The sequence below is a fragment of the Comamonas sp. MYb69 genome, assembly GCF_037479315.1.
Lineage (GTDB): Bacteria > Pseudomonadota > Gammaproteobacteria > Burkholderiales > Burkholderiaceae_C > Comamonas.
In genome coordinates this window covers 1-56,111 of sequence record NZ_JBBGZG010000018.1, presented here as the reverse complement: position 1 = coordinate 56,111, position 56,111 = coordinate 1, and the positions used below count along the sequence as shown (strand labels likewise).

The following is a 56,111-nucleotide window of genomic DNA, read 5'->3' as shown; positions in this document are numbered from 1 at the left end:
GATAAACACCTGCGCAGGCGGCACCTTGCCCGCCGCCGTGATCTGGCCGTTGAAAAAGCGCCCGAAGGCATGGGCCGCTTCGACCACCGCCCGGTAGCCGCTGACCCCCGCCATCGAGGTCAGCGCATCCATCTTCTGCGCGCGGCTCAGGGTGCGCGGCAGCGCATCCATCGCCAGCACCGTCAGCCCCTTGGCCGCCAGCTGCGCCATCAACGCGGGGTTTTGCGCAGGCCAGACAAAGCCGACCAGGATCTGGCCGGCATGCATCCATTCGACCTCTTCAGGCGTCGGTGGCCGCACCTTGAAGAGAATGTCAGCCCCCGCCCAGATCGCCGAGCTGGGCAGCACCTGGGCGCCTGCTGCGCGGTAGGCCTCATCGCCAAAGCTGGCAGCGGCGCCAGCGCCAGCCGCCACGCTGACGCGAAAGCCCAGCTTGACCAGCTTCTCCACCACCGCAGGCACGGTGGCCACACGCTTTTCACCGGGAAATATCTCGTGCGGCACCCCTATGCATTGCGGGTTGGCTGGCGCTGGCTGCGGCGCCGCTGCTGCCGGGGTCGGCGGTGAGATGCTGGACATGGATGCGCGCTCCTGGTTCAGGGATCAACTCGCTTGCAGCACACCGGTATGCCCGGCCATGGCTGCAGCGCTGAACACCTTGTATCACGGGGCAGCCATTTGGGCTACGCGCATTTTTGCCTAGGGCCTTGCATATCTACTATGCAAGTCATGTCCATGGCTGGGCCGCGATCAGATCCAGAGATCATTCGCCACCGTACGCTCCCCCGCCTCCCCATCCCCCGTATTCGCCACCCCGCGCGGCTCGATCAGCAGCAGCTGGACCTCGGCCTGTGCAAAGGGTTTGTGCTCCAGGCCCTGGGGGATGACGGCCATCTGGCCGGCCTGCAGGTGGATGGCGCGGAGGCTGCCGCTGGCATCGCGCAGGTCGATGCGCAGCTGGCCGTCGAGAACGATGAAGGTTTCATCGGTATCGCTGTGCTGGTGCCACAAGAATTCGCCGGCGATCTTGACGAGCTTGAACTGGTAGTCGTTCATCTCTGCGACCACGCGCGGCTGCCAGTGGCCCTGCAGCAATGCGATCTTGCCCAGCAGATCGATGGACTGGCCTTGGCCACGGTGGCTTGGAGTGGGAAATGTTTCGGTAGCTGCTGGCATGGTCTTGCTGGATAGGTTGAAAACAGCCAGCTTAAGAATGCGCCGCCCAAAAGTATTGAACGTTTGTGGGCAAGCGTTCAGCGGCGCGATGCCTGGCGCATGACCTGCAGCCAGCGCCCTGGCGTGATGCCAAAGGTTTTCAGAAAATGCCGCGTCATATGGCTTTGGTCGGCAAAGCCGGCGTCCTGGGCAGCATCGGCCAGCGACAGGCCCGCCAGCAACCCGCGCCGCACCGCATCGAGCCGGCGCATGGTGAGGTAGCGGTAGGGGCTGGTGCCGTAGAACATGCGGAAATCATGCGACAGGCTCCAGCGGTCGCGGCCGGTGGCCGCTTCCAGCTCGTCCAGCGCCACCACCCGGGTGGCATGGGCCTGCAGATAGTCACGCGCGCGGCGTGCAGCCTGGTAGTCGCCCTTGGCTTTGGCGCGGCGCGTGCCGGACCCGCCAGTGGCAGCGGCCAGCGCATGGGCCAACTGCGCCAGCGCATCGCTTTGCTCCAGCGGCTCGACCGTATCGTCCACGCCTTGCAGCAGGGCCTCGGCAGCGGCCGATATCGCCGGGTCGTTGGTGATGCCGCCATCCAGAAATGGCAGCGCGCTGCCGCCCAGAATGTCCTGGATCAGCGCGGGCTCCACATAGACCATGCGGTAGCGAAAGCCCTCGTCCGTGCCGGCCTGCCCGTCATGCGCTTCGTCGGGATGCAGCACCAGGGTGCTGCCGGCCAGGCTGTCGCGCCTGCCGCGCCGGTAGTGAAAGCTCTGCACGCCCGCCAGGGTGCGCCCTATCGCATAGGTGTCGTGGCGGTGCATCGCGTAGGCATTGCCCTGGAACCAGGCCTCGATGCGCTCCATGCTGTCGGAAGGCGGGCTGCGCAGCACCCAATCCGAACGTGGCAAGGCAGGGGGGCGGGGCATCAAGAATCCAGACAGGTGGTGAAAGCAGGGGGCGAAGTGCTGATTCTACAAACCATCCCCAAGCGGCACCCACTTGCAGCGCCGAACCCCGCCCAGCTCCAAGCCCACCACAGCTTGCCGCACAATAGCCGTATTGCGCCCTGCACACGCCAGCCCTGTGCGTTGACGCCAGCCCCCACACCAACCATGCTCCACTACCACACGATTCCCGTCACCGCATTTCAGCAAAACTGCTCCCTGGTCTGGTGCGACCAGCAGATGGAGGCCGCCGTCATTGACCCCGGCGGCGATCTGGAGCGCATCGAGGCAGAGATCGCGCGCCTGGGTCTGCAGCTCCAGGCCATCTGGCTCACCCATGCGCATATCGACCATGCCGGCGGCGCCGGGGAGCTGGCCGAGCAGCGCGGGCTGCCGATCATCGGCCCGCACCCGGGCGACCAGTTCTGGATTGATGGCCTGCCCCAGCAAAGCCAGATGTTTGGCTTTCCGCCCGCGAAAAGCTTTACGCCCACGCGCTGGCTGCAGGATGGCGATACGGTCAGCATCGGGCAGGAAACCCTGCAGGTACGCCACTGCCCCGGCCACACCCCTGGCCATGTGGTCTTCCATGCACCGCAGATCACGCGCTGCTTTGTGGGCGATGTGCTGTTTGCCGGCAGCATTGGCCGCACCGATTTCCCCCAGGGCAACCACCAGCAGCTGATCGACTCCATCACCCAGCGGCTGTGGCCCATGGGCGATGCAACGGTGTTCATCCCCGGCCATGGCCCCGAGAGCAGCTTTGGCCGTGAGCGCCAAAGCAATCCTTATGTGGGTGGGACCTGATCCGGGGTTCCCGCTGTAACGCCAAAGGCCAGCGGCATGCCGCTGGCCTTTTTTGCGTGGGCGCCGATCAGAACTTGGCGGTCAGCGAGGCGTAGAACGAGCGGCCTGGCTCGTTGTAGGTTGCGGCCCCTGCACCGTAGATGGTGCGCGGGTTGTTCACGCCCACAGCATTGCCCATGCGGTAGAGGCGCTTGTCAAACAGGTTCTTGATGCCGGCGGTCAGGGTGACATCCTTGGTAAAGCTGTAGCGCGCGCCCACGCCCACCAGCGCATAGGGGGCCAGGCGGCGGGTTTCCTCGCCGGTCAGCGGCAGGCCCTGGTAGTCGAGCTTGTTGGGCTTTTGGCCGCCGTACCAGGTCACCGAGCCGAGCAGCTGCAAGGCATTGGTGGTCTGCCACTCCACGCGTGAATTGAGCGTGTACTTGGGGATGATGGACAGCTGCTCGCCAGTGGTCTTGTTCTTGCTCTGCACCATGTAGGTGAGGTTGTTGCTCAGGCGCACTGCGGGGCTGAGCTTGACGTTGAACGTGCCCTCCACGCCAGAGACCACCGCCTTGGGGATATTGGTCCAGGTGAACACATCGGCATTGGCATAGGCGCCGGTGCCGCCGGTCGCGGTGCCCACCGGGGTCATGCCCGCATCGATCTTGTTGCGGTAGTCGTTGTGGAACAGGGTGACGCCGGCGAGCAGTCCCTCGTCGGCATACTCGATGCCCAGCTCCTTGTTGATGCTGGTCTCGGGCTTGAGATCGGCATTGCCCATCAGATAGCAGGCCCCACCCGCGCCCCAGCAGCCAATGCCACGGCTGTAGAGCAGGTAGTTGGGGTTCATCTGGTAGAGGTTGGGGGCCTTGTAGGCCCGTGCCACGCCGGCCTTCAACGTGACCTTGTCCGTCAGGTAGTGCGACAGGTTCAGCGACGGGCTCCAGTTGGTGCCCACCTCGCTGTGCTGGTCCAGGCGCAGGCCGGGGGTCAGCAGGGTTCTGGCATTGAGCTCGATGTTGTCTTCGACAAAGAGCGAGGCAATGCGCGAGGAGATCTTGCCGCTGCGGCCGGTGTTGTCCACCCCGGGCACGCTGCCGGCCTCGGTCGTGGTTTGCGAGACGGAGTTGCTGTCTTCCAACTTTTGCTCCACCCACTCGGCGCCCACGGTCATCACATGGGGCAAGCTGCCCCATTTACCCCGGGCGCTGATCTCGCCATGGGCGGTCAGGATGTCGAGCTTGGAGGTGCCATAGGCATCGCTGGAGAACAGGCCTTCGGTGCCGCCGGCCAGGCCTTCGTTCATGCGGGTGTTGCGCGTGGTTTCGTACTGCAGGTAGGCGGTGGAGCTGCCAAAGTCGTACTCGCCCTTGTGCGTGACGGCATAGGTCGAGCGGTACATGCGGTTGGTCTCGGTGCCCAGCGCATCGAGCACGCGCTGCGAGGTGGCGACCAGGTTGCCGCTCGCATCGACGGTGTAGTTGTTGGTGTTTTGCGTATCACCCGCATAGATGTTGCCCTGGCGTGCAAAGCTGGCATCCAAGTCGATGCGGTGGCCCGCTGCGGGCTTGAGGCTCAGGCGCCCCGAGAGGTTGCGGTCGCGCACCCCTTCGCGGCCCGCAGGGAAGGTGCCGGCATAAATGCCGGTGCGGGTCGAGGCATGGCCTTGGTTGATGTCCCAGGCGTCCGCATCGGTCTTGTCCACATTGCCGCTCAGACGAAAGCCCAGCTGCTCGGAGATCGGCCCGGCCAGCGAGAAGCTGGTGCGGCTGCTGCTGCCGTCGCGCGAATCTTCTGGCTGTTTGTAATAGACCGTCGCGCTGCCACTCAGCTTGTCGGGGATGCCCTTGGTGATGATGTTGACCACGCCGCCGGCTGCGCCATTGCCGTAGCGGGCAGCGGCGGGGCCGCGCAGCACCTCGATCTGCTCGACGGCCTCCTGCGGCACCCAGTTCATGTCGCCCCGCGTGTCGCGCTCTCCGCGCCAGCCATAGCGCACCGATCCGCGGCTGTTGACGGGTTTGCCATCGACCAGGATCAAGGTGTTTTCCGGGCCCATGCCGCGCAGGTCGATCTGGCGGTTGTTGCCGCGCTGGCCGCTGCTGGAGTTGCTGGTCAGGTTCACACCGGGCTGCTGGCGCAGCACATCGGCCAGGTCATTGCTGGGCTGGCTGTCCAGGTCCTCGCGCGTGACGGTCGAGACGCCCGGTGCCTGCTTCCAGGCACTTTCCGCCGTGCCCAGCACCTGCACCGTCTCCAAGGTCGGATCCTGCTCCGACGGCGTGGTTGCCGCTGCCGGGGTTTGTGCCTGCGCCGCCGCCTGCACCCCCAACACCAGCACCGCTGCTGCCACGGCGCGCAAGCGCCACCCCTGTTCCCCTGCCTGGATCGCCATACCGCCCCTTTTGTAAAGATGAATGATTTTCATTACCAAGTACTGAATTCTTCCATCTGGGGGGCGGTCCGTGGTTTGCGCGGCCAACAAAGATGTTTGCGCCAGCGGCAAAGCCGCCCGTTCGAGGAACAGGCGGTCAATCAGGAGCAATTTGGCTTTAGACCCGGACCCGCGCCAGCTTGGGCGCCAGGCCAAAGCGCCGGCGGTAGGCGGTGGCAAAGTTGGCGGCGCTGGTGTAGCCGGCCAGCAGCGCGGCCTGGCCCACGGTAATGCCGTCGCGCTCCAGCGCCTGGCGGGCGCGCTGCAGCCGGCATTCGCGCAAAAACTCAAACACCGTGGTGCCGTAGACGCTGCGGAACTGGCGCTGCAAGGTGCTGGCATTGACGCCCGCCTGGCGCGCAATCGCATCCATCGACAGCGTATCGGCCTGGCCCGAGGCCAGAAACGCATGCAGTTCGCGCAACCGCTGGTGCTCGCGCGGCAACAGGCCTGCCGCACTGCCGCCCGGGGCTGCGGCCTCGCCATCGCCCACGGTGGCCAGCGCCTCGCCCAGCAGTTCCAGCGCATGGCTCTCCAGGTACATGTGCTGCAGCAGCGGCGTCAGCCCCGGCGGGTGCACGATCTGCTCGGCAATCACCGCAGCGCGCGCCGACAGCTGCCAGTGGCGCGTGGCCAGGTGCTCGTGCATGAAGCGCTGCAGATCGGGCCAGGCAGCGCCATCGCCACCACCGGCCTGGGCCAGCCAGGCGGGGGTGAGCCCCAGGCTGACGCGGCGCGAGTACACGCCCGAGCGCGCCCGCCGCTCAAAGCGCTCGCGCTCGGCCACCGACACCAGCGCGGCGCTGGCGCCTGCGCCTTGGTGGCTCAGCGCCACCCGGGTCAAACCGTAAGAGACATCGATACGCCCTTCCAGCAACACCACCAGGCGCAGCCCGGCGTCGATCTCGGCCTGCGCGGTCTGGTCGCGCGGGTCGCAGCCGTCTTCGCTGTGCAGGTGCAGGCCCGGGCGCAGCTCGCGCAGCCGCGAGACATGGGCGCGCAGCTCTGCCTCGGCATTGGTCGCGGAATCAGGGGCGCGCATAGGCCAGGCCGGTAGAGCGTGTTGAAGGAGCCCAGCATGCGCAAACATCTTTCTTGCTGCAGCAAACATGGGCCAAGCGGGTTTGTGCCATGCTTGCCATGATAATTTCTTAATGCAAATCATTCTCAAGCCCATGGTTGATTTGCCGCAAGCCCAGCCCCTATGCAACTCGCCCTGTCTCCTTTCCCCACCCTGCCCTTGGCCCAACTGGCCGATGTGACCCGGCGCCGCCTGCTGGGCCTGGGCGCTGCGCTTGCGCTGCCCGGCTGCGCCTGGCAAAGCAGCCTGCAGGACGCCCCGCCCGTGGCCCTGCCCGGCACGCGGCAGCTGGACCTGCGCGCCCCCGGCATGCCGGGCCCGGGCGCGCCGGATCGCGTGCACCGCATCATGGTGGCCGTGCCGCCCGTCCCGCCACCGCCCCAGGGCTACCCGGTGCTCTATCTGCTGGACGGCAACCTGCTGTTCACGCCCGCCGCGCAGCTGATGCGCAACCGCTTTGCGCGCGGGCCCTCGGTGCCCACGCAAGGCGCCGTGGTCGTCGGCCTGGGCTATGCCGACAGCCAGGTGCTGGACCTTGCCGCGCGCAGCTATGACTACACACCGCCGGCCCCTGGCCCGGCCACCGATGCGCGCGGACGCGCCGAAGGCGGTGCCGACCATTTCCTCGACTTTATCGACCAGCAGGTGCGCCCGCTGGTGGAAGCGAGTGTGCCGATCGACACCACGCGCCAGACCTTTTTTGGCCATTCGTATGGCGGCCTGTGTGTGCTGCATGCGCTGCTGACCCGCCCTGGCAGTTTTCAGCGCTATGTCGCCGCCAGCCCCTCGATCTGGTGGCGCGATGGCTTGGTGCTGCAAGCCTTGCCCGGATTTTTGGCGCATGCCGCCAGCCAGGCGAAGGATGCACCGCCGCTACGGCTGCTGGTCACGCAAGGCGAGCGCGAAGCGCGGTCTGCAGCGCCATCCACGCAGGCATCGCCGCCCGCGCCATCCGCCCCCGCGAGCGACCCGGCCCGCGACGCCATACGGCGCCAGCGCCAGAGCGCCCCGGGCATCCCCGCGCTGATGGAGGGCCTGCGCGGCGCGCCAGGCCTGGCGCTGCGCTATGCCAGCTTTCCCGGTGCCGACCATGGCAGCGCCATGCTGCCAGCGGCACAGCAGGCGCTGGCAATGGCGATCGAGGACTGAGTGCCATGTCCGAGCCCGCGCTGACAAGCCTCAGCACCCAAGGCCAGGTCGCCACCCCGGAGGCCAGCCGCTATCTGCAGCGCCTGTGCTACCACTTCAGCCGCAAGATCAGCGTGCAGTACGACAGCCACCAGGGCGAGGCCCAGTTCCCCTGGGGCCACTGCAGCCTGCGGGCCGAGGGCGACATGCTGTCCTTTGTCTGCAGCGCTGACAATGCCGAGGCACTGGCCAGGGTACGCCATGCAATCGACGCGCATGTGGCGCTGTTCTCGCGCAAGAACCCGATGGTGGTGGCCTGGGTGTAAGAACCTGTTCAAAGACCGTTTAGCGCTTGGCTTGCTCGTAGAGGCCTTGCACCTTGGGCACATTGGCCTGCAGGCTGGCGATGCGGTTGGGCCCGGTCGGGTGGGTGGACAGAAAGCCGATGCCGCCCTTGCCGGTGGCCGTGCCCATCTTCTCCCACAAGCTGACGGCGGCCTGCGGTGCATAGCCGGCACGTGCAGCGATCTCCAGCCCCACCAGATCGGCATCGGATTCATCGGAGCGGCTGAACTTGAGCGTCAGCAGCTGGCCGCCCAGGTTGGCGGCGGCGGTACCCATATCGCCCAGGCCAAAAATCGCCGCGCCCAGGCGGATGCCCAGCCCGGTGGCCTGGGTCTTGGCCAGCTGCTCGCGGGAATGCTCGCGCAGCGCATGGGCCATCTCATGGCCCATCACCATCGCAATCTCGTCGTCACTCAGCTGGAGCTGGTCAATGAGCCCGGTGTAGAACACGATCTTGCCGCCGGGCATGCAAAAGGCGTTGACCTGCTTGCTGCCAATCAGGTTCACCTGCCACTTCCAGTCCTTGGCACGTGGGTTCCAGGGCAGGGCCTGTGCTATCAGGCGCTGGGCAATCGTCTGCAGGCGCTGCAGCTGGGCATTGCCCGGCCCCGCCAATGCGCCCTGCTGCTTGGCCTGCGCCAGCAGCTCCCCGTACTGCTGCTGCGCCGCCTGCTCCAGCGCTTCGGCCGGCACCAGGTTGCGCAGCGCCGATGACTTGCCTACATCCACCTGCGCCCAGGCACTGCCCGCGCTACCGGCACCCACCACGGCAGCCCCTGCGACCAGGGTCTGCAGCCAGGCGCGGCGCCCATGGCAGGCGCAGCTGAACAACGGTGAGGGATGGGGCAGGTCAGGCATTCCAGTTCCAATCATGAAAACGCGATGATTGCACAAGTTTTTAACCAGCTTGTGGCTAAAACTATCGCCCTGGCCCAACAAGCAGATCACCGAAGCAAGAGTGTCACCCAATGGCCAAATCCCACTTCGTTGTCTGAACAAATCAAGCCCGCATCTCGGCTTTCACCACCACCCACAGCCCCAGCAGCACCGCCGCCAAGCCCACCCAGGCCACCCAGGGCTGGTGTTCGCCGACGATCCACACGGCCAGCACAAAGGCAGCGACGGGCTCAATCAGGCTGAGCGCCACCCCAGTGGGCCCCGAGATATGGCGCAGGCCCATCGAGAACAGCAAGTGTGCAATGCCCGAGACAACGGCGCCCAGATAGACAACAACCAGTACCGCAGACAGGCTCCACTGCGGCATGCCCGCATACAGCGCGGCCACCGGCAGCGCCAGCAGGGCCGCGCCGCTGAACACATAGAAGTTCACCACCTTGGGAGACATATGGCTGACCAGGCGCTTGTTGACCAGCGCATAGCCGGCATAGGACAGCCCCGCGAGCAGGCACAGCGCCAAGCCGGGCCAGGAGACCTGGCTGCTGCCGCCCTCGCCCATCACCATGGCCACCCCGCCGGCCACGCTGACCAAGGTGCCCAGCCACCACAGCGGCGACAGCGGCGCGCGCAGCACGACGGCCTGCAGCAGGCCCGCCCAGATGGGGCTGCTGCCAATGGCCACGGCCGTGCCCACGCCCACACCGGCCATCTGCAGGCCGGCATAAAAGAACACGCTGTAGCCGCCAATGCCCAGCGATGCCCAGAAGAACGACGACAGCCGCAGCCCCGCCTGGCTGGGCCGCAGCACCAGGCTGCCGGTGTTGCCACGCCGGGCCCACAGCAGGCTCAGGCCCAAAAATGCCGCCGCCACCGCCAGCTGCGCCGCACCCACCCAGAACGGCGACAGCCCCGCCGCCCCCAGGTACTGGGCCGTGCCGCTGGTGCCCCAGAGCACGCCGGCAATGGCGACGAGCGCAATGCCTTGCGCAGAGGCGCTGAAAAATGAAGAAGGGGCGGGGGATGCCATGCCGCTGGAAGTCTGTGTCATGCCGCTATGGTGCCGCGACGGGGCCGGGGCAAATGTCGAGAAACGCTTGTGCCTGTGCTGCCAAACGCACCCAGCGCATCATGCGCCGCCGCGCTTGCGCAGGCTGCGGCTGCCCACGCCGCGATCGCGCCGCAGCGCATAGGCCAGCGCGCTGGCCGTGCTGTAGCCGCAGCGCAGCGCCGTGGTCTCCAGCGGCTGGCCGGCGGCCAGCGCCTGGCTGGCCTCGGTCAGACGCAGGTCGCGCAGCCATTGCTGGGGGGTGCTGCCAGTCAGCTCCTGCCAGCGCACATGAAAGCGCTGGGCGCTCAGGTGCGCCAGCGCCGCCAGCTGGGGCGTGCGCCAGTCGCCGGCCAGGTCGGCGCGTACGGCAGCGGTGATGGCCTGCACATCCAGCGCACGGCGCAGCAGCAGCGCGGGCGACTGCTGCACCCAGGCCACATGGGCCTGGGCCACCGTCAAGGCGGAGGCATGGGTGGCCAGCCAGTCGCGCGGCGGGGCGGCAAAGCGGCGCATCTGCGCCCAGTCTGCGCCGTCGGGCACATCCACCACGGCCAGCGCGCTGCCCTTTTGTGCCAGGTAGGCGTGGGTGGCGCCTGCCGGTATCACCACGCCGCTGGCAGTGTCGACATAGGCGGCCTTGCCATCGACCTCCAGCTCCATGCGGCCGGCCAGCGCATACAAGAGCTGCACATGGTCATGGCTGTGCGCCTGCTGCTCGCCTTCATAGTGGCGAACAGAGTAGTCAGGAGCCAGCAAGCGGTGGTGGTGGTGGTCGGCCATGGCAGCAGCGGTGCATCAGTGCATAGCGCACAGTGTAGCCAAGCGCGGGCGCTGGCCCCTTGTTCCGCCGCTTGCCCCGCTTACCCCGGTCAGCAGCACGGATCAGCGTATATTGGCGCCATTGCCCGGGCCTGGCCTGGCCCGCCCCTTTTTACTGCACGCCTCGTCCGCATGGCCGACACCTCTTCGCCCGCTACCGCCTCCTCCCCCGCCGCCCGCCGTTCCTGGGCGGACACGTTTCGCGTCTATACCGAGCCGGCCAGCCTGCGCATGCTGGCGCTGGGCTTTTCTGCCGGCCTGCCGCTGCTGCTGGTGCTGGGCACCTTGTCGTTCTGGCTGCGCAAGGCAGGGATTGACCGCAGCACCATTGGCTACCTCAGCTGGGTGGGCCTGGCCTATGCCTTCAAATGGGTCTGGTCGCCGCTGGTTGACCGGCTGCCGCTGCCGGTCCTCACCCGCCTGCTGGGGCGCCGGCGCAGCTGGCTGCTGCTGGCCCAGGGCCTGGTAGTTGCCGGCCTGCTGGGCATGGCCTGGGTCGATCCGCAACTGCACCTCAAGCATGTGGTCTGGTGCGCGCTGGCGGTGGCCTTTGGCTCGGCCACGCAGGATATTGCACTCGATGCCTACCGCATCGAATCGGCCGATGCCGATCGCCAGGCGGCGCTGGCCGCCACCTACCAGACCGGTTACCGCATCGCGATGATCTGGGCCGGCGCCGGCGTGCTGTGGCTGGTGGCCCTGGGCCTGCAAGAGGGTGCGGGCGACTACCAGCGCCAGGCCTGGGGCTTTGCCTATATGGTGATGGCCGCCTCGATGCTGGTGGGCGTGGTCACCGTGCTGCTGTCGCCCGAGCCGGCGGCCAAGCCCATGACCCCCGCCCGCAATGCCGCCCAGTGGCTGCAGGAGGCGCTGGTCGCCCCCTTTGCCGACTTTATTGGCCGCTACGGCTGGCATGCGGTGCTGATCCTGGCGCTGATTGCGATCTACCGCATCTCGGACGTGGTGATGGGCATCATGGCCAACCCTTTTTATGTCGACATGGGCTACACCGAGGCCGAGGTCGCCTCGGTCAGCAAGATCTTTGGCGTCATCATGACCTTGGTCGGCGCCTTCATTGGCGGTGTGATCTCGATGCGCATCGGCGTGATGCGGGTCTTGATGCTGGGCGCGGTGCTGTCGGCCGGCAGCAACCTGCTGTTTGCCTGGCTGGCCACGCGCGGCCATGACCTGGCGGGCCTGATTGCCGTGGTCTCGGCCGACAACCTGGCCGGCGGCATTGCGTCGGCCGCCTTTATTGCCTACCTGTCGAGCCTGACGAACGTGAACTACTCGGCCACCCAGTACGCGCTGTTCAGCTCGATGATGATGCTGCTGCCCAAGTGGATTGCCGGCTTCTCGGGCGTCTATGTGGACCATTTTGGCTATGCGCAGTTCTTTGTGTCGACGGCGCTTTTGGGGCTGCCGGTGCTGGTGCTGGTCTGGCTGGCCTCGCGCATCACACCGGTGCCGGGCAGGTCATAAAGAGGTTGACAGGACCCGGGCGCGGTTTACCAAACTTTACGGCAGGGACAATCCGGCGCGACCCCAGCGTGCCACCATGGCCCTCTATAGCAAAATCTGCGGGTTCACCCGCCCATAACCATGACTGCCATGCATACCCACCAACTGTTGATGATCGAAGATGACGAGCGTCTGGCCAATATGGTGAGCGAGTATCTGGCCCAGTCGGGGCTGCAGGTCAGCCACATGGCCGATGGCGCCAGCGGCCTGTCGGCCCTGCAGGACCCGGCCAGCGGACAGTCGCCCGACCTGGTCATCCTCGACCTGATGCTGCCCGATCTGGACGGCCTGGAGGTCTGCCGCCGCATCCGCACGTTGAGCGGCCCCGCAGCCCAGGTGCCTATTCTGATGCTCACCGCCAAGGGCGACCCGATGGACCGCGTCATCGGCCTCGAAGTCGGCGCCGATGACTACCTGCCCAAACCGTTTGAGCCGCGTGAGCTGCTCGCCCGCATCCGTGCCATTCTGCGCCGCCGCGTCGATGGCGGCAGCGCCGCAGCCCCCGCCAGCCAGGTGCTGCGCTTTGGCAGCCTGGAGATCGACCGCGATGCCCGGGCCGTCACCATCAGCGGCAAGCCTGCCGACCTGACCAGCTACCAGTTTGACCTGCTGGTCACCCTGGCCGAGCGCGCCGGCCGCGTGCTCAGCCGCGACCAGATCATGGAAGCCGTGCGCGGCCGCGAACTCGAAGCCTTTGACCGCTCCATCGATGTGCACATGGGCCGCATCCGCGCCGCCATCGAGGCCGATGCCAAAAACCCGCGCCGTATTCTGACCGTGCGCGGCGTGGGCTATGTGTTTGCCAAACAGCAGGACTGAGCCCCGGCGCTAGCGCCCCTTTGCACGTTTGCACGCATGCATCTCTACAAATACTTCGCCGAGCGGCTTTATCTGCGCATCTGGCTCACCGTGGTGGGCGGCGTGGCCGTGCTGATCCTGGTGATTGGCTGGGCCTGGCAGGCGGCGGCGGAGAAAAACGCCACGCCGCTGCAGCCGCCGGCGCGCGAGCTGCTGATCCGCAGTGCCGATGGCGGAGTGCTGCTGCATGGCGAGGCGGTGCGCCAGCCTGGCGACCCGAGCGAGCTGGTGCTCTACCTGATTGAAGACGACCAGGGCCGCACCTACGAGATGGAGCTGCAGCGCCGCTCCGGCCGGGGCGAAGGCCACCGCCCACCGCCGCCCAACCTGGGCCCCTGGTGGTTCTGGGTCAAGCCGCCGTTTGGCTTTTTCTGGATGCTGGGGCTCATCGGTGTCGTCGTCGTGGTCGGCGTGTTCCCCATCATCCGCCGCCTGATGGGCCGGCTCGAGGCGCTGCGCAAAGGCGTCAAGCAGTTTGGCGATGGCGACCTGTCGGTGCGCGTCGATGTGCGCGGCAATGACGAGGTCAGCGACCTGGCCGAGCAGTTCAATGCCGCCGCTGCCCGTATCGAGGCGCTGGTGCAGGCGCACAAATCGCTGCTGGCCAACTCCTCACATGAGCTGCGCAGCCCGCTGACCCGCATCCGCATGGGGGTGGAGCTGATGGGCGAGAAGCCCTCGCCCACCTTCAAGCAGGAGATCCAGCGCAATATCGCCGAGCTCGATCAGCTGGTTGACGAGATCCTGCTGGCCAGCCGCCTGGGCGCGCGCGAGGCCGATGTCGGCAGCTCCGAGATGATCGACATCATTGGCCTGTGCGCCGAAGAGTGCGCGCGGGTCGAGGCCGATCTGGAAGTCGCCGACATGCATGGCGATGCCATCGAGGTGCGCGGCATTGCCAAGCTGCTGCGCCGCGCGGTGCGCAACCTGCTGGAAAACGCCCGCCGCTACTCCCAGGGCCCGATCACCTTGTTCTTGGACAAGCAAGGCGCCTATGCCGAGATCCGCGTGGCCGACCGGGGCTCCGGCGTGCCGCCCGACCAGCGCGAGCGCATTTTTGAATCCTTTTACCGCATGCCCGGCGCCAGCGAGCGCCATGGCGGCGTGGGCCTGGGCCTGGCCCTGGTGCGCTCGATTGCCGAACGCCACGAAGGCAGCGTGCACTGCGAGGGGCGTGAGGGTGGCGGCGCAGTCTTTGTGCTGCGCCTGCCGCTGGCGCCACTGGCACGCAGCACGCCGGCGCAAACCCTGCCTCCGCCAAGCGTCTAAGCCACCACCGAACGCTTGTTCAAAGGGCCTCTTGCTTTGCAGCAGAGGCCCTTGTTGATGGCAGGCTGGATGTCAGTGCTTAGAAAGCCACGCCGGACCTAAGTGCAATATTGGCATAGGGCGTGCATTCGCCGGTGCGCACCACGGCCACGGCCTGGCGGCTCATCGCCTTGAACGCCTCATGCGGTACGCACTGCGGCGCGCTGGGCAGGCCATCGGCCTGGCGCTGCTGGTACCAGGCCGGCAGTTGCTGACCGTCCAGGCACTCATTGGCGACGATGGCCGCTTCCACCTGCAGCTCGCTCAGGATGGCCTGCAGCACCTGGTCCAGGTTCGGCACACCGCGCGCCACGGCCAGGTCCACGCGGCGCACGCCGGGGGGCACCGGCAGGCCGGCATCGCCAATCACCAGCATGTCGCCATGGCCCATCGCGGCGATGATTTGCGACAACTCGATATTCAACAGCGCAGCACGCTTCATACGGGGCTCCAGGGGCTGGCTTCGGTGCGGGTGGCCACCTCGGCATGAAAAGGAATGGATGGCTGCGCGCCGGCGCGGGTCACGCAGATGGCTGCCGCGCGGATGGCCCACTGCGTGGCCTCGTCCAGGCTGGTGCCGGAGGCCAGTTGCACGGTCAGCGCACCCAGGAAGGTGTCGCCGGCGGCCGTGGTGTCCACCGCCTGCACCTGGGGCGCGCGGTGCCAATGGGCGGGGGCTTCAGCGCCATCGGCAGCTTGGTCGCAGCACACGGCGCCCTGGCTGCCCAGGGTCACCACCACCTGACCGGCGCCCTTGGCCTGCAGCCAGCGCGCGGCGCGGGCGGCGCTCTCGGGGCTGTCGACCGGGCTGCCGCTCAGCTGCGCGGCCTCGGCTTCGTTGACCACCAGCACATCGATGGTCGGCCACCAGGCATCGGGCAGCGGCTGCACCGGCGAGGGGTTGAGCACCGTCTTGCAACCCACCACCCGCGCGCTGCGCAAGGCCTGGTCCACTTCTTCCAGCGGCGTCTCGAACTGCAGCACCACATAGGCGGCATCCTGCAGCAGCGGGCGCAGCACCGGCTCGGTCACCTGCAAGCGCAGGTTGGCGCCAGGCACCACGACGATCTGGTTCTGGGCACTGTCATCGACGCTGATGACGGCGACGCCAGTGGCATCGCGCGCGCTGCGCTGCACATGCTGTACATCGATATGGTCGGCCACCAGCCCGGCGAGCAGCTGGTCGGCATAGGCATCCTCGCCCACGCAGGACAGCAGGCTCACGGCCGCCCCCTGGCGCGCGCAGCTGACGGCCTGGTTGCCGCCCTTGCCGCCAGGCACCTGGCTGAGCGACTGGCCCAGCATGGTCTCACCCGCGCGCGGCATATGCGGCACGCGCAGCACCAGGTCCATGTTCAAACTGCCCAGCACCACGATACGCGGGGCCTGGCTCAAGATAGGCACATTCACAGGGTTTCTCCAATCGCAATCGGCACGGCGGCCCGGGCCAGGGCCCGGCTGCTCTCGCGGGTCACCAGCGCCGGCACCAGCAGCTGCGTGGCCGCCGCGACAGGCTCGGCGCTGCGGCCTGCCTGGATGCGTTCTAGCAGCCAGGCCAGCGCTTGCTCGGCCATGGCCTGGGTGGGCTGGGCCACCGTGGTCAGCGCCGGCTGGGTGTAGCCCGCCAGCTCGATATCGTCATAGCCCACCACGGCCACATCGCGGGGCACTTGCAGGCCTGCTTCATGCACGGCGCGTAGCGCGCCCATGGCCATCAGGTCGTTGCAGGCAAACACGGCCGTGGGCCGGTCGGCAGCACGGTCGCGCAGCAGGCGCCGCATCGCCACATAGCCGCCATTGGCGGTGAAATCGCTATGCACCAGCAAATCGCTGGGCAGGCCCACCAGCTGCAGTGCCTGGCGCCAGCCCTGCACCCGCTGCTCGCTAGACTGCAGATCCTGCGGGCCGCCCACGCAGGCAATGCGCTTGCGGCCCAGCGCCATCAGGTGCTGGGTGGCCAGCATGCCGCCTTGCACATGGTCGGTCTGCACGCAAGGGCGCTCCAGGCCGGCAATGGCCCGGTCAATCAGCACCATCGGCAGCGCCGTCTGCGCCAGGTGCTGGGACATCAGCGCATCATCGCTGGTCGAGGCCACGATCAGGCCATCGACCCGCTTTTGCGACAGCACATCCAGGTAGACCTGCTGGCGCCCGGCATGGTTGTCGGTATTGCACAGCAGCAGCGCATAGCCGGCGGCAAAGCAGGCGTCTTCGACGGCGCGCACCAGCTCGGCAAAATAGGGATTGGAGTTGTCCGGCACCAGCATGCCGATGGTGTGCGTGGCGTTGATCTTGAGGCTGCGCGCCACCGCGCTGGGCACATAGCCGAGGGTCTGCACGGCTTCGAGCACGCGCTCTTGCGTGGCCGGCAGCACCGAACGCGTCTTGTTCAGCACATGCGAGACCGTGGTGACGGACACGCCCGCCAGGCGCGCCACATCCTTGATACTGCTCATTGCCACCGTCAGGCCCGGCGTGCGGCACGGCGCTGGCGCACCGTGTCGATGATCACGGCCACGACGATCACGGCGCCGGTGATGATGCGCTTGGCAGGCTCGCTGGCGCCAATCTGGGCCAGGCCCGCTTCCAGCACCGCGATGATCAGCACGCCAAAGAAGGTCGCAATCACCGAGCCGCGTCCGCCCATCAGGCTGGTGCCGCCAATCACGACGGCGGCAATCACCTGCAGCTCCATGCCGCTGCCGGCATTGGGGTCGGCCGCTTCGAGGCGCGCCGACTGCATAAGCCCTGCCAGGCCGGCGAGCAGGCCGGTCAGCGCAAACACCAGGATGCGGATGGGTCGCGGGTCGATACCGGCCAGGCGCATGGCCTCTTCATTGGTGCCGATGCCCACCACATAGCGGCCAAACACGGTGCGGGTCAGCACAATCTGGCCCAGCGCCACCACGACGATGGCGATGACAAAGGCGGCCGAGACGCCATAGGCAATGGGCGCGGCCAGGCCCGAGATCGCGTCGCCCACATACTGGGTGCGCGAGTCGGTCACCAGGTAGGCTGCGCCCCGCAGCGCTTCGAGCATGCCCAGCGACACGATAAAGGTCGGCAGGCGCCAAACCACCGAGATCGAGCCCAGCACCGCGCCACACAGCAGGCCGCAGAGCAGGCCCAGTGCGCCGGCGGCCCAGGGGTTGAGGCCCCAGACCAGAATCGCCTGGGCCGCCACCGCCGCCGACAGCGCCAGCACCGAGCCCACCGACAGGTCAATGCCCGCCAGGATCAGCACAAAGGTCATGCCCACGGCCATCACCGCCAGCGCGGGGATCTCGTTGGCGATGGTGACAAAGGTCTCGGCGCTCCAGAAATACTCGCTCAGGAAGCTGAACAGCGCGACCATCGCGGCCAGCACCAGGAACAGGCCCACATAGGTGCCCCAGGCCTGCATGCGGCCCGAAGAGGCCTTGGCAGCCGACGGCGTAGGCGCGCTGGCGCGCGCGGAAAGGGGGGTGGTCATGGCTTGGTCCTCTTGCCTGCTTTTTTATTCGGGGGTTGCAGCCTGGGCTGCGGCGTGGGCCGATGGGGCTTCATCCACATTGCCAAAGGCGGCGGCCAGCAGTTGCTGGTCGCTCCACTGGCCGCGCTCGAACACGGCCACCAGCTCGCCGTCATGCATCACGCCAATGCGGTCGCACATGGCCATCAACTCGCGCAGATCGCTGGAGACCATCAAGACGGCCTTGCCGTCGTCGCACATGCGGTCGATCTCGTGGTAGATGTCAGCGCGCGCGCCCACATCGACGCCGCGCGTGGGCTCATCGAGCAGCAGCACATCGCAGGGCTGGTGCAGCCAGCGGGCAAACACCACCTTTTGCTGGTTGCCGCCGCTCAAGGTGGAGACAGCCTGCTCGGCGCTGCGCGAGCGGATGCGCAGGCGCTCGACAAAATGGCGCGCCACTTCGCTCTCTTGGGCGCGCTGCAACCAGCCGCCGCGCGCAATCTTGTGCATGCCCGCCAAGGTGGTATTGGCGCGGATGGATTGCGACAGCAGCAGGCCTTGCGACTTGCGGTCTTCGGTCACCAGGCCGATGCCGGCGCGGATCGCCTGCACGGGGCTGCTCCAGTTGGGTGCCACCGTGTGCGTGGCGGCGCTGCTGCCAGCGGCATGCAGGCTGATTTCGCCCTGCTCGGCGCGGTCTGCACCAAACAGTAGGCGCACCAGCTCGGTACGGCCCGAGCCGACCAGGCCCGCCAGGCCCATGATCTCGCCCGCATAGAGCGACAGACTCACGCCGCGCACCTGCGCGCCGCGTTGCAAATTTTTCGCAGACAGGCGCAGCGCGCCACGCGTGCGGCGCGGCCGGCCTTCGTTGTCCTGCACCGCATGGCCGACCATGCGCTCGACCAGCTCATGCTCCTGCACGCCCTGCATGGGCCGCACATCGACGAGGCGCCCATCGCGCAGCACGGCCACCCGGTCGGCAATGCGCTGCAGCTCTTCGAGCCGGTGCGACACATAGACCAGGGCCACACCGCGCGCCTTGAGCAGCGCAATCTGCGTGAACAGGTGCTCGGTTTCCTTGAGCGTGAGCATGGCGGTGGGCTCATCGAGCACCAGCACCCGCGTGCCATCCTGCAGATTGCGGGCGATCTCCACCATCTGCTGCTGGCCAATGCCCAGCTGCGAGACGGGGGTGTCCGGGTCGATATGCTCCATGCCGATCTTGGCCAGCTGGGTGCGGGCCAGCGCCCGCATCGCGGTATGGTCCAGCCAGCCCATCTTGTGGGGGAGTTGGCCCAGCAGCAGGTTTTCGGCCACCGTCAAGGTGGCCACCAGGCCCAGCTCCTGCATCACCATGCGCACGCCCTGGCGCTCGGCATCGCGGCGCGATGTGGGGGCAAAGGGCTTGCCATCGAGCTGCATCTGGCCCTGCGATGGATCCACCAACCCGCACAGAATCTTGGACAAGGTGCTCTTGCCCGCGCCGTTTTCTCCGGTCAGCGCCATCACCTCGCCCGCATGCAGATCCAGGCTCACGCCCTCCAGCACCAAGGTGCCGGAGTAGGCCTTGCCCATCTGCTGCAGACGCACGCGTGGCGTGCCGGCGCCTTGCGCCTCAGTCGTTGCCATGGTGTACGCCGTTTTTTACTTGCTGTCCTTGGTCACCAAGGCCACATCGGTCTTGACCTCAGCGGGCAGCTCGCTCTGCTTTTTCTTCTCGGCCAGGGCCTTGAGCGCGATCTCGATACCGAACACGGCCTGCTTGGCGGCGTACTGGTCAGCAGTCGCCAGCACGCGGCCGTCCTTGAGCATGGGCTTGATGGCGGCGATGTTGTCATAACCCACCACCTGCACCTTGCCGGTGCGGCCCGAGGCCTTGACCGCCGCGACCACGCCCAGCGCCATGCTGTCGTTGCCGGCCATGATCGCCTTCAGATCGGGGTGCTCGCGCAGCATGCCGGCGGCCACTGTGTTGCCCTTGTCGATTTCCCACTGGCCCGATTGCAGGCTGACCACATTGGCGCCAGCGGCCTTCATCGCATCCTGGAAGCCCAGGGTGCGCTGCTGGGCATTGAACGTGGTCGAGACGCCTTCGACGATACCCACCTTGTCACCGGCCTGCAGCTGCTTGCCCAGGAAATCGCCCACCAGCTTGGCGCCGGCACGGTTGTCCGGGCCGACAAACGGCACGTTCAGGTCCTTGCTCTTGAGCGCATCGGCATCGAGCTTGTTGTCGATATTGACGATCAGCACGCCCTTGTCGGCGGCATTCTTCAGCACCGACACCAGGGCCTTGGAATCTGCCGGCGCAATCACGATGGCCTGCACGCGCTGGGCCACCATCTGCTCGACCATCTTGATCTGCGCGGCCGTATCGGTCTCGTCCTTGATGCCGTTCGCCACCAGTGTGTACTGGGCGGCATTGGCCTTCTGGTGCGCCTTGGCGCCGTCTTCCATCGTGCGGAAGAACTCGTTGGCCAGCGATTTCATCACCAGGGCCACCTTGGGCTTGTCAGCCGCGACGGCTTGGTGGGAAAAACCAGCCACGGTGGCCAAAGCCAGCGCAGCAGTCAGGGTACGGCGGGTAAAGCGCATGAGATAAGTCTCCGAAGGATTGTTGTGCATCACGCGGCGCTATCCACAGCAGTAGCCGCGAGATGCCGCATGTTTGCATAGGCGCAAACGTTTGCGCCCCGGAGTTTACCCCAAGGTCAAACAATGTTTCACGAGTTGGACATGCGGCGCAGATGCGGCCCCGGCATCCACTTTGGCAGCCCCTGGGCGGCTGGCTACCTGCGGCGTTTCCGCCGCTCAGCCCTGGTGCGGATGGCGCCAGACCATGCCGGCCAGAATCACCATGCCCAGCACCAGCGCGCCGCCCGCTGCCGCCAGGCCATAGGCAAAGCCCTGCTGGGTACTGGCGCTGTGGGCCAGCATCCAGGCGACCATGGGCGGGCCCACGATCTGGCCCAACCCATAGGCCGCCGTCAGCAGGCCCGGAAAGCTGCTGAGTGCGCTGGGCCAGATGCGGCGCGCCTCTTGCAGCGCAAAAAAAGTCAGCGCGGTAAACGGCAGGCCCAGCAGCAGGCTGCCCAGCGAAAAGCCCAGCGGGGTGGGCCACAGCGCGCTGATGGCGATGGACACGGCCTGGATGCCGTAGCCGGCCATTAGCAGACGGCGCCGGTCCCAACGGGCGGGCAAATGGGTCGAGAGGTAGGCGCCCAGCGCCACGCCGCCACCAAACATGGGCCAGAACAGGTCAGGCCAGATCGAATCGGCCGGCAGCGCGCCGCGCGCAATCACCGGCAAATAGGTGGCGGTGACGATATAGCCCAGGCCGGCCAGGCTGTAGGCCAGGGTCAGCAGCAGCCGGTCCACCGGGCCCTCGGGAGCGAGCGCCACAGCAGCTCCCGCCCGCGTGGGGGCAGGCGGCGGCGCCAGCGGCCCACGCACCACCGTCATCACCACCAGCCACAGCACCAGCGCCAACAGCGCAAAGGCCAGCCAGGCGCTGACCGCATGCCAGCCGGCGGCCACCATGGCGCTGGTGGCCAGGCCCGTGAGCGCAATGCCGATGCCCGGGCCGCAAAACAGCAGGCCGCCCATTTGCGGCCGCCCCAGATGCGCCAGCTGCGACATGCACCACAGGGTGATATTGAGAAACACCACCGCGCTGGCGACGCCCGAGACAAAGCGCAGGCTGGCCCAGGCGCCGGGCCAGTGCAGCGCCATCGCCGCCGTCAGCACTGCGGTGATGAACAGCCACCAGTGCACCATGCGCGAGGGGTGCAGGCGCTGCATCAGGCCCGGGGCCACCCAGGGCAGCACCATGCAGACCAGCGAACCCACAAAGTAGCCCAGGTAGTTGCTCATCGCCAGCCAGCTGCCCTGGGCCAGGTCGATGCTGCCGTCGTGCAGCATCATCGGCATCAGGGGGGTAAAGGCAAAGCGCCCCACGCCCATGGCCGAGGCCAGCGCCAGCATGCCGGCCACCGCCACCCACCAGGGGCGCTGGCCCCAGCGCAGCGAGGGGGCGGGGGTGGAGGGGGAAACCGAGGAGCTGAACGAGGGTGGCATGGTGCGGACCTAGTGCTTATGTATCTTTTTTGGAGATGCTATGTTAAATTAACATCTTCAAAAAAGATAGATACCGCCGTGTTGGATCTCGCCACCCTCGCCATCTTTCAGCAGGTCATTGCCAGCGGCAGCATCACCCGTGCTGCGCAGCAGCTGGGCCGCGCCCAGTCCAATATCACCACCCGCATCCAGCAGCTGGAGGAGTCGCTGGGCGTCGCGCTTTTTGTACGCGAAGCCCGGCGCATGGTGCTGACACCCGAGGGACAGCAGCTGCAGCGCTATGCCGACCAGTTGCTGACCCTGGCCGAAGAGGCCACGCAAAGCCTGCGCGGCCAGCAGCCCAGCGGGCGGCTGCGCCTGGGCTCGATGGAGAGCACGGCCGCCGCGCGCCTGCCGCTGCCGCTGGCCGCTTTCCACCGCACGCATCCCCAGGTGCAACTGGAGCTGTCCACGGCCGCGTCGCTGCAGCTGATGGAGCAGGTGCTGGACCACCAGCTCGATGCCGCACTGGTCGCCTGGCCGCCCCCGGATGTGGATGCGCCGCTGCCGCTGGACCTGGTGCCGCTGTACGAAGAATCGCTGCTGCTGCTGCGCCCCGCCCAAACCCAGCAGGGGGAGCTGCCGCGCACCCTGGCCGGTTTCAGTGATGGCTGCACCTACCGCCGCATTGGCGAGCAGTGGATGGCGCAGGCCCATGGCCCGGCGCCTACGCGCGTGCTGCAGCTGTCCTCGTACCATGCGATCGTGGCGGCCGTGGCCGCAGGCAGCGCGGTCGCTGTGGTGCCGCAGACCGTGCTGGATCTGCAGCGCGATGCGCTGCCGGTGCGCAGCGAGCCCTTGGGCGTCTGCACCACGATGTTTGTCACCCGCCAGGGCTATGCCACGCCCGCAGTACAGCAGCTGCTGGCCGTGTTGCAGGCGGCGGCCCCGGCCCCGACCCCCACCCCTTTCCCCACCGCCATGGAGACCGTATGACCCGCAAGCTGACACAAGAACTCGGCCTGCAACTGCCCGTGGTGCAAGGCCCGATGACCGGCTCGGACAGCCCGGCGCTGGCCGCTGCCGTCAGCGCCGGCGGCGGCCTGGGCTCGCTGGGCTGCGGCATGCGCTCGCCCCAGGCGATGGCGGAAGCCGCAGCCGCAGTGCGCGCGCAGACCGACCGGCCCTTTGCAATGAATTTGTTTGTGCAGGCCACCCCCGCGCCCGATGCCGCCACCGTGCAGCAGGCCTTGCAGCGCCTGGCCCCGCTCTATGCCCGCTTTGGCGCCGAGCCGGCCGTGCCCAGCCAGTGGTGCGAAGACTTTGCGCAGCAGCTCGATGCGCTGGTCGCCTGCCGCCCGGCCGTGGCCAGCTTTACCTTTGGCATTCTCAGCGCCGCCCAGGTGCAGCGCCTGCAGGCCGCAGGCAGCCAGGTCTGGGGCACGGCCACCACGGTGGCCGAGGCGCTGGCCTGGCAGGCGGTGGGGGCCGATGCGGTCATCGCCAGTGGCAGCGAAGCCGGCGGCCACCGGGGTACCTTCTTGGCAGACTATGCCTCGTCCATGGTCTCCACCTTGCCGCTGGTGCGCGACTGCGTGCAGCAGCTGCAGCTGCCGGTGATTGCGGCCGGAGGCATCATGGATGGCGCCGGCATTGCCGCCGCCCAGGCACTGGGCGCGCAGGCGGTGCAAATGGGCACCGCCTTTCTGGTCTGCCCGGAGTCGGCCATCAACGCCGCCTACCGCGCTGCGCTGGCGTCCGCCCAGGCCACCGACACGGTCACCACCCGCACCATCTCGGGCCGGCCGGCACGCGGCATCCGCAATGCGATGATCGATGCGCTCGAAGCCGAGGAGGCCGCCATCCCTCCCTACCCGGTACAAAACGCACTGACCGGCACGCTGCGCAAGCTCGCTGGCGCGGCAGGCGATGCGCAGTACTTGTCGCTCTGGGCCGGCCAGGGCGTGGCCCAGGCCCGAGCCCTGCCCGCTGCGCAACTATTGCAGCAGCTCAAGGCGGAGTGGCAGGCAGCGGGCGCACAATAGCAGCCAACGCCCGGCAGCCTGGTCCGGGCCCTCGCCCGCAAAGACTGCCTACTGTGAACACTGCTGCACCCTCTGCCACTGCGCAAGCATCCCGCCCCGTCATCCTGTCCATCCAATCGCATGTGGCCTGGGGCTATGTCGGCAACTCGGCGGCGGTGTTTGCGCTGCAGCGCCTGGGTTTTGAGGTGCTGCAGGTGCATACGGTGCTGTTCAGCAACCACACGGGCTACGGGCAGTTCCGGGGCCAGATCCTGAGCGCCGAACATATCCGCGAAATCCTCGCCGGCCTGCGCGAGCGCGGCGCGCTGCACAAAGTGGGTGCTGTGCTCTCGGGCTACCTGGGCAATGCCGATACCGGCGCAGCCATTCTCGACGCCGTCAACGACATCCGCCAGGCCAACCCGCAGCTGCGCTACCTCTGCGACCCGGTGATGGGCGATGTGGGCCGGGGGCTCTTCGTGAACCCCGCCATCCCCGATTTTCTGCGCGACCAGGCCATCCCGTTTGCCAACATCATCACGCCCAACCAGTTCGAGTTCGAGTTGCTGAGTGGCACCAAGCTGGGCAGCACCGAGGAGGCCGTCGCCGTCGCGCGCCAGATGCGTGGCCGGGGGCCGGACACCATTGTCATCACCAGCCTGGCCACACCCGATATCGCGGCCGACCAACTGGGCACCCTGGCCGTCAATGGCCAAGGCGCCTGGCTGGTGACCACGCCGCGCATCGACCTGCACCCCCTCCCCAACGGCATGGGCGATGTGTTTGCCGCCACCTTGCTGGGCCGTTTGATGGAGAGCCGCCCCTTGCCCGAAGCGCTGGAGCTGGCCACGGCCACCTTGTATTCGCTGGTCAAGGGCACGGTAGCGGGCTCACGCGATCTGCCGCTGGTGGCAGCGCAGGCCCAGCTGATCGAGCCGGCGGCGCGCTTTGCGGCGCGCCAAGTGGCTTGAAGGTCAGGCACCGCATGTCCCATCCCTCCTCCGCTCCCCGCCTTCAGCTGCGCGCCTTTGTGTCCAGCGATTTCGAGGCCTACGCCCACTACCACCGCCAGCCTGCCGTCTACCGCCACCTGTATGCCGATGCACCGCAGGACACCGCCGTATTGCAGGCCCAGTTCGCACGCGATGCGCTGCCCCAGCGCCTGGCGCAGGAGGGCGACACCCGGCGCTTTGCCGTAGTGCGCAGCAGCGATGGCTGCCTGCTGGGCGAGACCCTGCTCAAGCTGGCCAGCGCCGCGGCGCGCCAGGCCGAGGTGGGCTATATCTTTGATCCAGCCTATGCTGGCAAAGGCTATGCCACCGAGGCGGTGGCGCTCACATTAGCGCAGGGGTTTGGCGACTTGGGCTTTCACCGCATTTTTGCGCGCTTGGATGCCGCCAACCAGGGCTCGGTGGGCGTGGTCGAGCGCCTGGGCATGCGGCGTGAGGCGCACCTGATTGAGAACGACCAGTTCAACGGCCAGTGGGGTGATGAATACATCTATGCCCTGCTCGCCCGCGAGTGGCACAGCCGCGCGGGCTGAAGCACCGGTGAACCCTCTTGCGCTGTATGCTCAGCGCTGGGAATGCAAAGCCAAGAGTGCGCGCTCACGTCCAATCAGCGCACCCAGCAGCAGCACCAGCAGGTAGACGTAGAACAGATGCCCGCTGTTATGGGCAAAGAACACCTGGGTCAGGCCAAAGCCCATGTAGCACAGGGGCACCATGATGCCCAGCATGCGCAGGTAGAGGATCTGGCGGTCCATAGGCGCGCCGGGGCACTGGGCCATGCGCTTTTGCGTGGGCCAGAAGATCAGCAGCGGCACGGCATAAAAGGCCAGCAGCAGCGCCACCCCCACCAGCCCGCGCTTGGCAAACATGTCGAGCAGCTCGTTGTGGGCATGGTCGTAGGGGAGGACCGAGGCACTGGCCTCGCCCGCTTCCACGCGGCGGGCCTTCTCGGCGATATAGCCTTTGAGGCCCCAGCCGGTCAGCGGCTTGTCCAGCCCCATGTGCCAGGCCAGGTGCCAGTGGGCCAGGCGCTGGCCGACCGAGGTTTCGGCCGCATCGCGGTCCTGCACCTCGTAGCTCTGCACCTCGTGCACGGCGGTGTGGTAGCGCTGGGCCATCTCGTCGCCTTTGAGCGAGACCAAGCCGCCAATGCCCAGCACGGCGGCCAGCAGGCCCAGGCCCACCGGTTTGCGCAGACCGCAGCGCCACAGCAGTACCGCGCCAATCAGCAGCACAAAGGGCAGCACGATCCAGCTGCCGCGCGTATCGGACAGGATGACGGCGAGCAAGCCGAACAGGCTGCACACCAAGCCTAAGGCGCGCTGCCAGGCCGACAGCGAGCGCCACAGCAGCAGCACGCCAAAACAGCAGGCCAGCGCCAGCACCAGCGCAATGCCGCTGAACTGGATCGCATTGGTAAAGCCATTGGCGCGGTGGGCATCGGTCCAGCCCGTCTGGTAGACGGCGACCAGGCCCGCGCCCAGCGCGCCCGCCAGCATGCCCCAGCCCAGCGGCCGCACCCGGGGCGCACAGCTTTGCAAAAAACCCAGGCCGGTGATGGCCAGCGCATATTTGACGAACTGGTCGCTGCGCGAGCGCAGGAGCCAGTCATCAAAGCTCATGGTCCACAACACCGCCATGGCGGCGAGCATCAGCGCCCAGGCGATCGCGCGGCGGTCCCAGCGGCGGCCCCACCACTGGCGCACAAATACGAGGCTGGCCAGCGCCAGCACCGCGGCGCCAAAGGAGTAGCCCGAGGGCAGGGTCAGCGCCACACCGGGCACCAAAAAGGCCGCCAGCTGGCTGGCCCGCATCGCGGGCGTGGGCGCAGCGGACGCTGCCGCAGCCAGGCTCATCGGCGCACGTCTCCGCTCAGATACGGGCGGTCATAGGCCAGGGCCACATAGCGGAAAAAGCTCTCCAGCGCGACAAAGACGCAGTACAAAAAGCCCGCGCCCCCGCACAGAAAGCCGAAATGGAAGAAGTAAAGACGCACAAACATCGCGAACGACGAGGCCATGCCGCGCAAAATGCCGCCGCGCACGCCCTCTTCGGCGCGCTTGGCCGCGCCCAGCATCGCGTACTGGGTGAGCTTTTCCAGGCTGGAATGCACGGTGCTGCGCGAATGGTGCAGCAGCGGCGTGCGCATCAGGTGGCGCGTCACATTGGCCCGGCTCAGCTGCGCCTCTTCGTGCACCACGCCGGTGTACTCGCGCAGCAAACCGCGCCAGAACAGGCGCTCGACCTTGGCAGTGGAGCGCAGGTACTTGAGCTCCTTGCCGAAAGCGACCATGCGCCAGCGCACCATCCAGATCGCCTCCTCGCCGGACTGGACAATGGCCTCCAGCTCCTCGCGGAAAGCGGGAGAGATGGTCTCATCGGCGTCGAGGAAGAACACATAGTCTCCCTTGGCGTGGCTGAGCAGCCGGTTGCGCTGCAGCGCAAAGCCCTGCCAGTCTTCGTAGCGAAACACCTGGGCACCGAGGCCGCAGGCAATGGCCGTGGTGCGGTCCACACTGCCACTGTCCACCACCACCACCTGGTCGGCAAACGAGGCACTGCGCAAGCAGGCCTCGATGTTGTCTTCTTCGTTGAGGGTGAGGATGCCAATGGTCAGCGTCAGCCTGCGCGAAGCTGCAGCGCCGCCCAATGGGGAATCAGTCACTCAATGGCCACCGTGGAAGGTTTCGCCCGCCTTGAGGCGGTACACCGTACCGCAGTAGGGGCACTTGGCCTCACCGCTGTGGCCCACGTCCAGAAAGACGCGGGGGTGGCCACTCCACAATTTCATATCTGCCTTGGGGTTGGGACAAAACACGCCGCCTTGGGCGTTCAGGTCTTTGGCCAGCAACTCAACAACTGCCTGCGTCATGGTTTTCAACTTTCCTGCGCCAGCCCTGCACCTCTGGGGCGAGCCGGCTATCGATGATTCTGTGGGCACGGGCAAATGGTGGGGACCAGCCCCAAGGGGCTCCCATGCTGGGCAGTGATTTTACGTGGACGGCGCCCGCCTTGGCAGAAGATAGAGAGCGCGCGCTTCAGAATTGAGCGCCAACCCCCCTCTAAAGGGCCGGTGCAAGCGGCCGGCGGGTCGCCCTTGTTACAAGTAAGCCGGCCTCAAGGCTGAGGGTGGGCGGGGCTGTCCGCGCCATCCTGCGGGTCGCTGGGGCGCTGCAGTGTCCATTTCTGCAGGCGTCCGTGCACAAATTCGCAGGTGACGCTGGAGTCCGTGTTGTCGCGCCATACAAACACCTCGGGCTGCTCCAAAGCCTGCGACTGGCGCAGGCCCAGCGAGCGCGTCATGGCCACCACATGCACCAGCGGCACATTGGCTTTGAGCTTGGCATTGAGCATGACGGCACTGGCCACATAGCCCAAAGGGCGCTCCGAAGCGCGTTTCATGATGGTCATCAGACGGGTGAAATGCAGCATCAGCCACAGCACAATGCCGCCGCTGACGGCCAGCACGCCCATCCATTTGTAATTTTGGTAAGCAGCCCCCAGCAGCACCAGCAAGCCGACGGGGATCAGTATGTTTCTCCAGTTCATGGCGCTATTGTCCACTGCCTGCGCAGATGCCCTTGTCGCCAGGGGCCAATTGTTTGCGCCCGCTGCCTGCCAGTTTTCGCGGCGGCAGGCGTACCTTTGGCCCAACACCGGCCGCCGCAGGCCCTAGCGCAAGCCCGCTTTGGCTGGCATGCTAGCGCGCCAGATCCTCCTATTGCCTGGTGCCCTTTCATGAGTTTTGCCATTGCCTTTGCCGCCTTCAGCAAGAGCTTTTTGCTGGTGGTCGCCACCATGCTGCCGATCCTGAACCCCGTGAGCGTCTCGGCCATCTTCCTGACGCTGACCGAAGGGGCCTCCAACGCCACCCGCCGCAGCATCGCGACCCGCATCGCCGTCAATGTCACCTTGCTGCTGATCTTTTTCATGCTGGTGGGCTCCTACATGCTGGAGATGTTCGGCCTGTCCATCGATGTGGTCCGGCTCGGCGGCGGCCTGCTGGTCTCCGTCATTGGCTGGAACATGATCAACACCAACTCCACCGAAGGGCGCACCGAGAAGCTGGCCGAGGCCTTCACGCCCGAGATGGCGCGGCGCCGCGCGTTCTACCCGCTGACCTTTCCCCTCACCTACGGCCCGGGCAGCCTGGCCGCTACGATCACGATCGGCGTGAGCCTGCTCGACCGCAGCTCGCCAGCCATCACCGTGGTCAACGTTATGGGTGCGGCCGTGGGCAGCCTGGTGGTGGGCATCATCTTGCTGCTGTGCAACCGCTATGCCGACAAGCTGCTCAAACCGCTGGGCGAGACCGGCACCATTGTGTTTCTGCGCATTTCCGCCTTCATCCTGCTGTGCCTGGGCATACAGATCGCCTGGAGCGGGCTGAGCAACCTGATCAGCGATGCCATCGCCCATGGCGTGACCCAGGCTTATGAGCAGCGGCACTGAGGCACGCCTGGCCCGCATCCACGCTCAGCCCCCGCCATGCATCGCGCACCCGCGACGCGCCACAACTGCAAATGCTTACCTGCTATGACGTCTGCCGCTGGTGCAGTGGCACTTTTATTTTGATAGCATGCCAGGCTACTGGCTTGCCCGCTCCTGCGTCTGCGGCTTCCTCCCCGGCGCACACCCCAACACCATGACCCATTGCTCATCTTCCCCTTTGTGGCGCAACGGCCTGGCACTTGCGCTGGCGGCCTTGCTGGCAGCGCCCGCGCTGGCCCAGACCCCGTTGCTGCAGGCGGCCAGCCCGCTTGCAGCCGAGGCCGCCGTGCCTGCACCGACAGCGCCATTAACGAATGCCGCGCCCACCACGCCAACGGCACCGTCTGCATCAGGATCGCCTGCAGCCGCCAGCCAGCCCGCAGCCGCTGCTGCGGCCGAGGCCCCGCCCCCCTCGCCCGATGCCCAGCAGGCCTATATGGCCGCACGCGACAAGCTGGTGCAGATCCGCACCTTGCGCCGCCAGACCAATACGCAAAGCAGCACCGGTTCGGGCTTTTTTGTCTCCGAGGATGGCCTGCTGATCACCAACTACCACGTCGTCAGCCAGCTGGCGCTGGAGCCCGAACGCCACCGCGCGGTGCTGGTCTCGGTCAGCGGCCAGGAGGCGCCGGTGCAGCTGCTGGCCATCGATGTGCTGCATGACCTGGCGCTGCTGCGCGTGGCCCTGGCCAAGGACAGCAGCGCAGGCGCAGAAGGCGCCACGGAGCGCCACTACAGCGCGCTGCCGCTGCGCCCCAGCAGCCGGCCGCTGAGCGGGGGCGAGCGCATCTTCTCGCTGGGCAACCCGCTCGATGTCGGCTTTGCGATCACCGAGGGCACCTACAACGGCCTGGTGCAGCGCAGCTTCTACCCGCGCATCTTCTTTGGCGGCACCTTGAACCCCGGCATGAGCGGTGGCCCGGCCATCGACACCCAGGGCCGCGTGGTCGGCGTCAATGTGGCCAAGCAGCTGGGCGCCGAGCAACTGAGCTTTCTGGTGCCGGTGGAGTTTGTCGAGCAGCTGCTCGCCCAGGGCCGCGAGGCCGCACCGGTCAAGGGCGCCATGCATGCCGAAGTCACGCGCCAGCTGATGGCGCACCAAAAGGACCTGGTCGACCGGGTGCTGAGCGGCAGCAGCCGTACCGAGCGCTATGGCCCCTACCGCGTGCCCGTGCCGTCCGAGACGCTGGCGCGCTGCTGGGGTGATGGCCGCGAGCGGCGCAGCGAATCGCTGTTTGATTTTGAGCGCAGCCAATGCCGCATCGACAGCGAAGTCTTCACCGGCGACGGCGATGTCGGCGGCCTGGGCATGCGCTACGAGGCCTATGACGCGCCGCGCCTGAGCCCCTGGCAGTTTGCGCACACCTATGGCGCCAGCTTTGCCAATGAGCCCATGCGCAAGCGCGGCAACCGCGTGCGCACCGGCTATGAATGCCGCGAGGATTTTGTCGCGGGAGACGCCAAGCTGCCGCTGCGCGCCGTCGTCTGCATGGCCGCCTATCGCAAGTTCAGCGGCCTGTATGACCTGACCGTGCTGGCCGTTTCGGTGGACCAGCCGCGCCAGGGCGTGCTCGGCCGCCTCAACGTCAGTGCCGTGAGTTTTGACAATGCCCAGCGCCTGGCCCGCCAGTACCTGCAAGGCTTCTCCAGCGAGGCCGCCCAATGAGCCAGCACGATTACCCCGAATTGACCGACATCGCCCCCGACCACGAAGAAGCCAGCACCCAGGCGCCCACCCCCGCGCAAGAACCCGAAGGCGCGGTGCTGGAGCTGGTCGAACGCGGCCACCGCCTGGCCATGGCCCTGCCGGTGTATGCCTGGCCCTGCACCATCGGCCGCGCCGCCACCAATGACCTGGTGCTGACCGACCCGAGCATCGGCCCCAGCCATGTGCGCCTGCACCAACCGCAAGCAGGCCACCCTAATGCGGGGCAATACGAGGTCGAGGTGCTCGACAGCACCAATGGCGTCTGGCACGGCCGGCGCCACTACCGCGCCGGCGAGCGCTTTGTCTGGCAGCCCGGCCAGCGCCTGACCCTGGGCCGGGGCGTGCAGTTGAACCTGCGCAGCACCGCCCAGCCGCTGCCCGCCACCCAGCGCTGGCGCCCGTTCTCGCGCGCCCAAGGGCTGCTGACGGCCATGGCCCTGGTGCTGCTGGTGCTGCTGTCGGCCTGGACCACCTGGCTGGGTGCCACCGAAACCGGGGCCCTCGCCCGCCAGCTGCCCGCCATCCTGCTGTGGATGCTGGGCGGCCTGCTGGTCTGGACCCTGGGCTGGTCGATGATGGGCAAGCTGTTCACCGGGGTGACGGGCTTTTGGCGCCATGTCTGCATTGCCTCGGTCGGCATGGTCGCCATGGCCTTGCTCGATGTGCTGCTGTCGGTGACGGGCTTTGCGCTGTCCTGGCCGCTGCTCAGCCGCTTTGCCAGCCTGGCGTCCTTCAGCTTGATGGCTGTGGTCATCTGGTTCCACCTGCGCGCGGCCACCCTGGTGTCGGCCCGTACCCTGGCGCTGGCCGTTGGCGGCCTGCTGGTGCTGGGCGTGGGCGCCAAGCTGGGCCTGCAGTGGCAGACGCAAAAGCGCCTGGGCGACAACCTGTACATGTCCACCATGCTGCCGCCGGAGTGGCGCTGGGCGCCCACCACCTCGGTGGACCAGTTCATGCAAGGCACTGACAACATGCGCGAGCAGCTGCAAAACCGCAGCCAGCTGGAAAAGGACGACGACGAGGAAGGCGACGACAGCGGTCTCGATTGAGCATGGGATGCAGCGGGGCAAGCCGCAGCCCGTGACTGACAAACCGGCGGCGGCCCGCTAGCATCGAGGGACTCGACCTGATTCCCGAAGGACCAAGATGCAGTACCGCCAGCTGGGCGCCAGCCCCCTCCAAGTCTCCGCCCTGTGCCTGGGCACGATGATGTTCGCCGACCAGACCGACCTCCAGGAGGCGGCCGCCATCGTGGCCGATGCGCGCGCCCAGGGCGTCAACTTCATCGACACCGCCGATATCTACAGCAAGGGCGAGTCCGAGCGCATGGTCGGCCAGTTGCTGCAAGGCCAGCGCGATGACTGGGTGCTGGCCACCAAGCTGGGCAACGCCATGGGCAGCGGGCCCAACCAAGGCTATTACTCGCGCGCCTGGATGCTGCGCGAGGTCGAGGCCAGCCTGCGCCGCCTGCAGACCGACCGCATCGACATCCTCTACCTGCACCGCGACCGCGCCGGCCTGCAGTTGCATGAGCCGCTGTATGCCCTCAAGCAGCTGATCGACAGCGGCAAGATTCTGTACTGGGGCCTGTCCAACTTTCGCGGCTGGCGCATTGTCGAAGCGGTCTACACCGCGCGCGAGATCGGCCTGCCACCGCCCATCGTCTGCCAGCCCTACTACAACCTGCTCAACCGCATGCCCGAGACCGATATCCTGCCCGCCTGCGCGCAGTTCGGCATCGGCGTTGTGCCCTTCAGTCCCATTGCACGCGGCGTTCTCAGCGGCAAGTACCAGCCCGGCATGGAGCCGCCCAAGGACAGCCGCGCCGGCCGCCAGGATGCCCGCATCCTGCAGACCGAGTTCCGCCCAGAATCCCTCGTGATCGCCCAGCAGGTGCAGCAGCACGCCGAGCAGCAAGGCATCAGCGCCGCGCAGTTCGCCACCGCCTGGGTGCTGGCCCACAACGCCATCAGCGCGGTCATCGCCGGCCCGCGCACCTTGAAGCAATGGCAGGACTACCAGCCCGCGCTGAACTACCAGATCACCGTGGACGACGAGCGCCTGGTCAACGGCCTGGTCAGCCCCGGCCACCCCTCGACGCCCGGGTACAACGATCCGGCGCATCTGTGGCCACAAGGGCGGCTGGTTTAAAGGCAGCTACACGGCGGCAGCCCAAGCCAGCCCATAAGGCAGCTGCGCAGGGCCAAACAAAAAATGCAGCACGCGCCGACGGCTGCTGCCACTCGCTTTGGACGAGGCGTGCAGCAGCAAGGGCCGCATCACCAGCGCGGCGCCTTGGGCAGCCGGGCATGCGAGCTCTCCCCGTTCATCACGCAGCTGCAGAGCAGCTGCGCTGTCGATGACGCCCATGGCGTGCGAGCCCGGCACCACGCGCAAGGGGCCGTCATCGGGACCGCAGTCCTCCAGATGCACACGCACCGCCACCAGCTGCTCCAGTACCTGCGGGGGGGCCTGCACAAAATGGGTCGCGTCCTTGAGCGCCCAGCCCTTGAGCGCGGGGTGTTCCAGCTTGCGCTGCACGGGTATCGCCAGATCCTGGTGCAACGCCACCAGCCAGTTGGTGTCGCGCGACTTTTCGAAATAGGTGCATTGCACCGCCAGATGGCCCTGAGGAATCAGATCGGCCAATGCCTGGGCTGCACGCAACTGCCCGGCCATGCGCTCACACCATGGCAGAGTCAGCAGATGGCGTGCGCCGGGCCCCTGCCCTGTGCGCCCTTGCAGCTCCGCCAGCACCGATGCGCAGCCATCGGCAGCCAGCACACCGGGAACCAGCGCAAAGCCGTCACGCGCAAAGGCATCTGCCAGCATGCGCTCAGTCCAGCCCACGCACCAGCGATATCGCCTCGTCCACCCGGTCCACCGCGTGGATCGTGATGCCCTCGATCGGCTTTTTGGGCGCATTGGCCTTGGGCACGACGGCGACGCTAAAGCCCAGCTTGGCGGCTTCCTTCAGGCGCTCCTGGCCGCGCGGGGCGGGGCGCACTTCGCCGGCCAGGCCCACCTCGCCAAAGGTGATAAAGCCCTTGGGCAGCGCCTTGCCCCGCAGGCTGCTGGTGATGGACAGCATGACAGCCAGGTCAGCGGCTGGCTCGCCGATGCGCACACCGCCCACGGCATTGACGAACACATCCTGGTCGGCGCAGGCCACGCCGGCATGGCGGTTGAGCACGGCCAGCAGCATGGCCAGGCGGTCGCGGTCCAGGCCCACCGACAGGCGGCGCGGGCTGGGGCCGCCGTCATCGACCAGCGCCTGGATCTCGACCAAAAGCGGGCGCGAGCCTTCCAGGGTGACGAGCACGCAGCTGCCGGGCACCGGCTCGCTGTGCTGGCTCAGAAAGATCGCGCTGGGGTTGTTCACGCCCTTGAGGCCTTTTTCCGTCATCGCGAAGACGCCAATCTCGTTGACGGCGCCAAAGCGGTTCTTGATGGCGCGCACCAGGCGGAAGCTGCTGTGCGTGTCGCCTTCAAAGTACAGCACGGTATCGACCATGTGCTCGAGCACGCGCGGGCCGGCCAGCGCGCCTTCCTTGGTCACATGGCCGACCAGCACCACCGCAATGCCGGTGCTCTTGGCCATGCGCGTCAGGTGGGCCGCGCATTCGCGCACCTGGGCCACCGAGCCGGGGGCCGAGCTCAGCTGGTCCGAGTACATGGTCTGGATCGAGTCGATGACGACAATGGCTGGCTGCGTGCTCTCGCAGGTGGCCAGAATCTTCTCCAGCTGGATCTCGCTCAGCACATTGACCTGGCTGTTGTCCAGCCCCAGCCGGCGCGAGCGCAACGCCACCTGCGCGCCACTTTCCTCACCGGTCACATACAGCGCGGGCAGCCCCTGGTGCTGCAGTGCATCCACCGCCTGCAGCAGCAAGGTCGATTTGCCGATGCCCGGGTCCCCGCCGATCAGCACCACCCCGCCTTCGACAATGCCGCCGCCCAGCACCCGGTCCAGCTCGGCAATGCCGCTGGGCGTGCGCGCCACTTCGGTGGCCTCGATGGCGGCCAGCGGCGTGACGGCCTGGGCCTGGCCGGCGTAACCGGTGCGGCCGGTCTGGCTCAGGCGGTTCTTGCCGCCGCCTGCGGCCTCGGCCGTGCTCTCCACCAAGGTGTTCCAGGCATTGCAAGCGGGGCATTTGCCCAGCCAGCGCGGGCTGGTGCCGCCGCATTCGCTGCAGATGTAAACGGATTTTTCTTTGGCCATGGGGTGGACGTTTCGGAACAGACACCCATGGTAACGGCGAGCGCAGCACATGGCCGGCAAATCGATTAGCATCCCCAGGCGATACGGCAGGCGCCATGCGCTGGCACCGCCGCCAACCCCCATCCAAGGAGCCCCATGAGCCAAGACCTGACCCTGTACTACGCCCCCGGAACCTGCGCGCAGGCCGTGCTGATTGCCTTGCATGAGGCGGGCGCTGCCTTTGATGCCCAGCGCCTGAACATGGCCGAAGGGGCGCAGCGCACGCCGGCCTACCTGGCCATCAACCCCAAGGGCCGCGTGCCCGCTTTGGTCACCCCGCAAGGCGTGCTGACCGAGACGGCCGCGCTGCTGCTGTATGTGGCGCAAACCCACCCCGACAAACAACTGGCGCCGCTGAGCGACCCGTTCCAACTCGCCCGTCTGCAGGAGTTCAACAGCTACCTGGCATCGACCGTGCACATCAGCCATGCCCACCGCCCACGCGCTGCGCGCTGGGCCGACGACGAGGCGGCCCAGAAAGCCATGCAGGCCAAGGTGCCGCAGAACATGCGCGATGCCTTTGCGCTGATCGAGCAGCACTACCTGGGCGACAAGACCTGGGTGATGGGCGAGCAGTACACGGTGGCCGACGGCTACCTGTTCACGATGGCCGGCTGGCTCAAGAGCGATGGCGTGGATATCAACGAGTTTCCGCGCGTGGCCGCCCATTACGCCCGCGTGGGCGCGCGCCCTGCGGTGCAGGCAGCGCTGGCCCAGGCCTGAGACATTGAACAGGTTCTCAAGGCTGGTACTCAGCCGGGTCCAGGTGCTCGGCCGGCGGTGGTGGCGGCCGGGATACCCCTGCCACCGGCTCCCAGCCTGAGCCGTTCCAGTCATGCATGGCCGCTTCGCGCTGGTAGAAGCGGGCCAGCAGCTGGGCCCCTGCGGTGCTGCAGGCCTGGCGAACAATGCCGGCGCTGTAGACCGCCTCGTAGGCCAGGGGGGGCGGTATCTTGCCCACCACCTGCAGCTCGGCAGAACGGGGCAGCTCGCTGCGCAGCAGCAGGCCCAGCTCCGCATCGCCCCGCGCCACCAGCTGGGCCACCTGCGGGCCAAACACCTTGATGCTCTTGGGCAAAGCCTGGGCAGTCAAATCCAGCTCGCGAAACAGCTTTTGCTCGATAAAGTCGCTGCCATCGGCCGACGGGTAGGCGATGCTGCGGGTCGCCTCCAGCATCTTCTTGGCGTCTTCCGTGTCCTGGAGCACCGGCACGGGGCGGCCGGCCTGCACGATGGCAATCAGCGGTGAGCGCACCACATCGTAGAGGCGCCCCGGCCGCACCAGGCCCTGGGCCTGCAACAGCTGCAACACCGCGCGCGGCGCCAGTACCAGATCGACGCAACCCGCCTGCTGCAGGTACTGGGCCAGCGCCTGCGCCACCGCAGGCGACGCGCCGTAGCCGGGCTCGGCACGGATCTGGGTAGGGATCATCAGCTGCCCGGCCAGTGCCCGGTGCACAGGCACAAAGCCTTCGGTCATCAGCAGCTGCACCGGCAGGCTGGCCTGGTCCAGCGCGGGTTCCGCATCGGGCTGCGGCGGCTCGGAGGCGCAGCCCAGCAGCGCCGCAGCGGCACAGCTGAGCAGGAAGGAGCGGCGAAGAGGCATCAGGCGCATGCAGGCATTATCAGACAGCGGCGCCTTGGCCCTCTCACCCGCCCGTCAATTGGCCACGTTCAGCAGACGCCAGTCGATGTAGTTGTCCGCGCGGGTCGGGATGCTGACCTTCTTGCTGGTCGCCCAGGGGGTGATCAGGTTGAACAGCGGGATATGCGAGATGGCCTTGTGCTCGTTGAGCAGCACCTTCTCGATCAGCTGGTTGCGCAGCTTGAGGTCCGTTTCGGTCTTGACGCGCTCGATCATGGCATCTTGCTGCGGGTCGGAGAAGCGGCCCAGGTTGAAGTTGCCATCACCACTGCCGCCGGGCGAGCGCAGCAGCGCCTGCAGGCTGTAGTAGGCGTCAAACGTGGGCACCGACCAGCCCAGCAGGTAGACACTGGCTTCGTAGCGCTGGATCATCGGGAAGTAGGTCGCGAACGGGTAGGTGCGCAGTTTGGCCTTGATGCCCACCTTGGCCCACTGGGCACTGATGGCCTGGCACAGCTGCTCGTCGCTCGGGTAGCGGCCGGCCGGGCAGGAGAACTCGAACTCAAAGCCATCGGGGTAGCCCGCCTGGGCCAGCAGCTTCTTGGCGCCTTCCGCATCAAAGGCCAGGCGCTGGTCGGCCTGCTTGGTCCAGCCATTCACATGGTGGGCAATCAGGGTGCCGGTGGGCTGGGCCAGGCCGCGCATCACCACGCGCTGGATGGTGCCCATGTCAATCGACTGGTAGAGCGCCTGGCGCACGCGCACATCCTTGAAGGGGTTCTTGCCCTTGACGCTGGACTGAGGCAGCTCGTCGCGGTACTGGTCCATGCCCAGGAACAGGGTGCGGTCAGCCGCGGATTCGAGCACCTGCAGGTTGGGCGCCTGCTTGATGCGCTGCAGGTCGTTCATGCTCGGGTCGATGATGAAATCCACCTCGCCCGACAGCAGCGCGGCCGTGCGCGTGGCGTCCGACTTGATCGGCGTGTAGACCGCCTGCGTGATGTTGCTGGGGTACTGGGTCTTGCCCCACCACTGCGGGTTGCGCTTGAGCACCAGGCGCGAATCCTGCGACCAGCTGTCGAGCACATAGGGGCCGGTGCCCAGCGCATGGCGGTGGGCATAGTTCTCGTCCTTGGCCTTGATGTCCTTGGGCACCTCGGACTGGTGCTGCACCGCCCAGGGCTTGCTCATGATGCGCAGCTCGGTCAGCTGGTTGACCAGCACCGGGTTGGGCACGTCGGAGAAGATATCCAGCGTGCGGGCATTGACCACCTCGATGCGGTCGATGCCCTGGGTGTAGACGACAAAGCCGGAGCTCTTGGCCTTGGCGCGCTCCAGCGAGAACTTCACGTCATCGGGGGTCAACGGCGAGCCATCGCTGAAGGTCACGCCTTCGCGCAAGGTGATGCGCAGCTGCTTGGGGTTGATGCGCTCCCACTTGGTGGCCAGCGAAGGTTCGGGCTTTTGCGTCTGGCTGTTGTACTCGACCAGCGCCTCATACACCGCGCGGTGCACCGAGTTGTTGACCCCAACATTTTGCGCATGGATATCCCAGGACGACAGATCGGCCGAACGGGTCCAGCGGAAGTTCGATGCCTGGGCAGAAAATGCCATGCCGGCCACTGCGCCGGCGATGGCCAGGGTGCAGACGCTGCGCGCCCAGCCGTTGCGGCCTTGCAGATAAGTGGTGGGTTGCATCACAGATTCCTTCATTCCATGCAAAAAATCAAAACGCCGCACTATGGCAGTGCAGCCCGGCCGCGCCAACGATTTATTCGTTGTATCGATATGGGCCTGGCGCAGTGCAGATTCTGCTAGCGGCGGGCGGGCAGGCCAGTGTAACGGCCCCGCCAAAAACCAGATGCGGCCTAGGCCGAGGCGCGCCAGGCCAGCGCGACCGCGCCCGCAGCACTGTCCAGATCCCAGAGCGCGATGCCGGCATTCCAGCCCTTTTGCCGCTGATCGGCTTCAGCCAGTGCCAGCCCGGCGCATTTGAGCTGGGCTTCCAGCCGCGCCCATTGCCGCGCAAAACCGCGCTGCCAGGCCATCCCCCGCAAGCCAGCCAGCGCAGCGGCGGCATCGGGCTCCAGGTACAGGGCAGCCACCGCCGGCCAGCCAGCGGCATCGATATCCGTGTGTTCATCACCGGGCGGCCCTTGCACATCAATGCCGACGCTGCCCTCTTGCGTGCAGGCCCAGACCGCCAGCGCATCGGCATAGCTGATGGACAGCTGCCACCCTGGCAGCACCTGCCCGTTGCGCAGCAGCTGCGGGGCCTGGCCGGCACGGCGCTGCACGGCCAGTTGCGCTGGCTCGCAGCCCAGCTGTGGCGCCAAGGCCTGGCAGATCGCCAGGTAGACGGCCTCGCGCAGGCTCTCGCGCGGCAGCGCGCCTGATGGCGGTGCATCCGCCATCACCACCGCCTGGGCCTGTACCCGGCCCTGCAGCGCTGGCGGCAGGGCCAGCGGCTGCCTGGTCCAGTTCAATGCTAAGCCCGCCATGGCGCGGCCGGCGCGCCCTGCCAGCGGGTGCCGGCGGGCAGGCGTTCGCCCTTCATCACCAAGGTCATCGGGCCCAGCTGCACGCCATCGCCCAGCTCGGCGCTGTAGAGCACGGTGCAGCGCGCGCCCACCGTGACCCGCGCGCCAATCACCACGTCATCGACCTTCATCACCCGGTCTTCAAACAAATGGGTTTGCGGGCAAGACAGCGCATTGAGCTCGCTGTGCGCGCCAATGGTCACGCAGTCATGCTCGGTGATGTCGGTGGTGTCCAGGTAGGCGCTGCTGGCAATCTTGCTGCCCAGCAGGTTCATCGCCAGATTGAGCCAGGGCGTGCCGCGCAGGTAGCGCAAGAAGTTGGGCACCGCAATGCCTTCGTACATGCTGGTCGTCGCCTCGGACAGCCAGACAAAGGGCGTCCACATCGGCGCAGCCTTTTTGCGGTAGCGCCCCACCAGCAGCCACTTGAACAGCGCCACCGCCCAGAAGGCGCCCAGGCCAAAGACCATGCCGGCGACGGCCAGATCCAGCACCACCGCGCCCCAGCGGCCGGCAGCGGCCAACGGCATCGCGTCAAGCACAATCGCATAACCGGCGGCAATCACCAGCGCATGGGGCGCGCCAATGCGGAAGGCCTCGACCAGGCCCCGGCCCAGCACGCGGCGGCGTGACGGCGCAAAGGTCAAATGGTCGGGGTAGCCCTGCACGACTTCGCGCGCAGGCAGGTTGATGGCCGGCGAGCCAATCCAGGTCTGGCCGGCCTGCATGTCGGCATTGCGCGGCACGGCCGACATCACGCCGATCAGCACCCCTTCGGGAATGGTCGAGCCATCGGGCACATAGGCGCCATTGCCGATAAAGCTGCGGCGCGAGACCACCGTGGGCTGCACCGTCATATAGCCGCCATCGATGCGCTCGTCGCCCAGCATCACCGCATCGGCTACAAAGCACTCGTCGCCCAGGGTCAGCATATCGGGCACCACGCCCAGCGCGGTCGACAGCTCGGTGCGCTTGCCCACCTTGGCGCCCAGCATGCGGTACCAGCTGGCCGAAAACACCGTCGCATAGATGCCGTGCAAGGTCGCCAGGCTCCCTTCCTGGATCTGGTTGGTGAGCCACTTGCCCAGGTAACGGCCGCTGTGCACCGACCAGGTGCCCGGCTGCAGCCGGGGCAGGAACAGGTAGCGGATCAAGGCGGCCACCAGCATGGTGCAGACCACCAGCACCAGGCTGGCGGGCAGCGCCAGCACAAAGAACTTGAAAAAGCGCAGGATAAAGGCCCCCAGCGCATCGACCGTGCCGTCTTCGAGCAAAGGCCGCACCGAGATCGCGTCCACATCCAGCCAGTCGATCAGCAAGAACGCCGGGAACACCGGCATGAAGAACAGGGTCGCGATGCTCAGGCCGCCCACCGCATAGACCAGCATCTCCCAGGCGCGCCAGGCAGCGCTGGGCCGCACGCGCTCGGGCATGCAGCTGGTGTCAAAGTCCGAGACAGGCTGGGCCGGCGAGCCGGTCCAGACGCTGCGCGCAGGCTGCGCCTGGCCATCGCTCAGGCTCGACTGCCCTTCCAGATGGGCCCAGTCGCCCAGGCGGGTATTGCCCTCCAGCACCACATAGGAGCCAATGCAGGCATCGGCGCCGATATCGACCGTGCCCAGCAGCAGCCAGCCGCCTTCGACCCGGGCGTTCTCCAGGCTCACCACATTGCCCACGCTCGCTCCGGCGCCAATGCGCAGCAGATCGGGGGCGCGCACCGTCATCGAGCCCAGCAGCACATCGTTGCCGATCTTGGCACCCAGCGCGCGCAGCCACAGCGGAAACAGCGACGAGCCGGTGATCATGCCCACCGGCACCGCCTCCACCAGCCGGTCAGCCAGCCACCAGCGGAAATAGGTCAGGCCCCAGAGCGGGTAGCGCCCGGGCTTGAGGCGGCCGGCAATCAGCCACTTGCCGGCCCAGGCCACGACAAACTCCAGCACCGTGGCCAGCGCAAAGGCCAGTACCGACACCGCAATGGCCACGGCCACCGAGTCGTTCTCGTCACCGGTAAAGAAGTGGTAGGTGAAGAACGGCGCCAGCCATTGCGCCATCTTGACCAGCACCAGCAAAGGAATCGCCACCGCCTGCGCAGCGCCACAGCGCCAGCGGCGCAGCGCCGAATGCTCGCGGAACGCGCGCGCGGCCGGTGCCGGCGCATCGTCCGCCACCATGCTGGCCTGCAAGGCCTGGGCAATCGCGCCCACGCGGCGCTGCTGGTAGATGGTGCTGACGGTGGCCTGCGCAAAGCGCGCATCGGCACGCAGCACCGAGGTCAGCCGCGCAGCAAACAGCGAGTGACCGCCCAGGTCGCTGAAGAAATCCAGCGAGCGGCGGATGGGCTGGCCCGGGAACATCTGCGCCAGCGCGGCAAACAGCAGCGCCTCGGCCGGGGTCTCGGCGGTGTCCGAATCACCGCTGTCCACCGCGGCACTGAGCGCGGCGGCACGCAACGCGTTGCGGTCGATCTTGCCCGAGGTCAGGCGCGGCATCAGCGCCAGCGCCTCAAAGCGGGCCGGCACCATGTAGGGCGGCAGGCGCTCGGCCAGCGCGCTGCGCAGCGCGGCATGGCTGGGGGGTGTCTCCAGCGGCACATAAAAGGCCACCAGCTGGTCGATACCGTCGTCCTTGCGCAGCAGCACCGCCGTGGTGCCCACACCGGGCTGCTGGGCCAGCACGGCCTCGATCTCGCCCAGCTCGACGCGAAAGCCCCGGATCTTCACCTGGTCATCGGCCCGGCCCAGGCATTGCATCTGGCCTTTTTCATCGATGCGCGCCAGGTCGCCGGTGCGGTAGAGGCGCTTGTCATGCGGCCCTGCCGGCCAGGGGTTGTCCAAGAACTTTTCGGCCGTCAGCTCGGGCCGGCCCAGGTAGCCAGCGGCCACGCCGGGGCCGGTAATGCACAGCTCACCCACTTCGCCCGCTGGCAGCCCCACCAAGCGGGGCGCGGTGCCGGCGGGAAAGCTGTCCGCCTCGATCACCTGCACCACCACCATGCTGTAGTTGGGCAGCGGCGTGCCGATGGTGACGGGCTCGCCCGCCTGCAGCTCGGCCAGGCTCGCCGACACGGTAGCCTCGGTCGGCCCATAGGTGTTGAACAGCTGGCGCGGCGCGCCGGTGCCCGAACGCGCCCAGCGATCGACCAGCGCTTCGGGGCACATCTCGCCGCCCAGGTTGATGATGCGCAGGCTGGGCACATCCTGGGCAAACAGCGCCAGCAAGGTGGGCACGGCATGCAGCACGGTGACCTGCTGCTCCAGCAAGGCCTGGGGCAGCGCCTCGGGGTCGCCGGCAATCTCGCGCGGCGCAATCCACAAGGTGGCACCCACCAGGTAGCTGATCCAGATCTCCTCGAAGGACATGTCAAAGGCCACCGAGAAGCCCTGGTAGACCTTGTCGCCCAGGCGCACGCCCAGGCGCGCATTCTCACTGCGCAAAAAGTGGCAGATGCTGCCCTGGTTGATGGCGATACCCTTGGGCTTGCCGGTCGAGCCGCTGGTGTAGATCACATAGGCCGGATCGCTGGGCTGGGCATTGACGCGCCGGCGCAGCGGGGTGCCTGCGGGCAGCTCGGCCAGCAGTTCCAGATCGGTCAGCAGCGGGCACAGCACCTGGGCATCGCGCAGGCCCTGCTGGGGCGTGGCAGCGGCCATCAGCAGCGCCTTGGCGCTGGCGTCTTCAAGGCAGGTCGCGATGCGCTCGGGCGGTGTCTCGCTGTCAAAGGGTAGCCAGGCGGCGCCCGTCTTGGCAATGGCCAGCTGCAGGCTGAGCAGCGCAATGCCGCGCGGCAGCCACAGGCCCACCATATCGCCCGGGCCAATGCCGGCCTCGATCAGCCGATGTGCCGCGCGGCTGGCGTCGGCATCGAGCTGGGCATAGGTCAGCTGCCGCGCCCCGGCCATCAGCGCCACCTGCTCGGGGTGGGCATAGGCGGTGGCCTCGAACACATCGGCCAGCACCTCGTGGCGCAACAGATCGGGGCGCTCAGGCCCCCGCAAAACAACAGTCTCAGACATGGCAGCAATACCCGGCAGCTGCAGAAGGCGCAGGCGCACCGCCTTTCTGCACAAAACGCCCCAGAATGGGGCATTCGCGCATTATGCGGCGGCGCCAGCGCCTGCCACGCCGGGATCCCCCCTGGCAAGGCCTGTCTGAGGGCTGAGCGCAACGCTTTGCGCCCGGCTTAAGCCCCGCCTAATCTGCGGCGGCGGGTCGCACTGCGGCGCTCGGCAGCACCGCATCGGCCGACCAGCCTCCGCCCAGCGCGCGGTACAGCGCAATCTGGTTGTCCAGCCGGCTTTGGCGCAGGTTGACCAGCTCGGTCTCGGCCTGGAACAGGTTGCGCTGGGCGTCGATCTGCTCCAGGTAGGACGCATAGCCCGCCTCGTAGCGGTCCTTGGCATAACCCAGGGTCTGGGCCAGCACGGCGCGGCGGCGCTCGGCCGCCTGCTCCTGCTCGGCCAGGCGCTGCACGCCGACCAGCGCGTTTTCCACATCACCCAGGGCCGACAGCACCGCGCCCCGGTAGGCGTAGGCGGCCTGGTCGCGCTGGGCGGTGGCGCTGTCGTACTGGGCGTCGAGCCGGCCACCATCGAACAGCGGCGCCAGCGCGCTCGCGCCCAGGCTCCAGACATTGATAGGGTTGTACTGCAGCGCATTGACAAACAGCCGCCCCGCACTGGCGCTGAGGTTGAGCTGGGGCAGGTAGGCGGCGCGGCTGGCGCGCAGGCTGGCATCGCTGGCGGCCAGGTTCAGCTCGGCCTGCACCAGGTCGGGCCGGCGCCGCAGCAGGGCCGAGGGCAGCGCAGCGGGCACCACCGGCATCTGCAGCCGGGCAAAGCCCTGGCCGTTAGCCGCAGCGGTATCGCGCACGGCGGGCACATCGCCGGCCAGCAATTGCAGCGCGTTGTACTGGCGCGCAATCGCCAGCTCCAAGGGCGGGATCTGGCCCTGGATGGCCTCGTACTCGGCCTGCGCCTGCGTCACCTGCAGGCGCGAGATATAGCCCACCGATTCCTGGTCCCGCGCCAGCTGCAGCGCGGTGCTGCGCGTCTGCAGGGTCTGGCGCGTCTGGGCCAGCTGCGCCTCGCGGCCCAGCAGATCGACATAGGCCTGGGCCGTGGTGGCCGCCACCGTCAGCGCCACCGCATCGCGGTCGGCCTGGCTGGCGCGGTACTGCAGATCGGCTGCCGTGCTGCGCTCGCCCAGGCGGCCCCAGAGATCGGGCTCCCAACTGGCCTGCAGCTGCGGCTGGACGGAGCGGCTGGTGGTGATGCCCGAGGTGGTCAAGGTGTGGGTGGCGCCCACATTGGCGCCCAGCGACAGGCTGGGTTGCAGCGCGGCATCGGCAGCGGCGAGCTGGGCACGGGCTGCGGCCACGCGGGTGCCCGCCACCTGCAGGTTGGCATTGCGGGCGAGCGCGGCCTGCACATAGCCGTTGAGCTGTTCATCACCAAATGCCTGCCACCAGGCCACCGGCACGGCTGCCTCCGGCCCGCTGGTGGCAGCGGCGCCCGTCTGCGCCCAGGCGCTGGGCACGGTCACGGCCGCATCGGCGGGCGCCTGGCGCAGTGCCGGCGCACAACCGGCCAGCAGCATCGCCATGCCCAGGGCCGTCAGCGTGGTGCCGGCCGAGCCTTGCAAAAACCGGCTGCGGGTCATGGCCGGGCTCCTTGCGCTGCGGCCTTGGCCGCGCGCGTGTCCACATGCACTTCGACCGACATGCCTGGGCGCAGGCGGGCGGCGAGCGGCTGGTTCGGGTCGATCGCAATGCGGATCGGCAGGCGCTGCACGATCTTGATGAAGTTGCCCGAGGCATTGTCGGCCTTGATAACGCTGAACTCCGAGCCGGTGGCCGGTGCCATCTGCTCGATATGGCCAGTCAGCTCGGCGCCTTCGAGCGCATCGACATAGAAGCTGGCCGCCTGACCCTGCTGCATGTGGGCGATCTGGGTTTCCTTGAAATTGGCCACCACCCACAACTGCTCGGGCACCAGGAACAGCAGCTGCGTGCCCGAGGCCACATACTGGCCCAAGCGCACCGAGGCCTCGCTGATCTGGCCATCGCGCGGCGCACGCACCACGGTGTTGTCCAGGTCGATCTGGGCCAGGCCCAGCTGGGCCTCAGCGGCCTTCACCTGCGCTTCCAGGCTGGCGCGTGCCACCTGGGTCGATTTGATGCTCTGCTCGCCAATGCGGATATCGGCCTGCGCCTTTTGCACATTGGCCTTGGCCAGCTGGCTGGTGGCGCGGGACTGGTCGCGCTCGCGCAGCGACACCGAGCCGCGTGCGGCCAGGTCCTCGACCCGCTGCAGATCGGCTGCCGCGCGGCGCGCTTCGGCATCCACCGCCGACAGGCTGGCCTGGCGTGCGCCCAGGTTGGCGCGGTTTTGCGCCTGGGTCTGGTCCGAGTTGGCCAGCTGCGCGCGGGCATTGTCGAGCTGCGCCTGGGCCTGGGCCACTTTTTCGGCATAGATGCGGTCGTCGATGCGCAGCAGCACATCGCCGCGCTTGACATGCGCATAGTCCTGCACATTCACCTCCGTCACATAGCCGCTGACCTGGGGCGCCAGCACGGTGATCTGGCCGCGCACATAGGCGTTGTCGGTGCGCATCATGTCGGAGGCAAAGGGCGGCAGCTTCCAGGCCCAGAGCACCAGCAGCACGCCGGCCAAGGCGACGACCGCCATGGTCAGCACCGCGCGGCGGCTGGGCCGGATCAGCTTGGCCGTCGGTGATGCGGTGGGTGCCGGGGTGGCGGCTGCCGTAGCGGCAGCTGCCGACGCTTGGGCAGCCGATGCGGCGGCCGCAGCCGCCGTGGCTTGGGGGGCAGCGGGCTGCGCTGCGGGAGCGGGGGCCGCTTGGGGAGTGGGTTTTTCAGTATCAGCCATTGTTGTTGCTTTGTAGATAGGGATCGAAAAAGGGGATGGAGGTCAGACGGGCGCCGGCAGCTCGCCCCGGCGCCGCGCGAGCCAGGCCAAAATGCGCTGGCGCAGCACGCGGTAGAACGCCCAGGCCAGGAAGGCCAGCGCCATCGCGCCAATCACGCGGAACACATCGTTGAAGGCGCGCACCGCCGCCTCGCGCCGGATCACCTGCACCAGCTGGGCCTGGCTTTGGGCGCCGCGCTGCACCGGGTCGGTGATGGTGCGGCCGAGCGACTGCGACTGCTGGGCCAGGCGCTGCGCAACCAGCGGGTTGGTCACCGGCATATCGGCCGCAATCGCCTGCGTGTAGAGCTGGGCACGCTGCTGCTGGATGCTGCCCAGCAGCGCGGGGCCGAGCAGCCCGCCCAGGCTTTGGGTGACCGAGAACAGCACGACAAAGGTGACCATGTGGTCCAACCCCTTGCCCAGCGCGCGCTGGATGCCGATCATCATCACCGGCCCCATGAACAGCGCCGCCGAGAACGCGATCAGGAACTGGCTGAAGAAAAAGTCATGCGGGCGGCTCAGGCTGGTGGAGTGCAGATCCAGCCAGCCGCCCACGCCGATCAGCAGGATCGAGGTCAGGATCTGCGGCAGGATGGCCTGGGGGCTGAAGGTGGCAGCACCCACGATCACGCCCAGCAGCATGCCGACAAAAATGACGCCATACAGCGCCTGCAGCTGCTCGGGCACCACGCCCATCGCGCGCAGCAGGCCCACCACGCCATAGTTCTGCTCCGAGATCATGAAACGCATCATGATGGCCCCGGCCATGAAGGTCAGCGTCGTGGGGTGCATCAGCCAGCGCAGCTGGATCAGCGGCGTGCGCCGGCTGTATTCCAGCAGGGCGGCCAGCGCAAACAGCACCAGCGACGCGATCAGCGCATAGGCCAGCCAGGGGGCGTTGAACCACCAGGCGTTCACGCCCTGGGCCAGCACCGCGCACAGCAGGCCCACCGCAGGTGCCACCAGCAGAAAGGTCACAAAATCCAGCGGCTCGAACACATGGATCTGCAGGCCGCGCGGCAGCTTGAGCACCACCACGGCAGCAAAGGCCATCAGCGCGAGACCCGCCTCGAACGCATACAGATGGGGCCAGGGGTTGACGTTGACCAGCGAAGGCGACAGCACCCAGGCCAGCGGCACGGCGATCGAGGACATGTTCATGCCCAGGATGAAGGCCGAGGGCACCTTGGAGGCCGGAAAGCCCTGCATCACATACATGACGGCCAGCGAGGTGGTGGTGGCACCGGCAAAACCGGCGACGGCCCGCACCACGATGGACATGGTGTAGCCCTCGACAAACACGTGCAGCAGCGCCAAGAGCGCATAGATGCCCAGGCCCCATTCGGCAAATACCCGCAGGCCCAGCTGCTGGCGGCTTTTGAAGACCAGCAGGTTGGCCGTCACATTGACCATCACATAGGCCGCAGGCAGCCAGGCGGCCTCGACTGCCGTCAGGCCCAGCTGGCCCTGGATCGAGGTCAGATTGGCCGTCACCAGACCATTGCCCAGACCGCCGACCAGACCGACGAACAGGCCCACCATGATGTAGGCGATGCGCCGGGGCAGCGTGTGCTGCAGCCGCGCGGGCGAGCCCGGCAGCACGGGGCGCTCATGCGTCTCCCAATCCGGGGGTTGCTCGACATAGCGAAAGGCAGGCGCGTTCATACCGTCTCCCTGGCATCCATGCGCAGGCCCTCGGTGATCAGCTGCCAGGCGCGGTCGCTCAGCTGCAGGCGCTCGGCCGGCGTGCGGCCCCGCCGCGCCGCGCTGAACATGCCCACGATCAGCAGCAGATCTGCCCCCTGCAGATCCTCCCGGCAGCGCCCTGCCGCCTTGGCCTGCAGCAGCAAGGGCGTCACCAGCGCCAACAGGCGCGAGCGCAGGTCAACGACCAAGGGGTCATCGAGCGGCAGCGAGCGCCAGTAATCGGTCAGCGGCACGGTCAGCACCGAGTCATGCGCCCAGAGGCGCAAAAACTCGAACAGCGCATCGGCATCGCCCGTCTCGCTCAAGGCATGGGCCTTGGCGGCCAGCCGTTCCAGAATATGGATTAGAAGGGCCCGCAGCAACTCGGACCGGTCCGCAAAATTGCGGTACAGCGTCGTGCGGCTCACCCCCGCCCGCTCGGCCACCACATCCAAAGCCACCGTCACCCCCTGCTCGGTAAACACATGCAGGGCCGCATCGAGCAACTGGCTGCGATGGGCCAGCGCATCACTGCGGGGTTGGCGTTCTTTGGAGGTCATGGGGTAGAGGCAAAAGCATTAAACGTACAAAACTGTACGCTAATTTTTTCAGGCCTGCACAAACCCTGAGAGCATCAGGGTAAACCCGTGGGTTAACGGTGATCTGTTTTTGGTCAGTTCACCGGCTACGCCGGCGAGGAGGAGGATGATGCTGGATGCTCCCAAAGATCACGCTGTTTGCTGTTGAAGAGTGATGAGGAATGGCACCATTAGCCTTAAATATTCATAGATGAATGAAATTCGTAGAAATGATGATATCTATGTTGTTTTAAGCTCAGTGCAAGCAGAGATTGGTATTTTTTCGTCAGCATAGAAGACAAAATAATTCATAGATTTGCTTTTTTCAGACAAAAGACTAATATCTATGAATGCCTCGTCAAAACACATCGCCTTCCGACTACCCGCAAGCCGTCCTGCAGCAGATCGAAAAGCTGGCGCAGAACATTGCTATCGCCCGTAAGCGGCGAGGAGAGTCGCAGGCGCAATGGGCCAAACGCCTGGGCATTTCACAGCCCACGATGGCCCGCATCGAACGGGGTGACCCGTCGGTCGCGATGGCCTCCTATGTGATGTGCATGTGGCTGATCAATCCAAGGGGCGATTTGGCCGGGCTGATTGCACCGCAGAACGACCATGCTGCGCTGGAGCGAGAGGTCGCCAAGGCAAAAAGCCAGCGCAAGCCCAAAACTCAAGAGCCAGCCCATCCCCTGCCATCAGCGGCACAAACAGAGCGCCGCAAAGCCGGGACTGAGGCAGGTACCTTGTCAGAGATAGATCGTCTCACTTCCGAATCTTTAGAAAAATCCCGGAAATCCTTGTTCAGCCCTGCTTACCTGCCCGAGCTGGCTCGGATCGTTGCGGAACCATCAGAGAAGACTCTCAAGGAATGGACAAGTGCAGCCCCAGGACTTGCCGCGCTCATGGCCAAGAAGCCTCCCCAAAAGCCATGACCGCCGACGCCTTCCCCTCCGTCTCTGCACGCACTTATGTGCCGCAAGACCAGCTCTATGTCTGGGCCATGGTCAACCCGGCGGCGCCCACCTTGGCGGGCACGGTCAGCCTTTCGCAGTTGGTGGCAGATTGCGCCACGTTCAGCTATGCGCCAGATTGGTGGAACTTTGCGCTCAGCCAGGACCTGCCCTTGGTACAAGGCCAGCTTTTCAGCAATGAGGAAAAACATACGGCGCCTGGCGCGATCGACGACGCCCGGCCTGACCGCTGGGGCGAGCGCATCATCCGCCACATCGACCGGCCTGCACGCCTGTCTATTCTGGAGATGCTGCTCTTTGCCGGAGACGACCGCTTTGGCGCACTGGGCATTTCCACCTCTGCTGAGCATTACCTGCCGCGCTATATCGGGCCGTATCCGCAGCTGAAGGACTTGGCGCAACTCGCGGCCGCAGTGGAAGATGTGCAGACCCAGGCCCCAATCACCCCCGAGATACAGCGCCTGGTCCAGCCCGGCGTCACCTTGGGTGGCGCCCGGCCCAAGGCCTTGCTGCAGACCGACAACGGCCCCTGCGTCATCAAATTCAGCGAGTTGGATGATGCCGTGGATACCCCGCTGATTGAACACGCGACGATGAGGCTGGCCGCACAGGCCGGCATATACACCGCCAACACTGCGGTGCTGCCACTGCCACCGCGCTATAGCAAGGCGCGGCATGCACTCACCATTGCGCGCTTTGACCGCATCGGCCCTTTCCGCGTGCACTGCCAATCGGCTCACACTGCCTTGCGCGCTGCGGGGTTGGAGCTGAGCTACAGCGCCTTGGCAAGCATCCTGCTGCGCCTGGGCCATCCCGAGCGGCAGGCCACCATGCGCGAGGAGCTATTCAAGCGCATGGTCTTCAACATCCTCATGGACAACACCGACGACCATGAGCGCAACCACAGCATCAGCCTGAACGTGGACGGTTACTACGACCTCAGCCCCGCCTACGACGTGGTGCCCAGTCTGCAGAACCTGGGCTACCAGGCACTCAGCGTGGGCACCATGGGGGCTGAGTCCAGCCTGGAGAATGCGCTCACCCAGATCAAGGAATACGGGCTCAAAAGGCCACGCGCCATCGCGCTGGTGCAGCAGGTGGCTGCGGCCGTGGACCAGTGGGCTGCGCATTTTCAAGCACTGGGGGTCAGCCCGGTGGATATGGAGCAGCTCGCAGCCAGCATCGACCGCGACGCGCTCAGACGGCAAAGGCAGGCTTTTCTTTAAAGCCTGCGGAGCTGGCTGAATCCTTCTGCAAAGCCGGTGCAGCACCAACCCAGCACTTGGAAGATCTGCCTATTTTTAAGGCAGATCAGTGCCCATCCACCACCACAGGCACCCGTGGCGCGACCGCGCACATCAGCTCATAGCCCACGGTGCCAGCGGCCTGGGCCACTTCGTCGATGGAGAGCACGGTGCCGTTGGCGGCGCGGCCCCAGAGGGTGACCTCGCTGCCCCAGCCCGCTTGGGGGACGTCGGTGAGGTCGACGGTGACCATGTCCATGCTGACCCGGCCTATCAGGCGCGAGCGCTGGCCGTCGACCAGCACGGGGGTGCCGTTGCCGCAGTGGCGCGGGTAGCCGTCGGCATAGCCGCAGGCGACGACGCCGATGCGCATGGGCTTGTCGGCGGTGAACGCCGAGCCATAGCCGACGGTATCGCCGGGCTGCAGCTCCTGCACACCGATGACCTTGGCCGACAAGCTCATCGTCGGCTGCAGGCCCCAGTCATCGGCCGTTTGCAGCGGGTAATCGGGCGCGCTGCCGTAGAGCAGGATGCCGCCGCGCACCCAGTCGCCGCGCTCGCTGGCCGACATACCGGGATTGCGCAGCATCGCGGCGCTGTTGCAGATGCTGCGCTCGCCGGGCAGGTCCACGGTGGTCTGGTTGAACAGCGCCATGGCCGCGCCGATGCCCTTGGCGGTGTCGGCATCGCTGAAATGGGTGATGAAGGAGATCTCGTCGACCTGGGGCAGCGCATTGAGCCGGGCCCAGGCCGAGCGGTAGCGCTCGGCGGTGAAGCCCAGGCGGTTCATGCCGGAGTTCATCTTCAGGAACACGCGGTGGGGCTGCTGGGTCTTGTGGGCGGCGAGCCAGTCGATCTGCTGGTCGCAGTGCACCGTGTGCCAGAGGTTCAGGCGCGAGCACAGCTCCAGGTCACGCGCATCAAAAACGCCTTCGAGCAGCAGGATGGGGCCGCGCCAGCCCAGATCGCGGATGCGCTGCGCCTCGGACGGCTCCAGCAGCGCAAAGCCGTCAGCGGCGCGCATGCCGTCAAACACCTGCTCGATGCCATGGCCGTAAGCGTTTGCTTTCACCACGCACCACAGCTTGGCGTCTTGGGCCGCCAGACGGGCGCGTGCCAGGTTATGTTGCAAGGCAGCAGTGTGAATGGTGGCTAGAATGGGGCGCGGCATGGCAAATACTCACAACAAGATTATGAAAACCCCTAGTATTCTGGCACCGTGCTTTCGCCCCTGCGTGCTATAACCTCGACTCCCTACACGCAGCTTACAAATTTCTCGCGCCATTAGCATCCCTTATCAGCCTCCCAACGAATGAAGCGCGGTTTCTACACCATCATGTCGGCGCAGTTTTTCAGCTCGCTGGCTGACAACGCCCTGTTTGTCGTTGCCGTCGATCTGTTGATCAGCGCAGGCGCTGCGGAGTGGCAGCGTGCCGCCCTGGTGCCCATGTTCGCGCTGTTCTACGTGATCCTGGCACCGTTTGTGGGCGCCTTTGCCGATGCCTACCCCAAGGGGCAGGTGATGTTCATCAGCAATGCGATCAAGGTGATCGGCTGCCTGCTGATGCTGTTTGGCCACCACCCGCTGCTCGCCTATGCCGTCGTCGGCCTGGGCGCTGCCGCCTACTCACCGGCCAAGTACGGCATCCTCACCGAGCTGCTGCCGGCCAGCCAGCTGGTGCGGGCCAATGGCTGGATCGAGGGGCTGACGATCACCTCGATCATCCTGGGCGTGCTGCTGGGCGGCCAGCTGGTGGGCCCACAGGTCTCGGGCTGGCTGCTGTCCTTTGATCTGCCCCTGATCGACACCCCCATCGATACCCCTTCCGAGGCGGCAATCTGCGTGATCGGCCTCTTGTATGCAGGTGCGGCCTGGTTCAACACCCGCATCCCGCGCACCAGCACCCAGCTGGTGCCACTGCGCCAGGACACGAGCCGCAGCATGTTCTCCAACGTGATGGACCTGCTGCCCGACTTCTGGCGCTGCAACAGCCGCCTGTGGCGCGACAAGCTCGGCCAGATCTCGCTGTCGACCACCACCTTGTTCTGGGGCGTCTCGGGCAATCTGCGCTATATCGTGCTGGCCTGGAGTGCGGTGGCGCTGGGCTACAGCACGACCAAGGCCTCGGCGCTGGTCGGCGTCGTCGCCATCGGTACGGCAGTCGGCGCCATCCTCGCCTCGATGCGCATGAAGCTCGACGGCGCCACGCGCGTGATCCCGCTGGGCATTGCGATGGGCCTCTTGGTGGTGTGCATGAACTTTATCCACAGCATCTGGCTGGCGGTGCCTTTTCTGGTGGTGCTGGGCGGTCTGGGTGGCTTTCTGGTGGTGCCGATGAACGCCCTGCTGCAGCACCGGGGCCACAACCTGATGGGCTCGGGCCGCTCGATTGCAGTGCAGAACTTCAACGAGCAGGCCTGCATCCTGGGCCTGGGTGTCGTCTACAGCATGTTCACCCGCTTTGGCATGTCGGCCTATGGCGCCATCACCTGCTTTGGCCTGCTGGTGGCCGGCATCATGTGGTGCATCCTGCTGTGGCACCGGCATAATTGCAAGCAGCATCCGCAGGAAGTCCAACGGCTGCTGGACATTGCCCGCCACGACCACCACCACTGAGTGATCCGCCGGTGGGCCACGCGCCAAGCCCACCCGCCCTCTTGCACCCCTTAGAAAAATAGAAAGCTGACAGCGCCTGTTGACCCCAGGCGCTGTTTCCCCTCGCCCCATGCTCACCGCGCTGCCCTTTTTAGCCCTGATGACCAACGCCCTGATCTGGGGCACGATCTGGTGGCCGTTCCGCCAGCTGCAGGCCCTGGGGGTGCACCCGGTACTGGGCACGGCCCTGGTCTACCTGATCCTGTTTTGCGGTCTGCTGCTGGTCAAGCCGGCAGCGGCGGCCATTGCCCGGCGCCACCCGCTGCTGCTGCTGCTGGCCTTTACCTCGGGCAGCACCAATGTGCTGTTCAACTGGGCCGCCACCACCGGCGATGTGGTGCGTGTGGTGCTGCTGTTCTATCTGATGCCCGCCTGGTCGGTGCTGCTGGCCTGGTACTTTCTGGGTGAAAAGCCCAACAAGTACTCCATCCTGCGCCTGGTGCTGGCCTTCAGCGGCGTGCTGATCGTGATGATTCCAGCCGGTGCCACCTGGCAGAGCCTGACAGCCAACCTCTCGCTGCCCGATGCGCTGGCCATTGTCGGGGGCTTTACCTTTGCCGGCACCAATGTGGTGTTGCGCAGCCAGTACCGCGTGCCGGGTGAGGCGCGCATGCTGGCCATGTTCTTTGGCGGCCTGGTGGCCGCCGGTGCCATGTCGGTGCTGGGCATCTACCTGGGCCGCATGCCGGCCGTGCCCGATATGGCCTGGGGCTGGCCGCTGATGGTACTGGTCGTCGCCGTGCTGATCATGCTGAGCAACTGGACCCTGCAATACGGCGCCTCGCGCCTGGCCGCCACCACCGCTGCGGTGGTGATGCTGTCCGAGGTGGTCTTTGCCAGCGCTTCCAATGTGCTGATCGAAGGCACCGTGCTCTCGGGCCGCCTGCTGCTGGGCGGCGCGCTGGTGCTGTCGGCTTCGCTGATTGCGGCGCTGGAGTCGCGCCTGCCCTGAGTGGTGCTGAAGCTGGGTTAGCGACTAAGATAGCCGCCATGCCCGCAACACCGCACACCATCCAGGACTTTGTTCTCCACGACGCCAGCGCTAAGCCGCTGCCGCTGTCGCGCTATGCCGGCCAGGTGGTGCTGGTGGTCAACACGGCCACCGCCTGCGGCTTTACGCCGCAGCTCCAAGGGCTCGAATCTTTGCAACAGCAGTACGGCCCCCAGGGCCTGCAGGTGCTGGGCCTGCCCTGCAACCAGTTTGGTGCGCAGGCCCCCGGCAGCAATACCGAGATTGCGCAGTTTTGCGAGCTGAACTACCAGACCAGCTTTCCCAGCCTGGCCAAGGTAGAGGTCAACGGCCCGCACACCGACCCGCTGTTTGCCTGGCTCAAGGCGCAGGCGGCAGGCCTCTTGGGCGGGCGGATTCTGTGGAACTTCACCAAGTTTCTGGTCGGGCGCGATGGCCGCACGGTGCAGCGTTTTGCCCCGATGACCAAGCCGGCCAAGCTGGAAGCGGCCATCGAGAAGGCCTTGGCTGCTTCTTAAACGCCAAGCGGCGCTCAGTCCATCAACGCCGTCTCCAGCCCGGCGGCAATGCTGGCCAGGCCCGCAATCACGCAGACCGCACCCCAGAACTTGCGCAGCCAGCGGCGATTGCGGTTGGCTTGGGGGGTATCGGGCTTCATGGCGTACTCCTTGCGCAGATGGTAGCCATCCGCAGGTCTCAGGAACCCAGTGTAAGCAGCGGCGGGTCAGCGATCAAGCCAGGGGCATAAAAAAAGCTGTCCACGCTTCCAGGAGCGTGGGCAGCTTTTTGCTGGGCGAATGCCGGGTTTATTCAGCAGCAGCGCTGTCGTCGGCCTTGGCAGCGGCTGGCTCGGCCGCATCGCCTTCGTCCGCCGCTTCTGGGGCCGCAGGCGCGGCTGCAGGGCGTGCAGCAATCGCCTGGGTCTGGGCAGCGCGGTGCAGGTGGCGCTCCACCGCAGCGGGGTGCATGCCGTACATATCGGCAAACTCGGCCACGCTCTTGCCGCTGGCGGCATGGGCGGTGGCCAGCGCTTCGGCCTTGGCGTCGAACTCGGCCACTTCCTGCATGGCGGCTGCCAGCAGGGCCTGGGTCGCTTCATCCTTGACCTGGACCTTGGCCAGGAAGTCGTCGCGGCTCAGGTCGGACGCGATATAGGCCATGCCGATGCGGCGGCGCAGCTTGAGCTGCAGGTCTTCGCCGTCGCGCGGCTTGCGGCGGCGGAAGGACTCCACCAGCGCATGGAACACGTGCTCAGGCGCCATCGCCTCGACGACCTGGCCTTGCAGGTCATGGCGGGACTGGCCCATGGCCACGGCGTTGAGGTAGCGGGTCGAGCGGGTATGCAGGCCCAGGGCCACCTTCAGCTCGTTCTTCTCGAAGGCGTCGGGGTGGGCGGCCATCAGGTCCTGGAACACACCGCGCTTGAGCGGCAGCGGCTGGTCGCCAAACAGTGCAGGGTACAGACCGGCGAGCTTTTCCACCACGGGGTGGCGTGGGCGGGCAGGCGCCTTGGGCGCAGCGGGGGCCGCCTGGCCACCATCACGGCGTGGGCCACGGCCGCCGGCGCCCTGGCCTTCGCGGCGTGCGCCATTGCCGGGCTTGTTGC

52 protein-coding genes (1 of these 52 running past the window's edge) are annotated in these 56,111 nt (G+C 66.8%); 20 read left to right on the top strand and 32 right to left on the bottom strand.

Features of this window, described 5'->3' with window-relative positions:
- From WH303_RS21045 to WH303_RS21035, 3 genes are all read right to left on the bottom strand, one after another.
- Positions 1–579: the start of a Re/Si-specific NAD(P)(+) transhydrogenase subunit alpha gene (locus WH303_RS21045; RefSeq protein WP_339520976.1), read on the bottom strand. Its footprint begins 1,089 nt before the window's first position; 579 of the gene's 1,668 nt are visible here — the first part of the coding sequence; its start codon is at positions 577–579; its stop codon lies beyond the left edge, outside the window.
- 171 nt (positions 580–750) lie between these two features.
- Positions 751–1,176, bottom strand: coding sequence for a cupin domain-containing protein (locus tag WH303_RS21040; RefSeq protein WP_339520974.1), 426 nt, complete (start codon positions 1,174–1,176; stop codon positions 751–753).
- 77 nt (positions 1,177–1,253) lie between these two features.
- The gene (locus WH303_RS21035) at positions 1,254–2,090 is read right to left on the bottom strand and encodes an AraC family transcriptional regulator (RefSeq protein WP_339520972.1); all 837 of its coding nucleotides are present in this window, start codon (positions 2,088–2,090) and stop codon (positions 1,254–1,256) included.
- Positions 2,091–2,276: 186 nt separating this feature from the next.
- On the opposite strand from WH303_RS21035, the gene WH303_RS21030 reads away from it, so the two are divergent.
- The gene (locus WH303_RS21030) at positions 2,277–2,915 is read left to right on the top strand and encodes an MBL fold metallo-hydrolase (protein ID WP_339520970.1); all 639 of its coding nucleotides are present in this window, start codon (positions 2,277–2,279) and stop codon (positions 2,913–2,915) included.
- A gap of 67 nt (positions 2,916–2,982) precedes the next feature.
- Here WH303_RS21030 and WH303_RS21025 read toward each other — a convergent pair whose 3' ends face one another.
- Positions 2,983–5,250, bottom strand: coding sequence for a TonB-dependent siderophore receptor (locus tag WH303_RS21025; protein ID WP_339521031.1), 2,268 nt, complete (start codon positions 5,248–5,250; stop codon positions 2,983–2,985).
- A 199-nt stretch (positions 5,251–5,449) separates the two neighbouring features.
- Positions 5,450–6,373, bottom strand: a complete 924-nt coding sequence (locus WH303_RS21020) for a helix-turn-helix transcriptional regulator (RefSeq protein WP_339520968.1) — start codon at positions 6,371–6,373, stop codon at positions 5,450–5,452.
- Between the two features lie 162 nt (positions 6,374–6,535).
- On the opposite strand from WH303_RS21020, the gene WH303_RS21015 reads away from it, so the two are divergent.
- Positions 6,536–7,561 (top strand): alpha/beta hydrolase, encoded by a 1,026-nt coding sequence (locus tag WH303_RS21015; RefSeq protein ID WP_339520966.1) that lies wholly within the window; start codon positions 6,536–6,538, stop codon positions 7,559–7,561.
- A gap of 5 nt (positions 7,562–7,566) precedes the next feature.
- A complete protein-coding gene (locus WH303_RS21010; protein ID WP_339520964.1) occupies positions 7,567–7,866 on the top strand; it encodes a DUF2218 domain-containing protein in 300 nt (99 codons plus the stop codon).
- 19 nt (positions 7,867–7,885) lie between these two features.
- Here WH303_RS21010 and WH303_RS21005 read toward each other — a convergent pair whose 3' ends face one another.
- The 3 genes from WH303_RS21005 to WH303_RS20995 all read right to left on the bottom strand — a co-directional run bounded on the left by WH303_RS21005 (position 7,886) and on the right by WH303_RS20995 (position 10,610).
- Entirely contained in the window at positions 7,886–8,743 is an 858-nt protein-coding gene (locus WH303_RS21005) for a M48 family metallopeptidase (protein WP_339520962.1), read from the bottom strand.
- 142 nt (positions 8,744–8,885) lie between these two features.
- Positions 8,886–9,830, bottom strand: a complete 945-nt coding sequence (locus WH303_RS21000) for a DMT family transporter (protein ID WP_339520960.1) — start codon at positions 9,828–9,830, stop codon at positions 8,886–8,888.
- A gap of 78 nt (positions 9,831–9,908) precedes the next feature.
- Complete coding sequence (locus tag WH303_RS20995; RefSeq protein ID WP_182344074.1) at positions 9,909–10,610, bottom strand: helix-turn-helix domain-containing protein; 702 nt, start codon at positions 10,608–10,610, stop codon at positions 9,909–9,911.
- Between the two features lie 171 nt (positions 10,611–10,781).
- Between WH303_RS20995 and WH303_RS20990 the strand changes: the two genes are divergently transcribed.
- The 3 genes from WH303_RS20990 to WH303_RS20980 all read left to right on the top strand — a co-directional run bounded on the left by WH303_RS20990 (position 10,782) and on the right by WH303_RS20980 (position 14,297).
- Complete coding sequence (locus WH303_RS20990) at positions 10,782–12,131, top strand: AmpG family muropeptide MFS transporter (protein ID WP_339520955.1); 1,350 nt, start codon at positions 10,782–10,784, stop codon at positions 12,129–12,131.
- Positions 12,132–12,260: 129 nt separating this feature from the next.
- Positions 12,261–12,989 carry a response regulator transcription factor gene (locus tag WH303_RS20985; RefSeq protein ID WP_043340843.1) on the top strand — a complete coding sequence of 243 codons (729 nt, stop codon included), beginning with the start codon at positions 12,261–12,263 and terminating at the stop codon, positions 12,987–12,989.
- Positions 12,990–13,025: 36 nt separating this feature from the next.
- Positions 13,026–14,297, top strand: a complete 1,272-nt coding sequence (locus WH303_RS20980) for a sensor histidine kinase (protein ID WP_339520950.1) — start codon at positions 13,026–13,028, stop codon at positions 14,295–14,297.
- A gap of 79 nt (positions 14,298–14,376) precedes the next feature.
- Here the strand turns inward: WH303_RS20980 and rbsD are convergent, their stop codons facing one another.
- The 7 genes from rbsD to WH303_RS20945 form a co-directional block, all read right to left on the bottom strand.
- Positions 14,377–14,778 carry a D-ribose pyranase gene (gene rbsD / locus WH303_RS20975; protein ID WP_021027632.1) on the bottom strand — a complete coding sequence of 134 codons (402 nt, stop codon included), beginning with the start codon at positions 14,776–14,778 and terminating at the stop codon, positions 14,377–14,379.
- Complete coding sequence (rbsK, locus tag WH303_RS20970) at positions 14,775–15,746, bottom strand: ribokinase (protein WP_339520948.1); 972 nt, start codon at positions 15,744–15,746, stop codon at positions 14,775–14,777. The genes rbsD and rbsK overlap by 4 nt, the downstream gene beginning before the upstream one ends.
- Positions 15,743–16,792, bottom strand: coding sequence for a LacI family DNA-binding transcriptional regulator (locus WH303_RS20965; RefSeq protein WP_339520946.1), 1,050 nt, complete (start codon positions 16,790–16,792; stop codon positions 15,743–15,745). The genes rbsK and WH303_RS20965 overlap by 4 nt, the downstream gene beginning before the upstream one ends.
- A gap of 8 nt (positions 16,793–16,800) precedes the next feature.
- Positions 16,801–17,808 carry an ABC transporter permease gene (locus WH303_RS20960; protein WP_027011027.1) on the bottom strand — a complete coding sequence of 336 codons (1,008 nt, stop codon included), beginning with the start codon at positions 17,806–17,808 and terminating at the stop codon, positions 16,801–16,803.
- A 24-nt stretch (positions 17,809–17,832) separates the two neighbouring features.
- A complete protein-coding gene (locus WH303_RS20955; protein WP_339520943.1) occupies positions 17,833–19,422 on the bottom strand; it encodes a sugar ABC transporter ATP-binding protein in 1,590 nt (529 codons plus the stop codon).
- Positions 19,423–19,437: 15 nt separating this feature from the next.
- Positions 19,438–20,388: a sugar ABC transporter substrate-binding protein gene (locus WH303_RS20950; protein WP_116926749.1), complete on the bottom strand. Its 951-nt coding sequence runs from the start codon at positions 20,386–20,388 to the stop codon at positions 19,438–19,440.
- A 216-nt stretch (positions 20,389–20,604) separates the two neighbouring features.
- Complete coding sequence (locus WH303_RS20945; protein ID WP_339520940.1) at positions 20,605–21,870, bottom strand: YbfB/YjiJ family MFS transporter; 1,266 nt, start codon at positions 21,868–21,870, stop codon at positions 20,605–20,607.
- Positions 21,871–21,948: 78 nt separating this feature from the next.
- On the opposite strand from WH303_RS20945, the gene WH303_RS20940 reads away from it, so the two are divergent.
- From WH303_RS20940 to WH303_RS20925, 4 genes are read left to right on the top strand one after another with little or no spacing between them, the layout of a single operon-like run.
- Positions 21,949–22,845 (top strand): LysR family transcriptional regulator, encoded by an 897-nt coding sequence (locus WH303_RS20940; protein ID WP_339520938.1) that lies wholly within the window; start codon positions 21,949–21,951, stop codon positions 22,843–22,845.
- On the top strand, positions 22,842–23,894 hold the full coding sequence (locus WH303_RS20935) for an NAD(P)H-dependent flavin oxidoreductase (RefSeq protein ID WP_339520936.1): 1,053 nt from the start codon (positions 22,842–22,844) through the stop codon (positions 23,892–23,894). Before WH303_RS20940 ends, WH303_RS20935 begins: the two co-directional genes overlap by 4 nt.
- A 53-nt stretch (positions 23,895–23,947) precedes the next feature.
- Positions 23,948–24,844: a pyridoxal kinase PdxY gene (pdxY, locus tag WH303_RS20930; protein WP_339520934.1), complete on the top strand. Its 897-nt coding sequence runs from the start codon at positions 23,948–23,950 to the stop codon at positions 24,842–24,844.
- A gap of 14 nt (positions 24,845–24,858) precedes the next feature.
- The gene (locus tag WH303_RS20925; protein WP_339520932.1) at positions 24,859–25,416 is read left to right on the top strand and encodes a GNAT family N-acetyltransferase; all 558 of its coding nucleotides are present in this window, start codon (positions 24,859–24,861) and stop codon (positions 25,414–25,416) included.
- Positions 25,417–25,446: 30 nt separating this feature from the next.
- On the opposite strand, the gene WH303_RS20920 is transcribed toward WH303_RS20925, so the two are convergent.
- The 4 genes from WH303_RS20920 to WH303_RS20905 all read right to left on the bottom strand — a co-directional run bounded on the left by WH303_RS20920 (position 25,447) and on the right by WH303_RS20905 (position 28,432).
- On the bottom strand, positions 25,447–26,739 hold the full coding sequence (locus WH303_RS20920; RefSeq protein WP_339520931.1) for an O-antigen ligase family protein: 1,293 nt from the start codon (positions 26,737–26,739) through the stop codon (positions 25,447–25,449).
- Entirely contained in the window at positions 26,736–27,548 is an 813-nt protein-coding gene (locus WH303_RS20915; RefSeq protein ID WP_239645061.1) for a glycosyltransferase family 2 protein, read from the bottom strand. Before WH303_RS20915 ends, WH303_RS20920 begins: the two co-directional genes overlap by 4 nt.
- Complete coding sequence (locus WH303_RS20910) at positions 27,549–27,755, bottom strand: zinc-finger domain-containing protein (RefSeq protein ID WP_021028650.1); 207 nt, start codon at positions 27,753–27,755, stop codon at positions 27,549–27,551.
- 245 nt (positions 27,756–28,000) lie between these two features.
- Positions 28,001–28,432, bottom strand: coding sequence for a hypothetical protein (locus tag WH303_RS20905; protein ID WP_021028651.1), 432 nt, complete (start codon positions 28,430–28,432; stop codon positions 28,001–28,003).
- 189 nt (positions 28,433–28,621) lie between these two features.
- Here WH303_RS20905 and WH303_RS20900 point away from each other — a divergent pair, with 189 nt between their 5' ends.
- The 4 genes from WH303_RS20900 (at position 28,622) to WH303_RS20885 (ending at position 33,233) form a co-directional block, all read left to right on the top strand.
- Positions 28,622–29,335: a MarC family protein gene (locus WH303_RS20900; protein WP_339520927.1), complete on the top strand. Its 714-nt coding sequence runs from the start codon at positions 28,622–28,624 to the stop codon at positions 29,333–29,335.
- 193 nt (positions 29,336–29,528) lie between these two features.
- Positions 29,529–31,040 carry a S1C family serine protease gene (locus tag WH303_RS20895; RefSeq protein WP_339520925.1) on the top strand — a complete coding sequence of 504 codons (1,512 nt, stop codon included), beginning with the start codon at positions 29,529–29,531 and terminating at the stop codon, positions 31,038–31,040.
- Positions 31,037–32,131, top strand: coding sequence for an FHA domain-containing protein (locus WH303_RS20890; RefSeq protein ID WP_339520923.1), 1,095 nt, complete (start codon positions 31,037–31,039; stop codon positions 32,129–32,131). The genes WH303_RS20895 and WH303_RS20890 overlap by 4 nt, the downstream gene beginning before the upstream one ends.
- Positions 32,132–32,228: 97 nt before the next feature.
- Positions 32,229–33,233: an aldo/keto reductase gene (locus WH303_RS20885; RefSeq protein WP_339520921.1), complete on the top strand. Its 1,005-nt coding sequence runs from the start codon at positions 32,229–32,231 to the stop codon at positions 33,231–33,233.
- Positions 33,234–33,239: 6 nt separating this feature from the next.
- On the opposite strand, the gene WH303_RS20880 is transcribed toward WH303_RS20885, so the two are convergent.
- Complete coding sequence (locus tag WH303_RS20880) at positions 33,240–33,914, bottom strand: phytanoyl-CoA dioxygenase family protein (protein ID WP_339520919.1); 675 nt, start codon at positions 33,912–33,914, stop codon at positions 33,240–33,242.
- A 4-nt stretch (positions 33,915–33,918) separates the two neighbouring features.
- Positions 33,919–35,304: a DNA repair protein RadA gene (gene radA / locus WH303_RS20875; RefSeq protein ID WP_021025375.1), complete on the bottom strand. Its 1,386-nt coding sequence runs from the start codon at positions 35,302–35,304 to the stop codon at positions 33,919–33,921.
- Positions 35,305–35,439: 135 nt separating this feature from the next.
- Between radA and WH303_RS20870 the strand changes: the two genes are divergently transcribed.
- Positions 35,440–36,066 carry a glutathione S-transferase family protein gene (locus tag WH303_RS20870; protein WP_339520916.1) on the top strand — a complete coding sequence of 209 codons (627 nt, stop codon included), beginning with the start codon at positions 35,440–35,442 and terminating at the stop codon, positions 36,064–36,066.
- A gap of 16 nt (positions 36,067–36,082) precedes the next feature.
- Here the strand turns inward: WH303_RS20870 and WH303_RS20865 are convergent, their stop codons facing one another.
- The 8 genes from WH303_RS20865 to WH303_RS20830 form a co-directional block, all read right to left on the bottom strand.
- Positions 36,083–36,958: a substrate-binding domain-containing protein gene (locus WH303_RS20865; protein ID WP_339520914.1), complete on the bottom strand. Its 876-nt coding sequence runs from the start codon at positions 36,956–36,958 to the stop codon at positions 36,083–36,085.
- A gap of 45 nt (positions 36,959–37,003) precedes the next feature.
- Positions 37,004–38,626, bottom strand: a complete 1,623-nt coding sequence (locus WH303_RS20860; protein WP_084635682.1) for an ABC transporter substrate-binding protein — start codon at positions 38,624–38,626, stop codon at positions 37,004–37,006.
- A gap of 170 nt (positions 38,627–38,796) precedes the next feature.
- Positions 38,797–39,414: a 4'-phosphopantetheinyl transferase family protein gene (locus WH303_RS20855; protein ID WP_339520912.1), complete on the bottom strand. Its 618-nt coding sequence runs from the start codon at positions 39,412–39,414 to the stop codon at positions 38,797–38,799.
- Between the two features lie 2 nt (positions 39,415–39,416).
- Positions 39,417–43,484, bottom strand: coding sequence for a Pls/PosA family non-ribosomal peptide synthetase (locus WH303_RS20850; RefSeq protein ID WP_339520910.1), 4,068 nt, complete (start codon positions 43,482–43,484; stop codon positions 39,417–39,419).
- Positions 43,485–43,662: 178 nt separating this feature from the next.
- Positions 43,663–45,129: an efflux transporter outer membrane subunit gene (locus WH303_RS20845; RefSeq protein WP_339520908.1), complete on the bottom strand. Its 1,467-nt coding sequence runs from the start codon at positions 45,127–45,129 to the stop codon at positions 43,663–43,665.
- On the bottom strand, positions 45,126–46,358 hold the full coding sequence (locus WH303_RS20840) for an HlyD family secretion protein (protein ID WP_339520906.1): 1,233 nt from the start codon (positions 46,356–46,358) through the stop codon (positions 45,126–45,128). Before WH303_RS20840 ends, WH303_RS20845 begins: the two co-directional genes overlap by 4 nt.
- Before the next feature lie 42 nt (positions 46,359–46,400).
- Positions 46,401–48,065, bottom strand: coding sequence for an MFS transporter (locus WH303_RS20835; protein ID WP_339520904.1), 1,665 nt, complete (start codon positions 48,063–48,065; stop codon positions 46,401–46,403).
- A complete protein-coding gene (locus tag WH303_RS20830; RefSeq protein WP_339520902.1) occupies positions 48,062–48,646 on the bottom strand; it encodes a TetR/AcrR family transcriptional regulator in 585 nt (194 codons plus the stop codon). Before WH303_RS20830 ends, WH303_RS20835 begins: the two co-directional genes overlap by 4 nt.
- 368 nt (positions 48,647–49,014) lie before the next feature.
- Between WH303_RS20830 and WH303_RS20825 the strand changes: the two genes are divergently transcribed.
- Both WH303_RS20825 and WH303_RS20820 read left to right on the top strand, forming a co-directional pair.
- On the top strand, positions 49,015–49,596 hold the full coding sequence (locus WH303_RS20825; protein WP_021027611.1) for a helix-turn-helix transcriptional regulator: 582 nt from the start codon (positions 49,015–49,017) through the stop codon (positions 49,594–49,596).
- A complete protein-coding gene (locus WH303_RS20820; protein WP_339520899.1) occupies positions 49,593–50,861 on the top strand; it encodes a type II toxin-antitoxin system HipA family toxin in 1,269 nt (422 codons plus the stop codon). Before WH303_RS20825 ends, WH303_RS20820 begins: the two co-directional genes overlap by 4 nt.
- A gap of 85 nt (positions 50,862–50,946) precedes the next feature.
- Here WH303_RS20820 and alr read toward each other — a convergent pair whose 3' ends face one another.
- Positions 50,947–52,050 (bottom strand): alanine racemase, encoded by a 1,104-nt coding sequence (gene alr, locus WH303_RS20815; RefSeq protein ID WP_339520897.1) that lies wholly within the window; start codon positions 52,048–52,050, stop codon positions 50,947–50,949.
- A gap of 141 nt (positions 52,051–52,191) precedes the next feature.
- On the opposite strand from alr, the gene lplT reads away from it, so the two are divergent.
- From lplT to WH303_RS20800, 3 genes are all read left to right on the top strand, one after another.
- Positions 52,192–53,496, top strand: coding sequence for a lysophospholipid transporter LplT (gene lplT / locus WH303_RS20810; protein WP_021027614.1), 1,305 nt, complete (start codon positions 52,192–52,194; stop codon positions 53,494–53,496).
- A 139-nt stretch (positions 53,497–53,635) separates the two neighbouring features.
- A complete protein-coding gene (locus WH303_RS20805; RefSeq protein ID WP_339520893.1) occupies positions 53,636–54,487 on the top strand; it encodes a DMT family transporter in 852 nt (283 codons plus the stop codon).
- A 38-nt stretch (positions 54,488–54,525) separates the two neighbouring features.
- On the top strand, positions 54,526–55,023 hold the full coding sequence (locus WH303_RS20800) for a glutathione peroxidase (protein WP_339520891.1): 498 nt from the start codon (positions 54,526–54,528) through the stop codon (positions 55,021–55,023).
- A 14-nt stretch (positions 55,024–55,037) separates the two neighbouring features.
- Here WH303_RS20800 and WH303_RS20795 read toward each other — a convergent pair whose 3' ends face one another.
- Positions 55,038–55,163: a hypothetical protein gene (locus tag WH303_RS20795; protein WP_021027617.1), complete on the bottom strand. Its 126-nt coding sequence runs from the start codon at positions 55,161–55,163 to the stop codon at positions 55,038–55,040.
- A 148-nt stretch (positions 55,164–55,311) separates the two neighbouring features.
- A partial coding sequence (locus WH303_RS20790; RefSeq protein ID WP_339520889.1) for a ProQ/FINO family protein occupies positions 55,312–56,111 on the bottom strand: 800 nt, incomplete at its 5' end.

Excerpts from the sequence above, each read along its gene's own strand:
- WH303_RS20840 (WP_339520906.1), bottom strand. The coding sequence starts at position 46,358 with ATGGCTGATACTGAAAAACCCACTCCCCAAGCGGCCCCCGCTCCCGCA.
- WH303_RS20950 (WP_116926749.1), bottom strand. The coding sequence starts at position 20,388 with ATGCGCTTTACCCGCCGTACCCTGACTGCTGCGCTGGCTTTGGCCACC.
- WH303_RS20825 (WP_021027611.1), top strand. The coding sequence starts at position 49,015 with ATGCCTCGTCAAAACACATCGCCTTCCGACTACCCGCAAGCCGTCCTG.
- WH303_RS20965 (WP_339520946.1), bottom strand. The coding sequence starts at position 16,792 with ATGAGCAGTATCAAGGATGTGGCGCGCCTGGCGGGCGTGTCCGTCACC.
- WH303_RS20895 (WP_339520925.1), top strand. The coding sequence starts at position 29,529 with ATGACCCATTGCTCATCTTCCCCTTTGTGGCGCAACGGCCTGGCACTT.
- WH303_RS21040 (WP_339520974.1), bottom strand. The coding sequence starts at position 1,176 with ATGCCAGCAGCTACCGAAACATTTCCCACTCCAAGCCACCGTGGCCAA.
- WH303_RS20985 (WP_043340843.1), top strand. The coding sequence starts at position 12,261 with ATGCATACCCACCAACTGTTGATGATCGAAGATGACGAGCGTCTGGCC.
- WH303_RS20870 (WP_339520916.1), top strand. The coding sequence starts at position 35,440 with ATGAGCCAAGACCTGACCCTGTACTACGCCCCCGGAACCTGCGCGCAG.
- WH303_RS20980 (WP_339520950.1), top strand. The coding sequence starts at position 13,026 with ATGCATCTCTACAAATACTTCGCCGAGCGGCTTTATCTGCGCATCTGG.
- WH303_RS20900 (WP_339520927.1), top strand. The coding sequence starts at position 28,622 with ATGAGTTTTGCCATTGCCTTTGCCGCCTTCAGCAAGAGCTTTTTGCTG.
- WH303_RS21000 (WP_339520960.1), bottom strand. The coding sequence starts at position 9,830 with ATGACACAGACTTCCAGCGGCATGGCATCCCCCGCCCCTTCTTCATTT.
- WH303_RS20800 (WP_339520891.1), top strand. The coding sequence starts at position 54,526 with ATGCCCGCAACACCGCACACCATCCAGGACTTTGTTCTCCACGACGCC.
- WH303_RS21035 (WP_339520972.1), bottom strand. The coding sequence starts at position 2,090 with ATGCCCCGCCCCCCTGCCTTGCCACGTTCGGATTGGGTGCTGCGCAGC.
- WH303_RS20935 (WP_339520936.1), top strand. The coding sequence starts at position 22,842 with ATGACCCGCAAGCTGACACAAGAACTCGGCCTGCAACTGCCCGTGGTG.
- WH303_RS20905 (WP_021028651.1), bottom strand. The coding sequence starts at position 28,432 with ATGAACTGGAGAAACATACTGATCCCCGTCGGCTTGCTGGTGCTGCTG.
- WH303_RS20860 (WP_084635682.1), bottom strand. The coding sequence starts at position 38,626 with ATGCAACCCACCACTTATCTGCAAGGCCGCAACGGCTGGGCGCGCAGC.
- WH303_RS20850 (WP_339520910.1), bottom strand. The coding sequence starts at position 43,484 with ATGTCTGAGACTGTTGTTTTGCGGGGGCCTGAGCGCCCCGATCTGTTG.
- WH303_RS20945 (WP_339520940.1), bottom strand. The coding sequence starts at position 21,870 with ATGCCACCCTCGTTCAGCTCCTCGGTTTCCCCCTCCACCCCCGCCCCC.
- WH303_RS20845 (WP_339520908.1), bottom strand. The coding sequence starts at position 45,129 with ATGACCCGCAGCCGGTTTTTGCAAGGCTCGGCCGGCACCACGCTGACG.
- WH303_RS20865 (WP_339520914.1), bottom strand. The coding sequence starts at position 36,958 with ATGCGCCTGATGCCTCTTCGCCGCTCCTTCCTGCTCAGCTGTGCCGCT.
- WH303_RS20820 (WP_339520899.1), top strand. The coding sequence starts at position 49,593 with ATGACCGCCGACGCCTTCCCCTCCGTCTCTGCACGCACTTATGTGCCG.
- lplT (WP_021027614.1), top strand. The coding sequence starts at position 52,192 with ATGAAGCGCGGTTTCTACACCATCATGTCGGCGCAGTTTTTCAGCTCG.
- WH303_RS20885 (WP_339520921.1), top strand. The coding sequence starts at position 32,229 with ATGCAGTACCGCCAGCTGGGCGCCAGCCCCCTCCAAGTCTCCGCCCTG.
- alr (WP_339520897.1), bottom strand. The coding sequence starts at position 52,050 with ATGCCGCGCCCCATTCTAGCCACCATTCACACTGCTGCCTTGCAACAT.
- WH303_RS21020 (WP_339520968.1), bottom strand. The coding sequence starts at position 6,373 with ATGCGCGCCCCTGATTCCGCGACCAATGCCGAGGCAGAGCTGCGCGCC.
- WH303_RS20990 (WP_339520955.1), top strand. The coding sequence starts at position 10,782 with ATGGCCGACACCTCTTCGCCCGCTACCGCCTCCTCCCCCGCCGCCCGC.
- WH303_RS20960 (WP_027011027.1), bottom strand. The coding sequence starts at position 17,808 with ATGACCACCCCCCTTTCCGCGCGCGCCAGCGCGCCTACGCCGTCGGCT.
- radA (WP_021025375.1), bottom strand. The coding sequence starts at position 35,304 with ATGGCCAAAGAAAAATCCGTTTACATCTGCAGCGAATGCGGCGGCACC.
- WH303_RS20910 (WP_021028650.1), bottom strand. The coding sequence starts at position 27,755 with ATGACGCAGGCAGTTGTTGAGTTGCTGGCCAAAGACCTGAACGCCCAA.
- WH303_RS20880 (WP_339520919.1), bottom strand. The coding sequence starts at position 33,914 with ATGCTGGCAGATGCCTTTGCGCGTGACGGCTTTGCGCTGGTTCCCGGT.
- WH303_RS21030 (WP_339520970.1), top strand. The coding sequence starts at position 2,277 with ATGCTCCACTACCACACGATTCCCGTCACCGCATTTCAGCAAAACTGC.
- WH303_RS20955 (WP_339520943.1), bottom strand. The coding sequence starts at position 19,422 with ATGGCAACGACTGAGGCGCAAGGCGCCGGCACGCCACGCGTGCGTCTG.
- WH303_RS20995 (WP_182344074.1), bottom strand. The coding sequence starts at position 10,610 with ATGGCCGACCACCACCACCACCGCTTGCTGGCTCCTGACTACTCTGTT.
- WH303_RS21010 (WP_339520964.1), top strand. The coding sequence starts at position 7,567 with ATGTCCGAGCCCGCGCTGACAAGCCTCAGCACCCAAGGCCAGGTCGCC.
- WH303_RS20925 (WP_339520932.1), top strand. The coding sequence starts at position 24,859 with ATGTCCCATCCCTCCTCCGCTCCCCGCCTTCAGCTGCGCGCCTTTGTG.
- rbsD (WP_021027632.1), bottom strand. The coding sequence starts at position 14,778 with ATGAAGCGTGCTGCGCTGTTGAATATCGAGTTGTCGCAAATCATCGCC.
- WH303_RS20830 (WP_339520902.1), bottom strand. The coding sequence starts at position 48,646 with ATGACCTCCAAAGAACGCCAACCCCGCAGTGATGCGCTGGCCCATCGC.
- WH303_RS21005 (WP_339520962.1), bottom strand. The coding sequence starts at position 8,743 with ATGCCTGACCTGCCCCATCCCTCACCGTTGTTCAGCTGCGCCTGCCAT.
- WH303_RS20835 (WP_339520904.1), bottom strand. The coding sequence starts at position 48,065 with ATGAACGCGCCTGCCTTTCGCTATGTCGAGCAACCCCCGGATTGGGAG.
- WH303_RS20890 (WP_339520923.1), top strand. The coding sequence starts at position 31,037 with ATGAGCCAGCACGATTACCCCGAATTGACCGACATCGCCCCCGACCAC.
- WH303_RS20795 (WP_021027617.1), bottom strand. The coding sequence starts at position 55,163 with ATGAAGCCCGATACCCCCCAAGCCAACCGCAATCGCCGCTGGCTGCGC.
- WH303_RS20920 (WP_339520931.1), bottom strand. The coding sequence starts at position 26,739 with ATGAGCCTGGCTGCGGCAGCGTCCGCTGCGCCCACGCCCGCGATGCGG.
- WH303_RS20805 (WP_339520893.1), top strand. The coding sequence starts at position 53,636 with ATGACCAACGCCCTGATCTGGGGCACGATCTGGTGGCCGTTCCGCCAG.
- WH303_RS21015 (WP_339520966.1), top strand. The coding sequence starts at position 6,536 with ATGCAACTCGCCCTGTCTCCTTTCCCCACCCTGCCCTTGGCCCAACTG.